Source organism: Paraburkholderia sp. BL25I1N1, from assembly GCF_003002025.1.
Classification (GTDB): domain Bacteria; phylum Pseudomonadota; class Gammaproteobacteria; order Burkholderiales; family Burkholderiaceae; genus Paraburkholderia.
Map to the genome: position 1 here is coordinate 1 of NZ_PVZB01000038.1, position 57,671 is coordinate 57,671.

At 61.0% G+C, this 57,671-nt stretch carries 39 protein-coding genes and 4 pseudogenes (1 of these 43 running past the window's edge); 16 read left to right on the forward strand and 27 right to left on the reverse strand.

All coding sequences use genetic code 11. The annotated features are described in order from the left end of the window. Positions 1-416: 416 nt before the first annotated feature. Positions 417-1,364 (forward strand): lyase, encoded by a 948-nt coding sequence (locus B0G73_RS36445; protein WP_258194142.1) that lies wholly within the window; start codon positions 417-419, stop codon positions 1,362-1,364. Between the two features lie 310 nt (positions 1,365-1,674). On the opposite strand, the gene B0G73_RS36450 is transcribed toward B0G73_RS36445, so the two are convergent. Both B0G73_RS36450 and B0G73_RS36455 read right to left on the reverse strand, forming a co-directional pair. Further along, a complete protein-coding gene (locus B0G73_RS36450; protein ID WP_106285908.1) occupies positions 1,675-3,354 on the reverse strand; it encodes an ABC-F family ATP-binding cassette domain-containing protein in 1,680 nt (559 codons plus the stop codon). Between the two features lie 252 nt (positions 3,355-3,606). Next, positions 3,607-4,218, reverse strand: a pseudogene (locus tag B0G73_RS36455) (tyrosine-type recombinase/integrase); the annotation flags it as partial. A 1,056-nt stretch (positions 4,219-5,274) separates the two neighbouring features. On the opposite strand from B0G73_RS36455, the gene B0G73_RS36460 reads away from it, so the two are divergent. Then, positions 5,275-6,285 carry a dienelactone hydrolase family protein gene (locus B0G73_RS36460; protein ID WP_106285909.1) on the forward strand — a complete coding sequence of 337 codons (1,011 nt, stop codon included), beginning with the start codon at positions 5,275-5,277 and terminating at the stop codon, positions 6,283-6,285. A gap of 381 nt (positions 6,286-6,666) precedes the next feature. Here the strand turns inward: B0G73_RS36460 and B0G73_RS36465 are convergent, their stop codons facing one another. Then, entirely contained in the window at positions 6,667-7,557 is an 891-nt protein-coding gene (locus B0G73_RS36465) for a LysR family transcriptional regulator (protein ID WP_106285910.1), read from the reverse strand. 92 nt (positions 7,558-7,649) lie between these two features. Between B0G73_RS36465 and B0G73_RS36470 the strand changes: the two genes are divergently transcribed. Beyond that, positions 7,650-8,624 (forward strand): zinc-binding dehydrogenase, encoded by a 975-nt coding sequence (locus tag B0G73_RS36470; RefSeq protein ID WP_106285911.1) that lies wholly within the window; start codon positions 7,650-7,652, stop codon positions 8,622-8,624. A 117-nt stretch (positions 8,625-8,741) separates the two neighbouring features. Here B0G73_RS36470 and B0G73_RS36475 read toward each other — a convergent pair whose 3' ends face one another. From B0G73_RS36475 to B0G73_RS36515, 8 genes and pseudogenes are all read right to left on the reverse strand, one after another. Next, positions 8,742-9,335: a bifunctional 2-polyprenyl-6-hydroxyphenol methylase/3-demethylubiquinol 3-O-methyltransferase UbiG gene (locus B0G73_RS36475; protein ID WP_106285912.1), complete on the reverse strand. Its 594-nt coding sequence runs from the start codon at positions 9,333-9,335 to the stop codon at positions 8,742-8,744. Positions 9,336-9,937: 602 nt separating this feature from the next. Beyond that, positions 9,938-10,369 (reverse strand): annotated as a pseudogene (locus B0G73_RS36485) (methyl-accepting chemotaxis protein); the annotation flags it as partial. 169 nt (positions 10,370-10,538) lie between these two features. Further along, positions 10,539-10,865 carry a hypothetical protein gene (locus B0G73_RS36490; protein ID WP_181196742.1) on the reverse strand — a complete coding sequence of 109 codons (327 nt, stop codon included), beginning with the start codon at positions 10,863-10,865 and terminating at the stop codon, positions 10,539-10,541. A gap of 1,111 nt (positions 10,866-11,976) precedes the next feature. After that, positions 11,977-12,488 (reverse strand): annotated as a pseudogene (locus B0G73_RS36495) (winged helix-turn-helix domain-containing protein); the annotation flags it as partial. A 138-nt stretch (positions 12,489-12,626) separates the two neighbouring features. Continuing rightward, complete coding sequence (locus tag B0G73_RS36500) at positions 12,627-15,740, reverse strand: efflux RND transporter permease subunit (protein WP_106285913.1); 3,114 nt, start codon at positions 15,738-15,740, stop codon at positions 12,627-12,629. Continuing rightward, positions 15,737-16,948, reverse strand: a complete 1,212-nt coding sequence (locus B0G73_RS36505) for an efflux RND transporter periplasmic adaptor subunit (protein ID WP_106285914.1) — start codon at positions 16,946-16,948, stop codon at positions 15,737-15,739. Before B0G73_RS36505 ends, B0G73_RS36500 begins: the two co-directional genes overlap by 4 nt. After that, the gene (locus B0G73_RS36510) at positions 16,945-18,423 is read right to left on the reverse strand and encodes an efflux transporter outer membrane subunit (RefSeq protein WP_106285915.1); all 1,479 of its coding nucleotides are present in this window, start codon (positions 18,421-18,423) and stop codon (positions 16,945-16,947) included. Before B0G73_RS36510 ends, B0G73_RS36505 begins: the two co-directional genes overlap by 4 nt. Positions 18,424-18,568: 145 nt before the next feature. After that, positions 18,569-19,246, reverse strand: coding sequence for a response regulator transcription factor (locus B0G73_RS36515; protein WP_106285916.1), 678 nt, complete (start codon positions 19,244-19,246; stop codon positions 18,569-18,571). 165 nt (positions 19,247-19,411) lie between these two features. On the opposite strand from B0G73_RS36515, the gene B0G73_RS36520 reads away from it, so the two are divergent. From B0G73_RS36520 to B0G73_RS36535, 4 genes are all read left to right on the forward strand, one after another. Then, positions 19,412-20,095 carry a response regulator transcription factor gene (locus B0G73_RS36520; RefSeq protein ID WP_106285942.1) on the forward strand — a complete coding sequence of 228 codons (684 nt, stop codon included), beginning with the start codon at positions 19,412-19,414 and terminating at the stop codon, positions 20,093-20,095. Then, positions 20,082-21,458, forward strand: a complete 1,377-nt coding sequence (locus B0G73_RS36525) for a HAMP domain-containing sensor histidine kinase (protein WP_106285917.1) — start codon at positions 20,082-20,084, stop codon at positions 21,456-21,458. Before B0G73_RS36520 ends, B0G73_RS36525 begins: the two co-directional genes overlap by 14 nt. Positions 21,459-21,580: 122 nt before the next feature. Next, a complete protein-coding gene (locus B0G73_RS36530; protein ID WP_106285918.1) occupies positions 21,581-22,204 on the forward strand; it encodes a heme-binding beta-barrel domain-containing protein in 624 nt (207 codons plus the stop codon). Between the two features lie 452 nt (positions 22,205-22,656). Next, positions 22,657-23,994, forward strand: a complete 1,338-nt coding sequence (locus B0G73_RS36535; protein WP_106285919.1) for a ferric reductase-like transmembrane domain-containing protein — start codon at positions 22,657-22,659, stop codon at positions 23,992-23,994. 38 nt (positions 23,995-24,032) lie between these two features. Here B0G73_RS36535 and B0G73_RS36540 read toward each other — a convergent pair whose 3' ends face one another. After that, a complete protein-coding gene (locus B0G73_RS36540) occupies positions 24,033-25,361 on the reverse strand; it encodes an MFS transporter (RefSeq protein WP_106285920.1) in 1,329 nt (442 codons plus the stop codon). Positions 25,362-26,094: 733 nt separating this feature from the next. Between B0G73_RS36540 and B0G73_RS36545 the strand changes: the two genes are divergently transcribed. From B0G73_RS36545 to B0G73_RS36560, 4 genes are read left to right on the forward strand one after another with little or no spacing between them, the layout of a single operon-like run. Continuing rightward, positions 26,095-26,469, forward strand: a complete 375-nt coding sequence (locus B0G73_RS36545) for a hypothetical protein (protein ID WP_106285943.1) — start codon at positions 26,095-26,097, stop codon at positions 26,467-26,469. Positions 26,470-26,512: 43 nt separating this feature from the next. Then, positions 26,513-27,190 carry a response regulator transcription factor gene (locus B0G73_RS36550; protein WP_106285921.1) on the forward strand — a complete coding sequence of 226 codons (678 nt, stop codon included), beginning with the start codon at positions 26,513-26,515 and terminating at the stop codon, positions 27,188-27,190. 7 nt (positions 27,191-27,197) lie between these two features. Beyond that, positions 27,198-28,601: a HAMP domain-containing sensor histidine kinase gene (locus B0G73_RS36555; RefSeq protein WP_106285922.1), complete on the forward strand. Its 1,404-nt coding sequence runs from the start codon at positions 27,198-27,200 to the stop codon at positions 28,599-28,601. A gap of 37 nt (positions 28,602-28,638) precedes the next feature. Continuing rightward, positions 28,639-29,325: a response regulator transcription factor gene (locus B0G73_RS36560; RefSeq protein WP_106285923.1), complete on the forward strand. Its 687-nt coding sequence runs from the start codon at positions 28,639-28,641 to the stop codon at positions 29,323-29,325. A 353-nt stretch (positions 29,326-29,678) separates the two neighbouring features. On the opposite strand, the gene B0G73_RS36565 is transcribed toward B0G73_RS36560, so the two are convergent. Next, a complete protein-coding gene (locus B0G73_RS36565) occupies positions 29,679-29,966 on the reverse strand; it encodes a DUF4148 domain-containing protein (RefSeq protein WP_106285924.1) in 288 nt (95 codons plus the stop codon). A 321-nt stretch (positions 29,967-30,287) separates the two neighbouring features. Between B0G73_RS36565 and B0G73_RS36570 the strand changes: the two genes are divergently transcribed. Next, complete coding sequence (locus B0G73_RS36570; protein ID WP_106285925.1) at positions 30,288-31,469, forward strand: porin; 1,182 nt, start codon at positions 30,288-30,290, stop codon at positions 31,467-31,469. A 100-nt stretch (positions 31,470-31,569) separates the two neighbouring features. Here the strand turns inward: B0G73_RS36570 and B0G73_RS36575 are convergent, their stop codons facing one another. The 4 genes from B0G73_RS36575 to B0G73_RS36590 form a co-directional block, all read right to left on the reverse strand. Next, positions 31,570-33,012 carry an efflux transporter outer membrane subunit gene (locus tag B0G73_RS36575; protein ID WP_106285926.1) on the reverse strand — a complete coding sequence of 481 codons (1,443 nt, stop codon included), beginning with the start codon at positions 33,010-33,012 and terminating at the stop codon, positions 31,570-31,572. Further along, positions 33,005-34,210, reverse strand: coding sequence for an efflux RND transporter periplasmic adaptor subunit (locus B0G73_RS36580; RefSeq protein WP_106285927.1), 1,206 nt, complete (start codon positions 34,208-34,210; stop codon positions 33,005-33,007). The genes B0G73_RS36575 and B0G73_RS36580 overlap by 8 nt, the downstream gene beginning before the upstream one ends. Next, on the reverse strand, positions 34,200-37,463 hold the full coding sequence (locus B0G73_RS36585; RefSeq protein ID WP_106285928.1) for an efflux RND transporter permease subunit: 3,264 nt from the start codon (positions 37,461-37,463) through the stop codon (positions 34,200-34,202). The genes B0G73_RS36580 and B0G73_RS36585 overlap by 11 nt, the downstream gene beginning before the upstream one ends. Before the next feature lie 432 nt (positions 37,464-37,895). After that, on the reverse strand, positions 37,896-38,819 hold the full coding sequence (locus tag B0G73_RS36590; protein ID WP_106285944.1) for a LysR family transcriptional regulator: 924 nt from the start codon (positions 38,817-38,819) through the stop codon (positions 37,896-37,898). Between the two features lie 387 nt (positions 38,820-39,206). Between B0G73_RS36590 and B0G73_RS36595 the strand changes: the two genes are divergently transcribed. Next, positions 39,207-40,367 (forward strand): porin, encoded by a 1,161-nt coding sequence (locus B0G73_RS36595; RefSeq protein ID WP_106285929.1) that lies wholly within the window; start codon positions 39,207-39,209, stop codon positions 40,365-40,367. Positions 40,368-40,527: 160 nt separating this feature from the next. Here B0G73_RS36595 and B0G73_RS36600 read toward each other — a convergent pair whose 3' ends face one another. From B0G73_RS36600 to B0G73_RS36640, 9 genes are all read right to left on the reverse strand, one after another. Further along, positions 40,528-41,883, reverse strand: coding sequence for an amidase (locus B0G73_RS36600; protein ID WP_106285930.1), 1,356 nt, complete (start codon positions 41,881-41,883; stop codon positions 40,528-40,530). Positions 41,884-41,920: 37 nt separating this feature from the next. Next, positions 41,921-42,901 carry an ABC transporter substrate-binding protein gene (locus tag B0G73_RS36605; RefSeq protein ID WP_106285931.1) on the reverse strand — a complete coding sequence of 327 codons (981 nt, stop codon included), beginning with the start codon at positions 42,899-42,901 and terminating at the stop codon, positions 41,921-41,923. Between the two features lie 40 nt (positions 42,902-42,941). Beyond that, positions 42,942-43,796 (reverse strand): ABC transporter permease, encoded by an 855-nt coding sequence (locus B0G73_RS36610; RefSeq protein WP_106285932.1) that lies wholly within the window; start codon positions 43,794-43,796, stop codon positions 42,942-42,944. Then, on the reverse strand, positions 43,793-44,569 hold the full coding sequence (locus tag B0G73_RS36615; RefSeq protein ID WP_020067518.1) for an ABC transporter ATP-binding protein: 777 nt from the start codon (positions 44,567-44,569) through the stop codon (positions 43,793-43,795). The genes B0G73_RS36610 and B0G73_RS36615 overlap by 4 nt, the downstream gene beginning before the upstream one ends. Before the next feature lie 50 nt (positions 44,570-44,619). Continuing rightward, on the reverse strand, positions 44,620-45,924 hold the full coding sequence (gene oxlT, locus B0G73_RS36620; protein ID WP_106285933.1) for an oxalate/formate MFS antiporter: 1,305 nt from the start codon (positions 45,922-45,924) through the stop codon (positions 44,620-44,622). Between the two features lie 111 nt (positions 45,925-46,035). Then, complete coding sequence (locus tag B0G73_RS36625; RefSeq protein WP_106285945.1) at positions 46,036-47,646, reverse strand: gamma-glutamyltransferase family protein; 1,611 nt, start codon at positions 47,644-47,646, stop codon at positions 46,036-46,038. A 127-nt stretch (positions 47,647-47,773) separates the two neighbouring features. Continuing rightward, positions 47,774-48,520, reverse strand: a complete 747-nt coding sequence (locus B0G73_RS36630) for a GntR family transcriptional regulator (protein ID WP_181196743.1) — start codon at positions 48,518-48,520, stop codon at positions 47,774-47,776. A gap of 194 nt (positions 48,521-48,714) precedes the next feature. Beyond that, on the reverse strand, positions 48,715-49,686 hold the full coding sequence (locus tag B0G73_RS36635; protein WP_258194141.1) for an SDR family oxidoreductase: 972 nt from the start codon (positions 49,684-49,686) through the stop codon (positions 48,715-48,717). A 321-nt stretch (positions 49,687-50,007) separates the two neighbouring features. Beyond that, positions 50,008-50,328 (reverse strand): DUF4148 domain-containing protein, encoded by a 321-nt coding sequence (locus tag B0G73_RS36640; protein ID WP_106285936.1) that lies wholly within the window; start codon positions 50,326-50,328, stop codon positions 50,008-50,010. Positions 50,329-53,043: 2,715 nt separating this feature from the next. Here B0G73_RS36640 and B0G73_RS36650 point away from each other — a divergent pair. The 3 genes and pseudogenes from B0G73_RS36650 to B0G73_RS36660 all read left to right on the forward strand — a co-directional run bounded on the left by B0G73_RS36650 (position 53,044) and on the right by B0G73_RS36660 (position 57,111). Next, positions 53,044-54,366: a DUF3300 domain-containing protein gene (locus B0G73_RS36650; protein ID WP_106285937.1), complete on the forward strand. Its 1,323-nt coding sequence runs from the start codon at positions 53,044-53,046 to the stop codon at positions 54,364-54,366. 23 nt (positions 54,367-54,389) lie between these two features. Beyond that, positions 54,390-55,337: a DUF2950 domain-containing protein gene (locus tag B0G73_RS36655; RefSeq protein WP_106285938.1), complete on the forward strand. Its 948-nt coding sequence runs from the start codon at positions 54,390-54,392 to the stop codon at positions 55,335-55,337. 156 nt (positions 55,338-55,493) lie between these two features. After that, positions 55,494-57,111: pseudogene (locus B0G73_RS36660) on the forward strand (intermembrane transport protein PqiB). 60 nt (positions 57,112-57,171) lie between these two features. On the opposite strand, the gene ilvB reads toward B0G73_RS36660, so the two are convergent. Further along, positions 57,172-57,671: the end of a biosynthetic-type acetolactate synthase large subunit gene (gene ilvB, locus B0G73_RS36665; RefSeq protein WP_181196745.1), read on the reverse strand. The gene runs 1,366 nt beyond the window's last position; 500 of the gene's 1,866 nt are visible here — the last part of the coding sequence; the start codon falls outside the window, past its right edge; it ends in the stop codon at positions 57,172-57,174.

Here is a 57,671-nt window from a genome sequence, read left to right on the forward strand (position 1 = left end):
AACCGAACGCTGCGCTTACCTGGACCGCGGTCCGGGGTAAAGCCGCCGTTCGAACGTCTGTGCGGATGGTTGGGCCAAAGGCCGAAACTGGCCGAATTCACATATTCGCCTCCATAGGACTGACACCGCGCGCGGCCTGGCCTTGGCTCGCACGAACTAGAACAGTATTGTTGTTGCGTCAGCGGCCACCGAGCCCCCCGGTAATCGCAGCCGAATGCCTGCCACACGCCTTGGCCACGCCCAACGCGAGAATTCTTCCGGTTAGTGCCTACAATAAGCTGGGCACCAGTGTGCAACCAATTCTGGTTACGGAGGCGGACGTGATTCACATCGCAAATGCAGCGGCTTCGGCGACGGTGAAGGAAATCCGCGAGTCCTGGTTCTTCCGAAATTTTGCGTCGGTTCTTGTTGGCGCGATGTTAGCAATTGGTTCAGTGCAGGCTCAGTCCACTTCGTTCGACTCGTTCGCCGTCCCCTCCGGCAGCGCACCGCACGATGTCGCGCCAGAGCCTGGCGGCGCCGTCTGGTACACCGCGCAGGCGCAAGGCGCAGTCGGAAGGCTGGACCCGCACAGCGGCAAGACGGAGCGGGTCCCGCTCGGCAACGGATCGGCGCCGCACGGCGTGATCGTCGGTCCGGATGGAGCAGCGTGGATTACCGACGGCGGGCTGAACGCGATCGTCCGCGTCGATTCGAAGACGCTCGCTGTCGCGCGCTTCCCGTTGCCCAAGGACCGACAGAACGCCAACCTGAACACGGCCGTTTTCGACAAACGCGGGCACCTGTGGTTTACCGGACAAGGCGGAATCTATGGTGAGCTTGACCCGGGAAGCGGCAGCATGCGCGTGTTCAATGCGCCGCGCGGGCCGGGTGCCTATGGAATCTGCGTCACCCCTGACGGCAGCTTGTACTTCGCTTCACTAGCTGGCAGCTACCTCGGCCGCATCGATCCGCAGAGCGGCGCGGCGCAAGTCATCGCGCCACCAACACCGGAACAAGGAGCGCGCCGGGTATGGTCCGATTCAAAAGGACGCGTCTGGATCAGCGAGTGGAACGCAGGAAAGGTGGGCATGTTCGACCCGGCGGCGCATCGGTGGCGCGAATGGAAACTGCCGGGCTCCGATCCGCATGTGTATGCGGTATTCGTCGACGACAAGGACATCGTCTGGCTCAGCGAATGGAGCGCTAACGCGCTGGTGCGCTTCGACCCACAAACGGAACGGTTCGAGATGTTTGCGCTGCCGCGCCCACACGCGAACGTACGCCAGATGATGGGCCGGCCGGGAGAAGTCTGGCTGTCCGAGTCTGGAACGGATCACTTGCTGCGCTACCGGTCCGGCGCAGCGGTTGTCGGCAGCAAGTGACGCCCCAGCGACTGTTACGGTCTCCAGGTAACTCCATGACAGAGGATTCCGATCCCGATGCCGATCCTGACAAACTGAATGGCGCCTAGTGGCATGACGCTGCGGCAAATTCCCGAACAGGGGCAAAAATCCGTCCAGCGGGACCGTGAGGCACGAGCCACGCTCGGGTTAAGGCGACAGGGGACAGAGTTGCCGCCGGGGATCGTGGAGGCTGGTTGGTTTAAGTTGATAACAGCACGCTGGCGTAGAGTTTGAGCCCGGTCGTCCGCGCTTCGCCTCTCATGCAACGCGCCACCCGCCAAGAGGTAACTCAGGCGATGGCCTTCTGCTCTGCGGCAGCCTGCTCGCGCATGCGACGGGCTTCGTCGCGCAGGAACTGCTGGTAATCGTCCAGATCCCCGTCGAAGGGCTCGACGCCGCCCTTGGTGACCAGCCAGAACTCGTCACATACGGCGCGCAGCAGGGCCCGGTCGTGACTGACCAGCATCACCGTGCCCTCGAATTCGTTGAGCGCCATGGCTAGCGCTTCGCGTGTGGCCAGGTCGAGGTGGTTGGTGGGCTCATCGAGTAGCAGAAGGTTGGGACGCTGCCACACGATCATGCACAACACGAGCCGCGCCTTTTCGCCGCCGCTCATCGTGCCAACCGCCTGATGGACCATGTCGCCACTGAAGTTGAAGGTGCCGAGGAAGGTGCGAAGCGATTGTTCGGTTCCACTCTGGCCGGGGGCGCGCATTTGAACCGGCGTGTCCCTGGCAAGGCGGATCATGTGTTCCATCGGCGTGTCGAGCGGGCGCAGCACGTCGAGTTCCTGCTGGGCGAAGTAGCCGATGTTCAGGCCTTTGCCTTCGCTGATTTCGCCGGCAATCGGCGTAAGCGCGTGCGCCACCGTCTTCACCAGCGTGGACTTGCCCTGGCCGTTGGCACCGAGAATGCCGATGCGCTGCCCGGCCAGAACGGAACGGTTGATGCCCCGCACGATGACCGTGGGCGGCGTGCCCGGCAGTGCGCCGGTCGGCGCGGGGTAGCCGAAGCTCGCGTCCAGCATCGACAACAGTGGGTTCGGCACGTTGAGGGGCTCCTTGAACTCGAAGTTGAACTCCGCATCGGCAAGCACCGGTGCGATCTTCTCCATGCGCTCGAGCGCCTTGACCCGGCTCTGCGCCTGTTTCGCCTTCGAGGCCTTGGCCTTGAAGCGGTCGATGAATTTCTGCAGGTGCGCGATCTTGTCCGCCTGCCTCGCCACCGCGGCCTGCTGCAACACGAGTTGCTCGGCACGCATGTCTTCGAACCTGCTGTAATTGCCGCCATAACGCACAAGCGTGGCGTTGTCGACGTGCACTGTCACCTGCGTCACCGCGTCGAGGAATTCGCGGTCGTGGCTGATCACTACGAGCGTTCCCTGATAGCGCCTGAGCCAGGCTTCCAGCCAGACCAGCGCGTCGAGATCGAGGTGATTGGTCGGCTCGTCGAGTAGCAGCAGGTCGGACGGACACATGAGCGCGCGCGCCAGTTGCAGTCGCATGCGCCAGCCGCCGGAGAAGCTGTTGACCGGGTGGCTAAGCTGCGCAGCACTGAAACCAAGGCCCAGGATCAGCGCTTGAGCACGTGCGGGGGCATCGTGTGCACCGGCGTCGTGTAGGGCCATGTAGGCGTGTGCCATGCGCATGCCATCGTCGCTGGCCTCAGCGGCGGCTACTTCGGCCTGCGCGGCCAGCAGCCCGGTGTCACCCTCGACTACGAAGTCGGTCGCACTCTGCCCGGTCTCCGGCATCTCCTGCGCGACCTGGCCCATCTTCCACGCAGCGGGAATCGAGAACTCGCCGCTGTCTTCGTGCAGCGTGCCGTTGAGAAGGCCGAAGAAGGACGATTTACCGGCGCCATTGCGCCCGACAAGACCAATTTTTTCGCCAGGGGTGAAGGTGATAGATGCGCGGTCGAGTACGACATTAACGCCGCGGCGCAGCGTGAGATTACGGACGGAGATCATAAGAAGCTACTTCGGAGAGGATTGGCATGATAGCCGACCGGGTGTGCAGGACTGTGTCTTTTCTGATCCGCTTGCGCTTTGCGACGCCCACCGGCAACAAAGTGAGGCAGGCCATGGTGCACCGGACGTTCCAGCTGCGGCGCCAGCGAACTTAGCGGTGGGTGACGGATCTCGGTCGAAACGCGGGGTTCAGCCGTTGCGCAAGCGCGGCTGGCGGCCAGCAAACTGTCGCGCAGCCGCGCCCCGATCTTGGATTTCGGTCTGCTCAGATATCTCGAGGGCATCGTCGACCTCAATCCCGAGATATCGAACGGTGCTTTCCAATTTGCTGTGACCAAGGAGGAGTTGAACGGCTCTAAGGTTCTTCGTACGCTTGTAAATCAAGGTGGCCTTCGTCCGGCGCATCGTGTGCGTGCCGTAAGCGGTCGGATAAAGATCGATTGCAGCGACCCACTGGTGAACCATCCTGGCGTATTACCGCGTCGAAATGTGCAGCGAGCGAGAAAGCCGACTCGGGAATAGGTACTGATCCGACCTCAGCCTGCCTTTCTCAATCCATGCAGCAACGGCAGTGCGAGCCGGCGCCGTGACCTCAAACTGCACGGGCCGTTTGGTCTTGCTCTGCATTATCATCGCACGCGGCAGTACCTGATTTCCGTGAGTCACGTCGCGGACATGCAGGTTGACGGGATCGCAACCGCGCAGCTTGCTGTCGATCGCAAGATTGAATAACGCAAGATCGCGAACCGCATGCGCGTTCTGCAGGTGAATCCGGATTGCCCAGACGTCTTTTGGCTTCAACGGCGGCTTCTGACCGATCAGCTTGTCCTTGTTCCAAGGCTCCCGGTTTTGAATGCTTCCCATGACAGACTCCCCTTGAGTTGATGGGAGATATATTGTCTGCCGTTATTTTTCCGCCATACCGGGTCCCGTCCCGTCTTCTTACCCGAATCGGCCGTTGCCGACGCTCAGTTACCGACCCTGAGCAGGCGGCTGCGCGCTGCCAACCGGCCGTTCGCCGGAGCCGGATCCGCAGCGGCGACTCTCACATCCGCGAACGCGTGCTGTCGACCCGTTGCCGCTGGTCAGGTCGTCGACAATCCACCGGCAGATATGCAGAGTTTCGCTCTCACCGTCGCTCGGACACTCAGACGTCGGATCCCACCCAACTATCGGCCATTAATTCGGAAGGTACGGGGGCGCTGACGTGCAGGCGATCGCCACTGTACTCCGCGCAAGCGCATGTTGCGCTTTTGCGACAAGCAACAAAAAATTCAAGTGCGCCACGATTGAGTACGTTCGCGAGTATACGGGCCCGCAGTCATGCCAATATTTTCCTTGTAAATCAACCAATTACGCATTTCATTTTGGTCCTCTCCTGGGTACCATAAAAATAGATTCAGATTAGTTGCTGGACGATGTCCGTAAAAATGCCCGCTTCGCGGGCTTTTTGTTTTTGGAGGTCCCTGGAAGATGCTCGTATCCCATCATAAGGTGACATCGAATGAGTACGTTTTCGAGTACATGAAAGTTCGACCTCCTGGAAACGTACTCACCGCTCGCATGCCACCTTTCCCTTCCCGATAGACTGGCACCACACACGGGGCCAGGTTTGTCCGCTTGTCCTCCACCACTACGCCGCATGGCCCACACCGTGCGTTGCAAGACATCGCTGACGAACTGCTGCGCCGGCCTGGGAATCCCGGCGATGCGTGCCTTTATCCCGTCGCGACTGTAGTCTTCGAGCACTCCTGACTGTTGCTACGTCGCGGCGAACGGCCAATGGCTTGCGCCGTTTTTTTTGGCCCAGATCGGATTCCTTGTGGTTTCATTGATGTCACTTGACGCCAAGGATAAGCGAACCTGTCACAACGTTCTGTTATTCTCCGCCTGCCGTTCCGGCCGCTCGGGAGAATCGCCATGCGCTGGTTAGCATCGCTTATAGTGACCGTCCTGTGTACGTGTTCCGCGCTGGCTGAACCGGCCGCTTTTAACGCAGGGGTAATCCGGCTCACGGGAGTGGGCGAGGCTGCCTCTTTCGACACGGTGATCTTTTACCCTACGCATGAACGTGAGGTTCCGTGGCAAGCGGGCCTGTTTACTGTTGAGGCGACGCGCAATGCCTCGCCTGTACCGAATGGCCGCTTCCCCGTTGTATTGATTTCACACGGACGAGGCGGCGGCCCCTTCAGCCATCGTGAATTGGCCGCAACTCTGGCTCGTGCCGGATTTATCGTCGTCTTGCCGACGCATGCTGGTGACGCTTCAGGCTATCCCCGAGCACTATCCCAAGCCCAGATTCTGATCGATCGCCCCCGACAGGCGGAGGCCGCGCTCAATGCAGTCCTCACAGATCCACGGTTTTCGGCGAGCGCCGATGTCGACCGAATTGGAGTGATCGGATACTCGGCAGGTGGCTACACTGCGCTGATTCTGGCGGGAGCGAAACCCGACTTTGCGTACGCCAGTGCGTACTGCGCGAACCACGATGATCCGGGATCATGTCCGCGTTCAGCATCCGGCAATGGTACGAACGGCGCCCAAGGTAAAACGGCCGTACCCGCTGAACTGGTAGCCTGGCAACCGCCCGTTGATCGCCGCCTGAAGGCCTTGGTGCTGATGGATCCGCTGGCCATGATGTTTGAGGGATCTGGCTTGTCCGCTGTACGCATACCGACGATGCTCTATCGACCGCAGGACGACAGCTATCTTGGTTCTGCGAGAAACGCTCTTGCCGTTGTGTCAGGCTTGCCCGCACCGCCTGCAGTCCACATCGTGCCAGGCAACCACTTCGTTTTCATTGATCCTTGTCCGGCCTCGGTCGCAGCCAGTGTGGCACTGATCTGCCGGGATGCGCCCGGGATCGATCGTGTGGAGATTCATCGCCAGATCGACGATGAGGTAGTGGAGTTCCTGCGGACAAATTTATAACTCGCCCGGTCGGTCAGGTCCGCCCCAGGGGCACCTCAACATAGTCGCCCAGTCGCGCTGGTTTGCGCGCCAGCGACCGTGTCTGCGAACAGCCAGCGCTCACAACCGCGGACGAACGGCCAGTCCACAGCCCGAGCACAGCAATTCTGCCGCTTCCCTCGCCATGCCGGCCTCGACAAAAAAGGCGTCTTGTGCCCCTCGTTAAGCCAAGGTTTGGGCGCGCATTTCGACGAGATCCCCCTTTCTCACCTTGGGCGGAATCACTGGCGGTGACATGCGATCGAATTGAGCACCTGGGCGATTACACTATGCAAAGGACGCTCGCGAAATTCGATGGCAGCCGGTGTGCATCACAACGGCTAGTCGAGCGAATCACGACATTCAACCAATCTTTAGCTCCTGCAACTGCGTCCACAGCGTCTGCGCGACGGGCCCGTGGACGGCGTGCCGCCGGCGCGCCGCGTAGTGCTTGAGCGCTGCGCCGCGCAGATTCCGTCCCTCCAGCGACACCAGCCGATGCTCCATCAGATCGTCTGCAACCAGATGAGACGGCATGTGGCCCCACGCGAGCCCTTGCACAATCAGTTCGCGCTTCATCAACTGATCAGGTACGGTACAGGCCGGCGCGCCTTCGATCAGATAGTAACTGGCGGCCGAGGGCTGCCTGCTTGTGTCACGAATGACGCACTGAACGTAGGGCCTCAGGTCATCAATCGTGATGGATCCGTCAAGACGCGGCTTGATGAACCCCGGCGCGGCGACCGGCACGAGGTGAACCTCGAAAAGTTCGATGGCTTCGATCTCAGGCGACGGTTTGTCGAGGTGATGAAAGAACAGGTCACACTCGCCATCTCGTAGCCGTTCCCACGGACCGCTGATGGCCTCGAATAATAAGGTCAGGCGCGTGCCGGCACTGGTCTCAAAGAACCGCCTCAGCGAACCCAACGTTTCGGGCAATGGACACAGGTCCCCGACGACCACACGCAACTCGGCTTCCTGTCCTGCGGCGAGCTGGGCCGCTTCGCGCCGCAGACTCTCGTATTGACCAAGAAAGACTGTCGCGCGAGAGCAAAACGCCGCGCCTTGCGCTGTCAGCGAGACTCGATATCCTGTTCTGTCCAGCAATACCATACCTACCTGCGCTTCCAGCGCTGCCACAGCCGCGTGGACCGTTGGGTGCGTCCGGTTCAGGTGCGCCGCGGCCGCCGCAAAGCTCCCCTCGCTCACTAACGCCTCGAAGCATTGCAACTGGAATAGCGTAGGTTCATTCATTGTCGTGTGATGCTTCAGTGTCTGTCGAAACTAAGTAATTTTTATAGATCAAGATCGATCCTACCATTGGCACTCCAACTGGGGAGATCGGCATGAAAGCTGTCATGCGTAATGGATTCGGTGGTCCCGAAGTGCTGAAAGTTGTCGAGGTGCCAGAGCCGTCAGTGAAACCAGGGTGCATCCTGGTTCGCGTCCGCGCCTTTGGGCTGAACCGGGCTGAACTTTATATGCGGCAAGGGCTGTGGGGGGCCGTTGCTGAAATCAGCGGGATCGAATGCGTTGGGACCGTTGTATCGGACACGACCGGGGCTCACCGTGAGGGGCAGACGGTGATGGCATTGATGGGGGGGATGGGACGAACAATCAACGGCAGCTATGCCGAGTATGTCGCGGTACCTGCCTCCAACGTTGTCGCAATCGAAACGACGCTCGATTGGGACATTCTCGCTGCGCTCCCGGAAACCTATGCGGTCGGCTGGACCTGCCTCCACCGGAATCTGGAATTGAAAGCCGGACAGCGACTGGTCGTGCGCGGAGGCACCTCGGCCCTCGGGCAGGCAGCCATCGACATAGCGCGTGAACTTGGTGCCGATGTGATCGCGACCACCCGTCGATCAGGCAATGAAACACTGCTGCGTTCGCTGGGCGCCGCGCACGTCGTGACGACAACTGGCGATCTGCTTGCCGCGTCTGATTGGCCAGGCGGCAAGGCCGACGCCGTTCTCGATCTTGTCGGGAACAGTACGGTTCTCGATTCGTTGCGCGCCACGCGCCGGGGCGGTCGCGTGTGCCTAGCAGGGTTTCTCGGAGGACTTGCTCCCCTTACAGGGTTCAACCCGCTTGGCCAGATGCCGAGCGGCGTGCACATGAGTTTTTTTGGTAGTTTTGATTTCGGGATCCCGGAATTCCCGTTGTCGGACGTGCCTATGCAGCAAATCGTGGACTTTGCGGCAATGAATCAGTATCGAGGCCGCCCGACACGTGTATTCAGTCTGAGCGATGTACCGATGGCTCACCAACTGATGGAGCGCAATGAGGCGAAAGGCAAGTTCGTCGTAGTAATCTAGCCGGTTGACGAAAACGAACCGACCGGGGGACTTGATCCACAAGCGAGCTTCGGCGCAAGGATGGGCGACAACTTGTCTTGGGGCGACTTCGGACATTCAGCATGTAGCCCGGCAACATCAACCACGCCGTCGGGCAATAAGTCGATGCACCCGCCTGCCGGAAGAGAGGTTCACCGCTTCGTCGTCGAACAGGAATTCTGCATCGCCAAGACCTGCCATGACCCACGCGGCGTCGAACTCAGCGTAGAGTCGGCCAGCGGCATTGCGAGTGGACGCCGTTTCTGCGACTCGCCAGCTCAAATACAGCGTTCCCGCCGGCCTGAGAATTTCGAACAGACGCGCACAGGCTGGGGTAATCTCATCCGCTGGCAAATGCATGATGACGGTTTCGCACAGGACGTTGTCATACGTCTCCCTGCCGATCGCGTCTAGCGCCGGAAGCGCCGCGCGCTTGAAAACCAGCGACGGAAAATCGGTCGCGGCTTGTTCAAGTAGTCCTTCGGTCGCGTCGTAGCCAACGCTGGGAATGCCGTGATCGTTTAGCCATGCAACGTCGCGGCCCGCGCCGCAACCGATGTCTGCAGTTTTACCGCCTGGGGTGAAGTAGCGATGCAACAGCGCGCACATGTCGGTCGGCTGGGGCTGGTTGCGCCACTTAGCCGCAAATTGACGCGCGCCTGTCGTGTAGGCTTCGATGGTCTGTTTGTCCATGACTAATGCCGCTGATCAACTGGTGACGATTTCGGCCGGACGAATGGCTACCGCCTTGCCGAGCGTCCGCGCAAAGGGAGATGTTTTCACTGCCTAACGAACCAGCGCGTGATGCGCCGGGGACGGTGCTGTCGCGAACTGGCGGGACACGTCAAACCCAGTTTGGCGATTTTGCCGGTCAATGGCCATTATGCATTGTGACGGTCGCGAGTGTGGTACCCGCACGTTCGGCAGCGATGTCACTGGACATGCGTATGCATGCCGCAAGCGCGCTTTCCAGCAGTTCGTGCGGTCGCATGCCCGCGCTCCCATTTTTGCGATCCGGGAACACAAGACTGTACACGTTACTCAGTCGGACGCAATGTGGCTCGCCCAGTCGCGTTGCCGTGATCGTGATGGTCTCCAGTTGAGAAATACAGGTAGTTTCGGCGCACGCAGTGTGCCGGGGAAGGCACGTCAATATCCCCCGGTATGGCTCTTGGGAGGCTTCGCCGCACTCAACAATCAGGGTTAGCACTGACGGCGCGTTCCTGGAACGAAGCGGTAGGTCGGGAGCCGTCGCTGACGAAGGATAATATGGACTGCAGTAGTCTGCGGCATCTTCAAACCTCGGCATTTTCACGAATGCGGAAAACCGCTACCAGTTCCCGCAGCGTGCTCGATTGCGAAGCCATCGATTGCGCGGCAGCCGACGCTTCCTCGACCAAGGCCGCGTTCTGCTGTGTGACTTCATCCATCCGTCCGATTGCCCGGTTCACCTGGTCGATGCCCGTATGTTGTTCACCGGAAGCCGCACTTATCTCACCCATGAGATCAGTTACGCGTCTGACGGACTGCACTACGTCGTCCATCGTGCGGCCCGCTTCTTCGACCAGTCTGGAACCGCTCGACACGTGCTCTACCGAAGCGCCAATGAGATCCTTGATCTCTTTCGCCGCCGCCGCGCTGCGTTGTGCGAGCGTGCGCACTTCGCCTGCCACGACCGCAAATCCGCGGCCCTGTTCTCCCGCCCGCGCCGCTTCGATATCTTCGTTGCCAACACGGCATGCGACGCAGATCGATCATCGCGTCCAGACGGCTACGAAAGAAATCAGGCGTGCTCATTGGCGACCACTTCGAAACTCCCAAAATTTCTATCAGTTCGATATCCGTTCCGGGAGTTCTATTACCCGCCAACTAACTGCATCGCCAAGCAGGCTGAGTCTATCGAGGCGGCGCGGCCCTGCCGGTCACATTTGGCGCGCGTGGATCGGGGTTCATATACAGGCTCGTGCCGTTTGCCCTCATGTTGTTGAGCGCCGGCCCCGAGCCGATGCCGCTTGTGGCGCCGGCCGACGTTCCCACTCCCGGCATTGGACTGGTGGGGCCGGCCCCGGCACCCACGCTCGTTCCCGCCGCGGCGCCAGCGCCGCTCATGCCGCCGCCGGCGTTGCCTGGCTGCTGAGCATAAGCAACGCCCGCCGCACTGATCATCAGCGCCGCCACGAGCGCCGACATCGACACCCCGATACTGCTCGTTCCGATCTTCATAGCCCCAACTCCATCACATCGTTGAATTACCCGAGCGCGGCCCTGCGCAGCGGACCGCTCAAAACGTATGACGTCGTGCGCGCTGCTTTGTTCAATCGAAATGCTTGCCCTTGGTACATTGAGGCTAACCCGTCAGCTCAGCAACATACATCAGGCGTAGAAACGTTTGTTCACCATGCGTAACGCTTCTGCCCAGCGTGCGCGTAGTGATGCTGCATGGAGGCGCCGCGCGTAATGCATGGATCAAATACCTGCCTACGTCCGCGCGGCAAATGATGAAAGAACGACGTGAAGCAGTCGAGATGTACCAGGCGAGCAGAAAAGCGTTCTTGAGAACATCCGAGGTTGTCCTGGGCCAGAAGGATGCATCTTTCTGACGCCTTCCGTGACGCGGTGGCCGTCCTGAAAGCTTGAAGCGGAATTCGTTTCGCAGTTGATTGCTGCCCCCGTTGTCACGCGGGCGATACGTAAGCGACACGCAGTGCCGGAACGCGCGGCACTCGCTTCAACTGGAACCGCATCGATAACGGACATCGGATTACGGGGAAGTTACGTTGTCTGGTCTACGCGATTGTCGGTAAACGTCAGCCTTGAGGTCGCGCGCGGCGCAGTGCGCTGCTATGCTTCGGCGATCCGCCCCGTTCCGTTGCGCGACCGGATAAGGGAGGCGTCTGAACTCCCGCTTCACCGCCTCGCACGCATTGCATTGTTACGCCGCGTTGCGTTTCCCGCATGCGAAGCTCGCCAATCATGTCCATCGATCATCTCTTTTGCTTGGCGACCTCGTATCGTGACGAGAGGCGTCTTGACCTCGCCGAAAGCCATTGCCGACAGGCTATCTGTCTTGATCAGGGTCACTGGGGCGCATGCTTCGGCCTTGCACAGTTGATAATTCGCAAAGTTCAATTCGTCGAAACAATCGGCTAGCTTACGGGGCTGCTTAAAGGAACCGCTTATTGAATCGTGGTGATCCCAATTCGATCTCTTCAACGAACGCCTCGATGATCCTGACCGGATACGCTCGGCGCAAGTGGCAACGCCCGAGGGCGCAGGATGTGGAAATGCGAGCGTCACCCGCTTCAAGAGCGAATAGGCGCGCCGGCACCTGTGACGATCTGTCCTCCAGCACATAGCCCATGCCACGGACTGTGTGCAGAAGCTTTCTCTCGAACGGGTCGTCGATTTTCGCACGCATGCGTCCGATCGCAACCTCCACTATATTCGTGCCGCTGTCAAAGCTCATGTCCCACACTTGGGAGATTACGAACGCCCGAGTCAGCACCTCCCTCTGATGTTCGGCAAGAAGGTTCAACAGAGCAACTCCTCAGCCGTCAATTCTATCCGCACGTTGCCGCGCCGCACATGTCGCCTGATCACGTCGACTTCCATATCGGCGACTAGCAGACTAGTCGCCGATGACTGCACCCGTCTTCGCAGCAGCGCGCGAGTCCGGGCCAATAGCTCGGAGTAGGCAAACGGCTTGGACAGGTAATCTTCAGCTCCGCACTTGAGCTCGACGACTCTATCCTCGGCCGTTTCCCGCGCTGTCAACAGCGTTAACGGCGTGTGCTGTTGTGCACGTATGCGCCTGAGCACCTCGAGCCCATTTAATTCAGGCAGCATGCTCATTTCACTTGCCCGGACGTGCCACCCATGCTCTGCGGTATCCGACAGGCGCCGAAAGCCACAACGGCCCGCGTTCTCCGCATCGGCGGTGGCCGTGGTGACAGAAAAGAAAATCCCCCGGCAGGCGCAAGGCGGTCAACTGACGGTCTGCCGCTCGACCACACTGCCCGTCGCGCGCCGATCAGCGAGCCAATGCGACAGACGGTCGAACCACAGATGCACGACTGGCGTGGTGAAAAGCGTCAGCATCTGCGAAACGATCAGTCCGCCGACAATCGCTATGCCAAGCGGCACGCGCAGTTCGGCGCCCGCGCCATGCCCGAGCGCAAGCGGCAACGCGCCGAACAGCGCGGCGAGCGTCGTCATCATGATCGGGCGGAAGCGCAGCACACAGGCCTGCCGGATCGCTTCTCGCGGCGACAGACCCTGCTCGCGCTCGGCCACGAGTGCGAAGTCGATCATCATGATCGCGTTCTTCTTCACGATACCGATCAGCAGGATGATGCCGATCATTCCCATGATCGACAGATCCTGACCGCGCAGCATTAACGCAAGCAAGGCGCCCACGCCCGCCGAGGGCAGCGTCGAAATGATCGTGAGCGGGTGAATCGCACTTTCGTACAGGATGCCGAGAATCAGATACACCACCACGAGCGCCGCGGCGATCAGATACGGTTCGCTGGCAAGCGACGCCTGGAACGCCTGCGCGGTACCCTGAAATGAACCCGTCAGGCTATCTGGCTTGCCCGCCGCGACTTCGGCCTGGCGAATCGCCGCCACCGCGTTGCCAAGCGACTGCCCCGGCGCCAGATTGAACGAAATCGTCACGGCGGGGAAAAGCCCCTGGTGATTGATCGAAATCGGCGACACATTGTTTTCGATCCTGGCGAGCGTGTCGAGCGGCACCAGTTCGCCCGTGAGCGGCGAACGCACGTAGAGATGCGCGAGTGCGTCGGTCGTCAACTGGAAGTGGGGATCGACTTCCTCGACCACGTGGTACTGATTCAGCTGCGTGAAGAGCGTCGCAATCTGCCGCTGGCCGAATGCATCGTATAGCGTGTCGTCGATGGCTTGCGCCGTGATGCCGAAACGCGAAGCGGTGCTGCGATCGATCACGAGTGTCGCGCTGGTAGCGGCGCCCTGCTGGTCGGACGTGACGTCGGCCAGTTGCGGCAGCTTCGACAGGCGATCGGTCAGTACGCCCGCCCAGTGATCCAACTCGTTGATGTCAGGATCCTGCAACGTGTACTGATACTGCGCGGCGCTGATACGGCCACCCACCTGAATATCCTGCCGGACCTGCATCGACAACGAGATGCCCATGACCTTGGCCAACTGCGGCTTTAAACGATTGAGCACCTGCACAGCACTATCCTTGCGCTGAGCAAACGGTTTCAGGTTGATCATGACGCGCCCCTGGCTCACGGTCGGGTTAGCACCCATCCAGTAGTAAACGTTGTCGACGGCGGGGTCGGCCTCGATGATATGGCCCACCTGCTGCATCTTCTGCGACATCGAGCGGGGCGAAATGTCCGGCGCGGCCTGGGCGACGCCCATGATGAGACCGGAGTCCTCCTGCGGGAAAAATCCCTTGGGGATCGCGACGAACAACGCGCCGGTGGCGAGGATCGTCGCCACCGTGACAGCCAGCATCAGCTTCTGGCGGTCCAGCACCCAATCGAGGCCGCGCTCGTAGCGCCGCTCTACTGCGCTAAAGACGGCCTCAAGCCCGGCTTCGAGCCTGCGCATCCGGCCGTCGCCACCCGGCTCGGGCAAACGGATCAGCCAGCCGCACAGCATCGGCGTAACGGTCAGCGATACCAGCGCCGACATCACTATCGCGGCGCTCACCGTCACTGCGAATTCGCGGAACAGCCGCCCGACGATGCCGCCCATCAACAGGATCGGGATGAACACGGCGATCAGCGAGATGGTCATCGAAATGATCGTGAAGCGCACTTCCATCGCGCCAAGCAAGGCGGCCTTCATTCTCGGCACGCCCTCCTCGATATGCCGCATGACGTTTTCGATCACGACGATCGCATCGTCCACCACGAAGCCTACCGCGATGGTCAAGCCCATCAGCGACAGATTGTCGAGGCTATAGCCGAGCAGATACATGACGCCGAACGTGGCGACCAGCGACAGCGGAATCGTCAGGCTCGGAATGATGGTCGCCCACAGGTTGCGCAGAAACGAGAAGATGACCATCACGACAAGTGCGATCGTCAGCATTAGCGTGAACTGCACGTCGTGCACTGACGCGTTGATGGTTTGCGTGCGATCGCCCACCACATGCAGATGCGCGGCCGCGGGCAGCATCGCTTCGAGCGCGGGCAGCTTCGCCGTGATGTTGGCGATCGTCTGCACGACGTTATAGCCCGGCTGCTTGTGAACATCGAGGATGATCGCGCGTTCGTGCTGAAGCCATGCTGCCTGCTGGTTGTCCTCGGCGGCGTTCAGCACGGTGCCGAGATCGGACACGCGAATCGGCGCGCCGTTCTTGTACGCGACCACCAGATCGCGATACTGCGAGGCGGTCGTGATCTGGTCGGTCGCGTTGAAGATCACCGAGCGATCCGGGCCGTTCAGGCTGCCCTTCGGTGCATTGACCGTCTGCACGCCGACGATCGAGCGCACATCTTCCAATGTCAGGCCGCGCGCGGTGAGCTTGTCGGGGTCGAGCTGAATACGCACTGCGGGCCGCTGCTGGCCGTGGAAATCAACGAGACCGACGCCAGGCATCTGCGAGATCTGTTGCGCGAGATAGTCTTCGGCGTAGCTGTCGAGCTGCGTGAGCGTGAGCGATGGCGAAGTCAGCGCCAGCGACAGCAACGTGAAGTCGGCGGGGTTGACCTTCTGATAGGTCGGCGGGTTCGGCAGATTCTTCGGCAGCATGCCGCCGGCTGCGTTGATCGCCGTCTGCACATCCTGCGCCGCGCCATCGATGTCGCGCGAGAGATCGAATTGCACGGCAATGCTGGTGTTGCCGAGCGAGCTCGACGACGTCATCTGCGTCACGCCCGCAATCAGCGAAAGTTGCCGCTCCAGTGGCGTCGCCACCGAAGTCGCCATAGTTTCCGCGCTGGCACCAGGCAGTTGCGCAACGATCTGGATGGTCGGAAAGTCGACCTGCGGTAGCGGCGCGACCGGAAGCAGAAAATACGCCACCGCGCCGATCAGCAGCACCGCGATCGCCAGAAAACTTGTCGCGATGCGCCGCTTGATGAACAATTCCATGAGGCTCATGACGGATTGTCCTGATTAGCCTGGCTGTCTGCCGGGTTGGCATTGGGCGGCGCTTCGGCACTGGCGGGAACCGCGGTCGCCGCCACATGCACACCCGGGTTCAACCGGCTTTGTCCATCGAACACCACCAGATCCGTGCGCGCGATGCCGCTGCGAATCTCCGTCATACCGTTGACGGTGACGCCGGTTTGCACGGGGCGCATCTGCGCCGTACCGTTTGCGGTGATCACATAAAGTTGCGTGCCGTTCTGCGTGTTCACCACCGCCCGGCTCGGCACAGCGAGCCGCTGCGTATCGGTGCGCACCAGCACGCGCGCATTTACCAGTTCGCCGGGCCACAGCTTGCGGTCCTGGTTGGTGAATGAAGCCTTGAGCCTGATCTGGCCGGTCGTGGGGTCGACCGTGCTGTCGATAAACACCAGCGTGCCGTCGGCGAGCGGCGTGCTGCCGGAACGCGTGGTCACGTTCACCGCCAGCGGCGCTTTCGCCTGATTCGCGAGCAGTTCGGGCAGCACGTCCTGCGGCACGGAGAACAGCACGGTGATCGGCTCCATCTGCGTAACGGTCACGATACCGGTCGTGTCGGCCGGATGCACTATCGCGCCGATGTCGGCCTCGCGTGCGCCGACGCGTCCGGTGAACGGCGCCGCGAGCGTGGTGAAGCTCAGTTGCAACCGGTCGCTCTGAACCAGCGCGGCGTCCGCTGCGACCGTCGCGGCGAGGGCCTCGACTTGCGCCTTCGCGGTGTCTACCGCCTGAGTCGTCGCCCCGCCGATGCCGACCAGTTGGGAGTAGCGCGCGAGATCGAGCCGCGCGTTATCGAGCGATGCCTGGTCCTTGCGCTGCGCCGCTTCCGCCTGGTGCAACTGGGCAGTGAGCGGTCCCTGATCGAGTTGTGCGAGCAACTGGCCGGCTTTCACGTCCTGTCCTTCGGTGAAGGCGACGCGCTGCAATTGCCCATCGACACGCACCTTGACGTCCACGGAATTGAGCGCGAGCACCGTGCCCACCGTGGCGACGCGAATCGGAAAGTCGCGGCTCACGGGATGACCGGCGTTGACAGGCACGGCCGGTGCCGCCTTGACGGCTGGGTGCCGCGGCCACAACCACACTGCCAGCAGCGCGACGAGGACGGCGAACGCCAGGATGAGCGGCGCGCGGCCGCGTCCGCGGGGCGCCTCGTGGTTCGGAAGGTCTGCAGATTTCATGAGCGGGACGACGTAGAGGTGGAGGCGGCGCTGCTATCGCTATCGTCGGTCACGCCGAAGCCGCCGCCGAACGCGCGAAACAGGCTCACGGACGCTTGCAGGCGCGCGAGCCGCGCCTGCACCAGCGTGTCTTCGGACAGATACAGCGTGCGTTGCGCGTCGAGCACGGTCAGAAAGTCGACAGTGCCAAGCTTGTACTGGGCTTGCGCGAGCGTGGCGGCTTTGCGGGCGGCGTCGGCGGCGTCCTGGTCGGCGACTTCGGCGAGCTGCTGCTGTTGCGCTGCCGTGAGCGAGTCCTCCACGTCCTGCAGCGCGGTTATTACTGCTTGCCTGTAATCCGCGACGCCCTTCGCTTCGGCCGCCTGACTCGCGTGCAATTGACCACGCAGCGCGCCGCCATCGAGAATTGGCGCCGCCAGCGAGGCGGCGAGACTGGCGAACGGGCTCGACAGGAAATGCGACAGTGACCTGCTGCTCAGACCACCGTCTGCGGTCAGCACGATGTTCGGCAGAAACGCCGCGCGCGCCGCGCCGACACTCTGATTCGCCGACTGCAACTGCGCTTCCTTCGAACGGATGTCGGGGCGCGTTTCCAGCAGGGTCGCGGGCAGATTGGGGCGCGGTTCGGGAATCGGGATGTCGGCGAGCGCGGCGCCGCTGACGGTGAATTGTTCAGGGGCAGTGCCCACCAGCACCGCAAGCGCATGGATGTTGGTATCGAGCTGCTGCTGCAGCGCCGGCACGGCCGCCTGGAAGGTGGCGAGCGCGTTGCGCTGCTGCTGCACCTGCAATTCGGTCGCGACGCCCGCCTGCTGTTGCGCGAGCAGCAGTTGCAGAATGTGCGCGGCATCGTCGGAAATGGAACGCGCAATCGCGAGCCGGCGGCGCAGACTCTGCACCTGAAAATAGGTGTCGGTGACCGATGCGGTCAGCGTCAGCGCCACCGTGTCGCAATCGAACCCGGAGGCGCGCGCGAGCAGGTCGGCGGCGCTGGCGTTGGCGGCGTTGAAGCCCCAGAAGTCCACCTCGTAACTGGCTTCGGCGAAGAGGCTCTGGGTTTTCGTGGTCGAGCCACGTCCCTGGTGGCTGCGATAGAAGGTGGCGCCGAGCGATAGCGACGGATACTGCGGCGCACCGGCTCTCTCGGCGTTGCCGCGCGCCTGTTCGACGCTCGCAATCGCGGACGCCAGCGTGAAGTTGTTGCGCAGGCTGCGATCGACCAGCGCGTCGAGCGCGGGATCGTGATACTCGCGCCACCAGCCGCTTCTGACGGGCACGGTAGCGGCGAGCGACCCACCGGCCGCCCCATCGAAGGATTGCGCCAGCGGCGCGCCCGGCCGTTGCCAGGCAGACACAAGCGAACACCCGGCCAGCAACGCGAGGCCGAGCGCACATAAGGCGGCGCGCAGGCACGATACGCGCGCAGGTGGACTGACGGCGCGCGAAAGCGGCTCCCAACGGGACAGTCCTGACATTGGAGAACGCTCCGGCAACTAGAAGTGTCGCCAGATTAGCCAGCGGGTCCTGTCGGCGCTTTCGCCCATTGATTAAAAAAATTTAATGCGGTGCAACATGCCGCGTCGGCGCGCCTGAGCCGGGGCTTACAAGGCTTTCCGCGTGTCAGGGCGCCGGGTTCAACATGTATCCCGCGCCGACCACCGTATGAATCAGCGCCCGCGGGAAATCGCGGTCCACCTTCGCCCGCAGCCGATGCATGTGCATATCGATGACGTTGCCGCGCGGCTCGAAATCGTAATTCCACGCGGCCTCGAGCAGCATGCTGCGCGTCACGACCTGCCCCTCGCGGCGCAACAAACATTCGAGCAGCAAAAATTCGCGGTGCTGCAGGCGCAGATCACGACCGCCGCGGTTTGCGGTCCGCGCCCGCGTGTCGAGTACCAGATCCGCGCATTCGAGCCGCTCGCTCATCCTGCTGCGATCGGCGCGCCGCGCGAGCGCCTCGATTCTTGCCAGCGCTTCGACGAAGGCATATGGCTTGACGAGATAGTCGTCGCAACCTGCGCGAATCGCCTCCACGCGTTCGTTCAGGCCGCCGACCGCCGACAGCATCAGCACCGGCGTCGTGTCCCCGCCGGCGCGCAACTGCTGGACGAGGACCGTGCCGGCAAGCGCCGGCAAGCGCCGATCAGTCACAATCACGTCATAGATGCCCTCGCGCGCATAGGCGAGCCCGGTCGCGCCGTCGGCCACCGTGTCGACAATCAGACCGCTCTCGCTCAGGCCGCGCGCCAGGAATTGGCTAGCGCGCCTATCGTCTTCGATCAGCAGGATTCGCATGCGCTGCGGCTTACGTTTGATGGGCTTACATTAAAATATTTTCATGTTGGCGCGAAACGCCTGCACGGCTTCACACGGCATACTACCCATGTCGTAGGTACGAGAGCCTAGTGTAAATCAGCCGGCCGGCGCCGGTTCGACGCTCGCTCATTTCTGGAAAAAGGCATGTTGAACGTATTGGTCGTCGAGGACGACGAGCAGACTCTCGCAGAGATCGTTGAAGCGCTCACCGATCACGGCTGCAGGGTCGAAACCGCGAGTACTGGCCGCGACGGTTTGATGTTCGCGGTCGCCAACAGTTACGACGCCATCGTGCTCGATCGCATGTTGCCGGGCGGCCTCGAAGGGCTCGGCATGCTGTCGGCGTTGCGCAGCGCCGGCGTGCTCACGCCGGTGCTGATCCTGAGCGCGCTGTCGGCGGTCGACGAGCGTGTGCGCGGGTTGCGCGCCGGCGGCGACGATTATCTGACCAAGCCGTTCGAGTTCATCGAACTGACCGCGCGCCTCGATGCGTTGATGCGCCGTCGCGAGGCGGCGCCCGGTGTCCAGGAGTACCTGGTCGGCCCGTTGCGTCTGGACCCGCTCAAACGCGAAGTGACCTGCGCCGGCCGCCCGGTACCGCTGCTGCCGCGCGAGTACCGGCTGCTCGAATATCTGATGCAGCACCAGGGCCAGGTGGTGAGCCGCACCATGCTGTTCGAAGCGGTATGGGACTACCGGCTCGACGAGCGGACCAACGTGATCGACGTGCACATCAGCCGTCTCAGAAAGAAGCTCGACCCGGACGGCACGGCTCCGATGATCGATACCGTGCGCGGTTCGGGGTACATGCTCCATGCGCCTGACTGAACTTCACCGCACCACCGGCTATCGCCTCGCCACGCTGTTTCTGGTGTTGTTCGGCGTGATCGCGTTGCTGCTGTCCGGTTACCTGTACCGCGAGATCACTGGCTTCGAACAGGAACGCATCGACGACTGGCTGCTTCGCGAGCATGCACAGTTGAAACGCGAAGCGCCGGATGAACTGGTCGCGCGATTCGAACATCAAAACCAGTTCGATCCGCGCCACCAGCGCCCGTTCGGCCTGTTCGAAGCCAGCGGCAGACACCTTGCCGGCGGCTATGCGGGCGGTCAGCCGGCGATCCCGGTCTTTGACCAGCCATTTTCGATGCGACTCGTCAATCTGCCGGGCCAACCGCCTGGCCGATGCATCGCTGCGCACGTGCCCGATAGCCGCATCGCTTTGCAATGCCAGAACACCCTCGAGCTCGACCACTTCGACGACGAACTGCTGCATGCGCTGCTCTCCACCGCGATGATCACGCTCGTGATCGGCCTGATCGGGGCGACCCTGATTGGCATCTCGGCGATGCGGCGGTTCGATGCGGTGACCGCTTCGATCGAGGAGATCATCGCCGGCAATCTCAGCAGGCGCTTGCCGGTGCATGCGAAACGCGACGACATAGACCGGCTGGTGGTCGTCGTGAACGGCATGCTCGACGAAATCGAACGCCTGATGAACGAGGTCAAAGGCGTGTGCGATGCGATTGCGCACGATCTGCGCACGCCGCTCACGCGGGTGCTCGGCGGACTCGAACGTGCGCAACGGCGCGCCAGAACCGAGGCAGAGTATCGCGCGGCCATTGACGAAACCATCGTGGAAACCAGCGGCTTGCTACGCACGTTCAACGCCCTGCTGCGCATTTCGGAGATCGAAAGCGGCGTGCGGCGCGCCGGCTTCACCAGCGTCGACCTGGCCGCGGTGGCCGACGACGTGTTCGAATTCTACGAGCCGACCGCCGAAGACAGGCAGATCGGCTTCCGACTGCAGCGCACCGTGTCCGGGCCGCTGGAGATCCGGGGCGATCCGAACCTGCTGTTCGAGGCGCTTGCAAATCTGGTCGAAAACGCCATCAAGTTCGCACCGGATGGCGGAGTCGTGCATATCACGCTGTGGCACGACGCAAGAGGTACCGGCGTCACTGTCAAGGACGATGGACCAGGCATCGCACGGGCCGAGCGCGATGCCGTGCTGCGCCGCTTCTATCGTGGCGAGGCCAGCCGTCGTACACCCGGCAGCGGCCTGGGGCTCAGTCTTGTGGCCGCCGTGGCCGGCATGCACGGCATGACGCTGGCGTTCCACGATGCGGACGTCGGTTGCGAGATCAGTCTGTTCAAACCCGCGCAAAGTCAACTGGCGGATAGCCGATGATCGAACGGCGCGCAGACTTTTTTGAAACCCGGAATTACCGGACATAAAACAATTGACGCTAGCTTCTGTTGTCAAATAGCCGTCAGACAAGAAAACTTTTTTTGATCAATGGAACGCAAATCGTGAATAAATACGTCGCTTGTTTTGCAATCGCCCTGTCAACGATGTCCACCGCATACGCACAGGGAACCGTCATTAAAGGAATGGACTTCGGTCCACTAGCCAAACTGGCCGGAACCTGGAGAACCGTTGCTGACGGCGGCCTCGATGTGGCGCCCGGTCAAGTGGGTTCCAAAGTAGGTACAGGCAATCCCGCAGTGGAACCTTATTACGAACAGTTGACCTTTGAACCCGCAGCGGATGCAACGAACGCCAGCGATCAATATCTGGTGGCAATGGCTTACACGCTGCAGGTGTTCCGAAAAAGGGACAACAAACAGTTCCATGACCAACGCGGCTATCTGATTTACGACAAGAAGAACCAGACTGTCTATGACTCATTTTGTATTCCCCGGGCGGTCTGCGTTGTGGCGGAAGGAAAAGCCGGCGATAAGATGACTCTAACGTCAAAATCTCACGGGGTAGCTGAATCTCAGTACATGCTGAAGAACGACGCGACAAGTGTTTTCTCGATCACGTTCGACATGACCGGAGATGCATTGAAGTACGCGCAAGAAACGCAATTACATGTGTACGGCAAGTCGTTCACTCACGTTGACTCTAGCACTCTCAGCAAGGCAAGCTAGTTCATCTCGCAAGTCCGCGTCTCGCCGCGACGCTGTCCGGCAACGCGCGGTGAGCGATTGCACTGACAACTGCGTAAAAATAACTTCATGTTCCGGCAGCTCACCTTTTAGGCTGTACGGGCTACATTGGCTCGTCCGCAAACTTTCTTTAACTCATGAGAATAGTGACCGGGCGCAGGCACGAAACGGCGACGGGTCGGAAGCTTCTTTCCCGAATCCGCCGACGCTCAACATCGCATACATCCAATCGCCCCCCCCGGCTATTGATCGATTGCGTCAGTCTGATCCGGTCACCGTTCGGCATTAAGCTCGGCACCCCGAAAAACCGTCGACATAGCCGGACGAAGGCTCTCGGCTGCTGTCAACCAACGACAGGCCGTTTCAACCGTGTTCTCAGCTCCAGCGCGGCTCGACGACTGCGCACCGGAGTCACACTGCGGCGCATCCACATCATGAAAAACATCAGATTAACCTATCTGCTTTTGCTGACAGGGCTGGCCCTGCTCTGGCTAATTGCTGAAACTTCATTGCCCGGGTCGCATGGATTCCGCGCCTTGCAACTGTCAGTGATCAACTTGACTGGCATTCTCGCGATCGGCTGCATGAGCTCGGGCATCGTTATAGCAGTCCGGCCGACCAGCATGGAGCGCTTTCTCGGCGGGCTGGACAAGATGTACCGACTGCACAAATGGCTCGGTATCAGCGCACTGGTGCTTTCCACACTTCACTGGCTGTGTGCAAAGTCTCCGAGCTGGCTAATCGGCCTGGGGTGGATGCAAGGGCCGTTGCGCGAGCGCGGCTTGTCACCATCGGTCGCGCCGTCAGCCTTTGTCCAGATTCTAGATGCGCAGCATGGGCTCGCGAAAGGGATTGGCGAATGGACGTTCTATGCAACGGTTGCAATCATCGTCGTTGCATTGCTGAAAGCCTTTCCTTACCGGCATTTCTTCAAGACACATCGGTTGCTGGCAGTTGCGTACCCGTTGTTAGCGTTCCATGCGGTGGTACTCATGAAGCACGGCTACTGGACCACGGCGATTGGACCAGTAATAACACTGCTGATTATTTTGGCCATGATGGCCACGTCCGTCTCGCTGCTGCGCCGTATCGGACGAACGCGACAAGCAGCCGGGCATATCGAGGAGCTTGTGCATTACCGGGAGATGCGGGTACTCAGCATCGTCATCAAACTCAAGGACCGCTGGTTGGGTCATGCCGCCGGACAATTTGCCTTCGTCACCTTCGACGCGCACGAGGGTGCGCATCCGTTCACAATCTCCTCGGCGTGGCACGACGACGGCAAAGTGCGCTTTCATATCAAGAGCATTGGCGATTACACCGTGCAATTGCCCGCCGTTCTGAAGACTGGCGCCCGAGTCAGCGTTGAAGGGCCCTATGGCCGCTTCGACTTTCGCAGCGACAAACCAAGACAGATCTGGATCGCCGGCGGAATTGGAATAACCCCATTTCTCGCGCGAATGCGAGCGCGAGAGCGTCATTCCGATAAACGCGCAGTGGACCTGTTCTATAGCACTAACGCGATGGACGACGAGTTCGTCCGCGAGGTGAGTCAACTGGCAATGGCCGCCAACGTGCGCCTTCACGTACTGATTAGCGGCAAGGACGACCGCCTGACCGGGCAGCGCGTGCGTGAGATCGTGCCCGACTGGATGTCCTCCGACGTCTGGTTCTGCGGGCCAGCGAGTTTCGGCCAGAACTTGCGGCACGATCTGGTTGCGCGTGGATTAGCGCACGAAGACTTCCATCAGGAGCTATTCGACATGCGCTGATTTGGATTGGCGGTCAGAAGGATAAGCGGCCGTGCTGACTAAGGTCGCGGAACAGGCCGAGATTCGCGTGCTGAAGACGGATTCACAGACGCCGGCTTATGCCGACACAAAGCCAAGGTACCGAAGAATGCGCATGCGGCAGCAAAGCTCAACCACCAGGCAGGTGCCGCATTGTCGTGCGTTGCGTGGATCAATGCTGTGGAGATTGCCGGCGTGAAGCCGCCGAATAGCGCAGTCGCGGCACTATAAGCAAGCGAAAAACCCGCAACGCGCACCTCCGATGGCATCACTTCCTCAAGGGACGCGACCATTGCACCGTTGTACATACTGTAGAGGAACGAAAGCCAAAGCAGCACTGCTAGCATTCTGCCGAATGTCGGCGCGTCGGCCAGAAACGAAAGTGCGGGGTACGCGGTGGCGAGTGCAAGCACAGTTGTCGACAGCAGCAGCGGTCGGCGCCCTACCCGGTCCGACAAGGCACCGCTAACCGGCAGCCAGATAAAGTTGGACAGGCCGACATAGACGGTCACGAGCAGGCTGTCCGCCGTGCCCAAGCGCAAGGCCGTCTTGCCGAATGTCGGTGCATAGACAGTAATGAGGTAAAAGCTGGTGGTGGTCATGGCTACCTGCATCGATCCAGCTACCACGACCTTCCAGTTAGCGGCCAAGGTGCGGATCACATCGCGCATCGCTGGTCGAGTCTCGCGCCTCTTGAATTCCTCGGTTTCCTCGAGCTTGTATCGCAGCATGAACACGAACGGCACAACCAGGCAACCGACGAAGAATGGAATACGCCATCCCCATGCTTCGACCGCCGCCGCATCCATCAGTCGGTTTAGCGCAAACCCGAGACTCGCTGCGACGACGATCGACAATTGCTGGCTGGCTGACTGCCAACTGGTATAGAAACCCTTCTTTCCTGGCGACGCCAATTCCGCAAGGTAAACAGAAACCCCGCCCAGCTCGGCGCCCGCCGCGAAGCCTTGGAGCAAGCGGCCAATCAACACGAGAGCCGGCGCCAGGAGCCCAATCGTCGAGTACCGAGGCACGAACGTTATCAGTACGGTACCGCTGGCCATGAGGCCAAGCGTCATGATAAGGCCCTTGCGCCGACCGACGTCGTCGATGTAGGCGCCAAGAAATACCGCTCCAAGCGGGCGCATCAGAAACCCGGCCCCGAATACGGCAAATGTGGAGATTAACGAAGCAAACTCGCTATGCAGTGGAAAGAAGGTGGCGGCGATCTGCGTGGCGTAAAAGCCGAAGAGAAAAAAATCGAATTGCTCGAGAAAATTACCTGCTGTCACGCGAAAGATGGCGATAATCGGCGACTGTCGGCGGTGGGGGTCAGTTGAGTTGGACTGCATGGATTGTCTCCAAGGAATTGCGATCTCCCGTTTTGTTGGCGTTTTTCAGGTTTGGCCATCGTCGTTCGGGCACGACCAAAGACGTAGTGAATCGGCGCGTATGCGATATCACGACGTTCATACTGAGTTGCCGGGCAAGCCGGATAGCCGACCGCTTGGGTACCAAACGTGTAAACAGGCTGCTGACCAGCGTAGTCTGCTGCCGGTATCGGCTTGCTACCCAAACGATGAAAACTAGTTAATCTCTTTGCGCGCCAAAGCTGCCGTGGGCCGTACGTCGGTGATCGGGTACGGTGCTCAACTTCGCAAAGAGCGCTCGCTTCAGAGCAGTGCCTTGCGCGCCGCCAGCAATGGTGCCCGGCATAGCACTTGAACAGTGCAACGAGCGGCAGCGTTGAGGATCTCGAGGGACAGCGATCGGCCGTCAGGCGAGAACGCGATGCGCGGCGGGCGCAAGTTGCGCTTGCAGCGCCGCGGATTCATATCGCTCGAATGGAAATACGGGCAGGTCTTGCCGCCGGCTTGAGTCGTCGCCACATTAAAATTTTTTAATGTGCGGGCGAAAGTCCTGAAATGGGACCCGCACTAAGCTGCAACATGCCTCTGCCACGCGGGAATTCTTAGGATAGTCTCGTGCCTAAAGAAAGTTTCATCGAAGCATCGCGCTCTTTCAGACAGCCGGGGTTTTACGCGCGCAATAATGGGCGAGGACAATCTATCCTGGGAACACGCAATGCCACAAGCCATGAGCCTGGAAGTCGTCAACGAACACGGAAAACCCGCGGTACGCATGGGTATTGGACATGCAGCGGTGCTTCTGGACGCAGAAGACATCGACGGAGTGATTCACCGCCTGAGCTACCTGCGTGCGGGAATGCACCCCGATATTCCCCTGCAGCCGTCCCGACAGCAGCAGTTTGTACTGGAGATGGACCCATGCTGGCATACCGAAAAGCACCCGCTGTATGACGGCGCAGTACTGATCCTTCGGCATAGCGGGTTGGGATGGACCGGATTCGCATTACCGACGCACAGCCTCGCACAACTGCGCGAAGCGATAACCCAGCATCTGGCGGCCCTCGACCAGGAACATTGCATGCCGAATTAGCGCATCTCGCGCTGCTCTGTTGGACGCGAACCGAGGAAAGACAATGTCAAAAGTGTTGACCATAGAAGATGACGAGATGACTGCGCGCGAAATCGTGCGAGAGCTAAATGATCGTGGCTTCACGGTGGATTGGGTTGCGGACGGCCGCGAGGGAATGGCGCGCGCGTTCAGCGACGAGTACGACGTCATCACCCTCGACCGCATGCTACCGGGCGCCGACGGGTTGACGATACTGAAAACAATGCGCGGCATCGGCATTCAGACGCCTGTGCTCATGCTGAGCGCGCTGGGCGACGTCGACGAACGCATTCGCGGCTTGCGCGCCGGCGGCGACGACTATCTCACCAAACCCTTCGATGCCGACGAGATGGCAGCACGTATAGAAGTGCTGCTACGCCGCCGGCAAGTGCAACCGGCACAATCCGAGGCAACCTTGCGAGTCGGTCCTCTCGAACTCGATCTGATCGCACGCACGGTTAAACGCGACGACAAAGAGATCGTGCTGCTCCCTACCGAATATCGTGTACTCCAATACATGATGCGCCATGCAGGTCAGACAATCACCCGCACGATGTTGTTCGAAGCAGTATGGGGCTATCACTTCGACCCGGGCACCAATCTGATCGATGTCCATATGGGCCGCCTGCGCAAGAAAATCGATCCGCCTGGCGCACAACCATTGATCCAGACCGTACGCGGTTCAGGATATTTACTAGGCTAGCGGCATCTTGAACGACCCCGCATTCTCCTCGCAGCCGGCGCTGAGCGGCCGCTGGCATTCAACGACCTTGCGCATTGTGACGGTCTACGCGGCGATCTTCTCTGTCTCCCTCATGCTGCTGTTAGTGCTGGTGGAACGTTCGGTCACGTTCGTCATGGACCGCGAGACCGATGCAGTCCTCCACTGGCAATTGATCTATTTCGATACCACGCCCGTCAGCAGTCTCGCCGACGCCGTTCGTCAGCGTTCCGAACACGAGCGCATGCACCCCAACTTTTACGGCCTGTTTGCTTCCGACGGACGGCATCTGGCTGGCGATATACTCGTGCGCCCGCCTGGTGTTCCCGTTAATCGCGTGGGTATGACGCTCGGAGACAAACTCGCCCTCGGAGGCAACGAAACCGCCCCTATGGTTCGCGTCATGGCCGCCCAGCGTACGAACGGCGACACACTGGTGATCGCGAGAGATCTTACCCATGTCTTGCGCATACGGGAGACTATGGTCGTTGCGCTGATCGGCGGTGGTCTTTTTTGTCTCAGCGCGGGCGTCATTGCCGGACTAGCACTGAGCGTCAGACAGGTTCGACGCCTGAAAGCGATCCGCCGCGTGACCCAACGTATTGCGCAACGCGGCGATCTCGGACAACGTCTGCCGACCGGGGGACGCGATGAAATCGATATGCTTGCTCAACTGGTCAACCACATGCTTGCCGAAGTCGAAAGGCTGATGAACGAGGTGAAAGGAACCTGTGACGGAATCGCTCACGATCTCAGAACGCCTCTTAGTCATATACGCACGTCCCTGCTGCACATTGACGAGCGCATAGCCGGACTACCGGACGCGGAACTGAACAAGCTAGTCAATGACGCGCGGCGCGACACGGATGCGCTGCTGGAGCGTTTTCGTGCGATGCTGCGTATCTCCGAAATCGGAAGCTTGCAACGCCGCGGCGGTTTCGAGGAACTGCAACTGGCCTCGCTTTTGACGGAAGTCGGCGAACTATTTGAACCGCTGGCCGAGAGCCGGTCGATCGGCGTCGTCACACACATTGCGAACGTCGGTACGACGCATGCGGACCGCGCGTTGATTTTTGAAGCTCTCAGTAATCTGCTTGACAACGCGATCAAGTTCACGCCGGATGGGGGCACCGTCAAGCTCGAACTCATCCGGACGTCGCGTGGCCCGCAGATCGATGTCATCGACAGTGGTCCTGGCATTCCGGCGGATGAACGCAACGCGGTCCTGCAGCGCTTTTATCGCAGCGACAGGACGCGACATCTGCCGGGTTCCGGTCTCGGGCTGAGCATCGTCTCGGCAGTCGTAAACCTGCATGACTACTGCATGCAGATTAGCGATGCGAACCCGGGCACACGCGTGACGATTCAGTGCTGGACCAAAACATTGACATGACCGATTTTCTCAATCAACTCCTCGCACTCGACAGTTCATGCGTGTCCTACTAGTTATCGGTACACAACCGGAAGCCGCCTGGCTTCACAAAGCCCTGATCGAGAGCGCGCACAGCCTCGAGGAGGTCGACGATTTGAAGGATGCGATCTTCCTCGCAGGGCAAGAGCGCTTTGACGCAGTGATTGTCATGGCGACAGACGTTCCGCCGTATGCCTGCCTGCTAGCTGCCCTACCCAAACTCGCAAGCGAAAGCCGCGGTGCACCGATTATCGTGGCGCTCGGTGCGGCTCACGCAAAGGAAAGGACGCAGGTACTGCGAGCCGGTGCTGACGCCTGCTTCTGCCACCCGCTGTCTTTCATTGAATTGCATGAGCGCATGCATGCATTGCGGCGCGTTAGCCCTGATGCGGTCCAACGGGAGGGACAGGTGCCCGTTTGTCCCACATTCGATACCGCCACGCGGGAGTTGGTGCTGGGCGGACAGCGGCTCTGTCTAACACGCCGCGAATCCATGCTGCTCGAATGCCTGCTGCGCCAGCCGAATCGGCCTGTGTCACGATCCGATCTGATCCGCTATGCGTGGCCTGATCACGATGACGTTGCTACTTCGAGCGTCAATCTTGTGATATCGCGTCTGCGTCGCAAGCTCGCACCGCATCATCCCGATGTACACATCGATACGTTAAAACGCTACGGCTATCAGCTCACGCTGACGAATGGTTGACGAAAGTTGCCGGTCGATCCGACACATAGCGGCTTTCCCCCTTCTTTCCCGCTTCTTTCCGTCTTCGTATGCCGCTGACTGTACGCTTCCCGAGCAAGGGAAGCGCACTCCCTATGATCCACCAAAGTAGACGTTGCAATAGCTTGGTGGACCGACACATTGGTCGGCGGTCTTCGTTGCTTCCAACGCGCACCCGGACAGGAGAGCGCTAGCAACGGTCGCCAGAATCAAGGCCACGCGGAATTTCGTGGATCGGCTTCGATTCATCTCGGCTCCAGATTACAAGCGTTTATAAGGCACGAGTCTCAGCCAACGACGTCATCGTGCCGCCGTTGGCCAAGCGCTTTGCTACGTTACGGGTGCGCATAGATCGTCGAGTTCAGGTAAGCAAGTTGCCCATCCTGCTCGGCGTGCACCAGTTCCTGATAGACCTGAGCGCGGGTCTTCGGCGCAACCGGTTGACCATATGGCGGCACCCATTGGCCACTGGCCGCGCCCGCCGATGTGACATTTGACGCGACCTGAGCCGCCTGACTGCTCATCTGCGTGCCACCCGCGGAACCGGCCGGAGCCGACTGTGCAAAGGCCGTTGCGGCCGACAGTGTTCCAGCGATAACGATCGCCAATGTGATCCGTTTCATTTTCTGATCCTCAACATTTAGGTTAATTAGCCGGTCGCTGCGCGTTATGCCTCGCGAGAACCGGTTGAGGATCAGCATAACCAGCCACCTTTATCGGATGACTAGCTGAACGGTGAAAATTAGTTTATCGGAGACATTGTGTGCGATCACGAATCGCCGAACCCGTGTGGATCGAAAAATTAAACGAATTTCATCTAATCGATCGCTTTTTATCATCCGCGGCCAATCGTGTCCGAATACATTCCCGCCAGTCGCTCGCATCGAGGCGCGAACTCGCGCCCGAAAAACGCGGCAGACCTATCTATCTCCAGGAGAAAACACATGAATAAAGCATTAGCAACAACCTGTGCGGCGCTAGCGGCGGCTTTGGCGACAGCCGCGCACGCTCAGAGCAATGTCACTCTCTACGGCACGCTCGACACGGCTATCGACTATGTGAGTAACCAGAAGACAGCCAACGGTCAGGGACATAACAATTGGATGATGGCGAGCGGCAATCTCAACGGTGACCGCTGGGGGCTGCGTGGCACCGAAGACCTGGGCGGCGGCTTACACGCGGTGTTCGATGTGGAGAACGGATTCAACATCGCCAACGGCAAACTGGCTAATGGCGGAGACGTCTTCGGGCGGCAGGCGTGGGTGGGATTGTCGAGCAACACGTGGGGCACAGTGACCATGGGGCGCCAATACGACTTCCTCGTCGACTTTGTCGCGCCCTTGTCGGCAACCGGCTCCGGCTTCGGCGGAAATCTCGCGGATCACCCATTCGATAACGACAACCTGGCTAACGACTTTCGCATGAACAATGCGGTCAAGTACCGCAGCCCGGATTACCACGGTTTCAAGTTCGGCTGGGCTTACGCATTCAGCAATGCGGCTGGCGGCTTCAGCAACAATAACGCATTTAGCGCCGGCGCCGCATGGTCGCGCGGGCCGGTCGACCTGGCAGCCGGATATTTTCAAGGTAATCATCCAGGCGGCGTCGACGCGCCCACCAACACAGGCGGTGCGATCAGCAGCAGTGACGGCGACGCGATGCTGACGGGCGCGCGTCAACGCATCCTCGGCGCAGCGGGCCGTTACGCATTCGGGGCCGCTACCGTCGGCCTAGTCATCACGCGCACGATCATGGACGACCCAGCTCAAGTCGCGCAAGGCGGTACGTACGTCGCTCTAGAGGGGGACCTCTTGACGTTCACCAACTACGAACTGAACGCACGATATGCGCTGACGCCGGCCCTGAGCCTAGGCGGCTCTTATACCTTCACCGATGGGCATTTCAGCAGCGCGAGTGGCGTCGCATCGCCCAAATGGAATCAGGTGATGCTGCAAGCCGACTATGCGCTGTCGCACCATACAGACGTCTATCTTGAAGGGGTCTATCAGCATGTGTCCGGCGCCAGCGGCATACCGGCGCTCGGCAACGCTTCGATCTTCACGCTGGCACCGTCAGCAGGCAATCAGCAGACCGTGGTCGCAATGGGCCTACGCCACCGCTTCTAGACATCTGTCTTTAACTCGCGTTGTGCATGACGAGCAGGACGCATCGCCGCGAATCGCTGCAAACCGCTGCGAGGCATCCTGTTCTGCGACACGTGACTGTTCACTTGGTCGTTGTGGACGTCGGCGTGTCGGCGGGTTCGTTGCCCCATCCACCTCCCAACGCGTCTATCAGTGCAGCGGAGGCGATCAACTCGCGAGTTTGCAAATCCAGCACCAACGTTTGCGTTTCGAGTTCCATTGCCTGCGCAGTGACGACATCCAGATAACTCACGACGCCATCGCGGTAACGCGACATCGACAACTCGAGCGTACGCTGCGCAGCCGAAAGCGCGCTTCCTTCTTTCGCAGACTCGTTGCCCAGGTAATGCAACTGCGAAAGCTGATCTTCCACCTGCTGTACCGCCAGCAGCACCGTGGCCTTGTACTTTTCACCATTTTCCGCCAGCTTGGCCTGCGCCTGGCGTGTGACGGCCGCTCGCCGGCCGCCGTCGAACAAGGTCATCAGCAGGCTCGGACCGATCGACCACATCTCGTTAGGCGCTGCCAGCCACGGGGATAAAGTTGTGCTTTGATAACCGCCGTCAAGACCTAACGACACATCCGGGAAAAAAGCTGCTTTGGCGACGCCGATCTGCGCGTTCGCCTGGGCGACGTGGCGCTCGGCAGCCGCAATATCGGGCCGACGTTGCAGCAGCGCGAGAGGCACTCCAGCTGGGATCGACGGCAAATACGTCGGGGCGACGGCGGGCGCTAGAGAGAATTTTGAAGCCGCTTCACCCGCAATAGTCGCGATCGCATGCTCGTACAAGGCCCTTCGTGCCGACACATCTTCAACTGACGCCCTTGCCGATTCAAGTTGGGTTTGAGCACGAGACACATCGAGATCGGATGCGATACCCCCGCCGTGCCGGCTTTCAGTCAACTGCAATGCATGCTCATAGGTGCGAACGGTATCCGCCAGGAATTCCTGCTGTCGATCGAGACCACGCAGATGGAAATACGCCTCAGCAAGCTTTGCCTGCAAACTCAATCGCAATGACTCGATGTCGTACTGGCTCGCCTGCTCCGCCGCCTTGCCCGCGGCAACCTTATTGCGCACCTTTCCCCATAGATCGAGGTCATAGTTGAGGCCGACATCGACAGTCGCCGAATTGTAGAGCGCGGGTTGATTAGCGCCCCTCAATGGCCGGTTGTCGGACTGACGCGAGCGGGAGACCTGCGCATAAGTGCCGATGGTGGGAAAGAGGCCAGCACGAGCCTGGTCCAGATACGCTTGCGCCTGGTCATGCCGAGCGATCGCCGCGGCCAGGTCGGGGTTAGCGCTGGCCACCTTGCTTTCCAGTTCATCGAGGACAGGATCGCGGTACACAGTCCACCACTCACCGCGCGGCATATGGTCGGCAGGCTCGGCAAGTTGCCATCCGCCGGCCTCTTTGAACGCGCTCGGCATGGCCGACGGCGGTACCTGATACGGCGGCGCGAACGAACACCCGCTCACGAGCGCTGCGCCAATCAGAACCGTGCATATGCGACGCCTAACCATGACTGCGCTCCGCTTCATTGTGCTGTGTCAGCGCGGTCGTCGCGGATGTCGAAGCAAGTCGCACTGGATCGCCGTTTGCAAGCGAATCAGGCGGGTTGTCGATCACCCGGTCGGTAGCAGTCAAACCCGATGCAATCACAATCGTGGTACCCAGATCGGTCGCGACGCTCACCGGCTTCAGCATTGCGTGATTGCCCGGACCGACCACCGCCACTTGCAAACCGCTTTCCCGGAACATCAGCGCGCTAGCAGGAATTGTCATCGCATGCTTGTCCGTGGGCAGTTCAAAATGAACTTCGGTATATTCGCCCGGGATCAGCACGCCGCTGGAATTGTCGACCGCCAATTGCACCAGCAGCGTCCCCGAAGAGGGTGTGATGGAGTCGTCCGTGTCGACAATCTTTGCGGAGAACTGCATGCCGGGGCGTTCAGGCACGGTCAGACTCGCGACCAGTCCGGGCCGGATCACGGCGGCTTCGTTCTGCGGCACGCTGACGTACACCCGCAGTTGCCGCGCGTCGGAGACGGTGAACAACTCCGGTCCGTTGCCGCCGCCCGCGTTGATCAACGCGCCGACATCGGTCTTTCGCGCGGTCACGACTCCATCGAAAGGTGCGGTGATCCGTTTGAACGATTCAAGCGCTTCCAGCCGTGCAACATTCGCCTGGTTCGCTGCGACCATTGCCTGCTTTGCCGCAAGGTCGCTGGTCTTTTCGTCTGCTTCCTGCTGCGATACGGAGTCCTGCTGCAGCATCTCGGTCCACCGGCGCGCCGTGGATGCCGCGAGCGTTTCGTTCGCCTGCGAGGTATGCAGATCCGCGCGTGCCTGCGCGAGTTGCTGATCGAGATCGGGTGTATCGATTTCGCCCAGCAACTGTCCGGCCTTCACGTGCGCGCCAATGTCCGCATACCAAGCATGCAGATACCCGGACACGCGCGCATAGATCGGCGCCTTCACATAGGCCGACAATTGACCTGGCAAGACCAGCGCCTGCGCAGAACTATCATGCAACGGCGGGTTGGCGACGACCGTTGGAATCGCCTGCGCAGCCGACCATTTGGCCATCTGCTCCTTTGCATGAATGCGCGTTGCGATGCCGGTCGCTGCAACCGCTGCGGCAACCAGCAGTGCGACAACTCCTGTGAGTTTGAGAGGTCGCAGCCGCCGCGGCGCTGCTATGTCGATGTCAGTTGACATGGATGACTCCAGGTTCGGAAGGTGAATGATCGTGTGAGTCGTGTTCTCCCGGTCCAGCGTCAGGCGGGGCGGCATCGCGCCGATGCACGAGACTGAAGACGACCGGAACGAACAGCAAGGTGGCGCAGGTCGCGCAGATCAGGCCGCCGATAACGGCTCGTCCGAGCGGCGCGTTCTGCTCACCACCGTCGCCGAGACCCAGCGCCATCGGAGCCATGCCGATGATCATCGAGAGTGCTGTCATTAACACAGGACGAAACCGCGAGAAGCCCGCTTCGAAGGCCGCCCGCAGGGCGTCGTGAGTCACCGCGAGCCGTTCGCGTGCAAAGCTGACGACCAGCACGCTATTTGCAGTTGCCACACCCATGCAAAGAATCGCGCCAGTGAGCGCCGGCACCGACAGCGGCGTGTGCGTCGCAAACAGCATCCACACGATGCCAGCCAGCGCCGCAGGCAACGCTGAGATGATGACAAATGCGTCGCCCCACGAATGGAAGTTGACGACGATCAGCAGATAGATGAGCACGATGGCCCCGACGAGGCCAAACAGCAGCCCGGTGAATGCGCTATTCATAGTCTGCACCTGACCGCGCAGTGTGACCGTCGAGCCTTTGGGCACATCTTTCGCTGTGGCACGCACGATGCCGTCGATGTCGCTCGCGACCGCACCCAGATCGCGACCCTGCGGAGTGGCGTAAATATCAAACAGCGGCTCGATGTTGTAGTGCGATACCACCGCGCTGCCGACGCCGCGCGCGATACTCGCGACACCGCCGAGCAATTGCGAGCGGCCACTTGCGTCTGTTACCGGGAGATTCTCGAGACTGGACAGCGATGCCATCCAGTATTCGGGGGTTTGCGCGACAATCGGGTATGAAACCCCGTTCGTTGGATTGAGCCAGTACGTGGGCGCTACCTGGCTCGTACCGGCGAGTGTTGCAACGACGGAGTCCGTCACATCCTCTTCGCTGATACCGAGTCGTCCCGCGTGAGAGCGGTTCACCGCGATGGTGAACTGCGGATAAGTGACCGCCTGCTGGATACGGCTATCGGCAATACCGGAGACCATCCGCACCCGTCGCAACAGTTCGTTCGCGTACCGATGATTCCCGGCCTGGTCCGGCCCGGCGACTTGCAGATCGATCGGTGCCGGTGCGCCGAAATTCAGGATCTGGCTAACGATGTCCGCCGGTAAGAAAGAGAAAGTCGTACCCGGAAACATGTGCGGCAGCACTTCGCGCAGCTTTGTCACATATTGAGCTGTTGGCGCGTGATTCTCGCCTAGCGAGATCATGATGTCGCCGTCCTGCGAACCGATGGTGCCGCTGTTGTTGTATGTCAGGTTGATACCGCTGACTGGCAGGCCAATATTGTCCACCACGCTGCCGAGTTGACCCGGCGGAATAACCTGGCGAATGGTGTTTTCAACGTGATCGAAAATACTTGCCGTATTTTCGATGCGTGTCCCAACCGGCGCGCGCACATGCAAGGCAATCTCGCCCGCGTCGATGTCTGGAAAGAAGTTCCGTCCGAGCCACGGTGAAAGTAGGAAAGACACGCATACGACGGCCAGTACGCCGACCACAAAGCGCTTCGGGTGCGTCAGCACAAGGCCGAGAAGCACACGGTACACACCTCGCACGCGTTCAAAGCATTGCTCGAAGCCGCGCTGGAAGCGCACGAACGGATTGCGCGACGTTGGACGTATGGACATGCTGCCGTGAGAGTCGATTATCGCTGCGAGTTCACCGCTTGCATGCCCGCCCGACGCATGCGGCGCGAGCAGGTACTGCGCCATCATCGGCACAAACGTGCGCGACAGAATGAACGAAGCGATCATCGCAAACATCACGGCTTCGGCCATCGGCACGAAAAGGAACCGCGCAATGCCGTCGAGCAACAGCATCGGAACGAACACGATGCAGATGCACAGCAATGAAACCAGTGCTGGCGTGACGATCTGCTGCGCGCCGTCCATGATCGCCCGCTGCACGTCTTTCCCCTGTTCCAGGTGCCAGTTGATGTTCTCAATGGTGACCGTGGCGTCGTCGACAAGTATTCCTACTGCGAGCGCGAGCCCGCCTAGCGTCATCACGTTCAGCGTCTCGCCCATCGCGGAAAGCGCCGCCACTGCCGCAAGCAAGGCTAGCGGAATCGACGCCGCGATGATAAGCGTCGAGCGCCAACTGCCGAGGAAGAGCAGGATCATGGCGGACGTGAGGGCCGCTGCAATGACGCCTTCACGCACCACGCCGCTCACGGCACCCTTGACGAACTGTGATTGGTCGCCCATCGTGACCAGCTTCAATTGCGGGGGAAGCGAAGCTTCGACGAGCGGCAGTTTCGCCTTGACGCCAGAAATGATGTCGAGTGTCGAAGCGGACCCGTTCTTCAGGATACTCATTAGCACCGCGCGGCGGCCGTCCACCCGGACAATATTGGTTTGCGGCGGATATCCGTCCCGTACATGCGCGACATCGCGAATGTAGATTGTCGCGTCGCCGTCCACTTTCACAGGTAGCGCATTCAACTCGTCGAGGTCTACTGGACTATTATTCAGCTTGACGTTGTACTGGAATGCGCCAACCTTCTGCGTGCCGGCAGGGATGATCTGGTTCTGCCGGGCAAGCGCCGCAGCGACGTCTTCTGCCGACAGCTTTCTCGCCTGCAACGCTTTGGGATCAAGGTCAATCTGCACCTCTCGCGTCTTCCCGCCGTATGGAGTCGGAATAGCGACGCCGGGCACACTCAGCAATTGCGGGCGAATCGCGTTTGTCGCATAGTCAGCCAGTTGCTGCTCGTCGAGTGTGTCGCTTGTCAACGCTAACTGCAAAACTGGAACAGTCGATGCGTTGTAGTTGAGAATCTGCGGCGGAGTCGTGCCGGGTGGCATCTGCTTGAGCACAGTCTGCGAGATCGATGTGACCTGGGCCGTCGCGGTCCGGATGTCGACCGTTGGCTGGAAGAATATCTTGACGATGCCGTATCCCGTGAACGACTGCGATTCAATATGCGCAACATCGTTCACTGTCGTACCGAGCGTGCGCTCGTAATAAGTAACGATTCGACCCGCCATGTCGTCAGGCTGTAGCCCCGTATAGCTCCATACGACGCTGATCACCGGAATGCGTATGTCGGGAAAAATGTCCGTCGGTGTGCGCAATGCCGATAAAGGGCCCAAAAGTAAAATCAGCATCGCGAGCACGATGAATGTATAGGGCCGCGTCAACGCCAGCCTGACCAGTTTCAACATCGGAACAGCTCCATTCAGGAAAGCGCATGGTCATCGCGCGTATGCATCGGTATACGATCGAGGCATGAAACGCCTGTTTATGAGGGGATTCTGAACGCGGAGCGCTAACAGAGTCCTACCTCGAACATTAAGGAAGTTTTAGTTCACGAGACTCGTATGAACCGGATCTGGAGATAAAGCTGAGAGGTCTGGGACGCTTCTATGCATTGCCGCCGCTGGAGAGCGTGCGACTGCCGCTCTCCAGCCGCCCCATGTACAGTGTTCGGGGTGGTGGCACTACGAACAGACAGCCGCGTAGCGCTTAAAGCGCGGCTCGGCGACATCCGAATTGCCGCGAAGAACTGATGCCCGTTACGCACCAGGCTACGTCAGCAGCTATCAGGTGCCGCACGGAGGGTGCGACGAAGCCCCATCAAAACGACGGCCTCCAGTTCACGCGACGGCCTTAAGGAACGACGCACCATCCATAATGCGATAGTGGTCCACCGCAAAGTCTACGAAACTCCGCACCCTTCTTGACAATAGCCCGGGCGACGAATACAACGCGCACAGATTTCTCGCGCCGCTGCCGACATTGAATTCTTTAAACAGCTTGACCAGTGCCCCGCTTTGCAATTCCGGTTCAACTATCGAACTTGGTAACAAAGCGATCCCAAGGTCGTGCATGCACGCGGACTTTAGCATCGCATAGCTGGAAGACGCGATCCCGGCAGATGCGGTGACGCGTGAGACCCGGTTGCGATCCAGGAATTCCCAGCAACGAGCCCCGGTCCCTGACCGGTATAACAGCGTGTGCCGGGTGAGATCCGATGGGAGATTCGGCGTGTCGTGGCTGGACAGGTACTGGGGCGACGCGACGACAACTTGCGGAATGCGCAGCAGTGGACGGCAGACGAGCGCTGAACTGAATCGCCCAGGATCGTCCGAGAAGCAGACGTCAAAACCACCTTCGACCATATCGATATGGACATCGAAAGTAGTCACCTCGAAAGAGACGCCGGGATGCAAGTCCCGGTAGGACGCAACCAGTCGTACGAGCCCGCCGTCAGCGAACGTTGCGACGCTCGCAATCCGCAGTGCCCCGCGCAACTCCCGGGTCGACTGAACCAGGGACGTCTCCATTTCGTCCAACTGTTCGATGATTGCGCGACAACCCTCAAGGTAATCGCGACCGGCCTCCGTTAGCGACAGCGTGCGGGTGGTCCGGTTGATCAAGCGGGTGTGCAGATGAGCTTCCAGTAAGCCAATGCTGCGTGTGACCGATGCCGCTGATAGGCCCAGTTGTCTCGCGGCCAGATTGAAGCTGCCGAGGCCGACCACCCGGGTGAAGACACGCATCGCCTGAAGCTGATTCATGATGCAATGGTCCATGGTTGAACGATGGATACATCATTGCTTACTGCCCTTAAAGTGCTCGCTCCACGTTTGTGAAGCCTTTTTTAGTTTTGCCTCGCTATCACCAACAAAAATAGTAAGTCAAGCGGGGGGCAGCCAAATACAACGACTCGCGCTGCCGCATCACGCCTGGATCCGGGCACTTCCGCGCCGGGAACAGTTCACGCGTTTTGTTCGACTTTCCTGAATGCTCGGTTTCATTTTCTTGTGAACGATAGTCAATTCTCGCTACCTAGACTCGGTTGCCTTTCAAAGCGAGTGGCCGAAATTGCGTAGGCAATTTTTCGGTCAATCGTCTGCGGCTCCCTGGCAAATATCATACGGACAACTCTTAAATTGCGAGCGAAAATGAAAAAGACGAACTTGACGTGGGCAGCTTTGGCCTCCTTGATGCTGGTCACCGGCGTAGCGCACGCACAATCAAGTGTGACGCTCTATGGGCTTCTTGATGAGGGTCTCAACTTCACGAGCAACGCAAACGGACACGGCACCTATCAAATGAAAAGCGGAGACACGTACGGCAGCCGTTGGGGCTTGCGAGGCAATGAAGATCTCGGTGGTGGCCTGAAGGCGGTGTTCAAGCTGGAAAGCGGCTTCGATACGAACGGTGGGCAGGCAGGCCAAGGTGGCCGTCTGTTCGGCCGCCAGGCATACGTCGGATTGTCGTCCGATCAGTACGGTACCCTCACCTTCGGTCGTCAGTACGATACCAGCGTCGACGACCTCGGCTTCGCCGGCCTTACCGCAGCCGGAAATTATGCCGGCGATGTCAACTCGCATCCGTTCGACAACGACAACGCAGACTGGGATTTCCGCGTCAACAACGTTGTCAAGTACGTGAGCCCGACATACCGCGGCCTGACTGGTGAAGCGATGTACGGTTTCAGCAATCAGGCGGGCGGGTTCGCGAACAACCGCACCTGGGGTGCCACGTTGAACTACCAGAACGGTGGTTTGACGATGGCGGCGTCCTATCTGAAGCTCGACAACCCCGGCGGCAACTCAAGCGGTTCAGTTGCCACCGACGTGCTGTTTGCCGGTTCGTCGCAGCAGGATATCGGCGTGGCTGCGTCTTACCGCTTTGCCCATTCGCTGGCCGCACTCGCCTATTCACATGTCGACGTGTATGACCCGACTTTCAACGCGTATTTCGCGTCACAGGGTGGACCCTCGGGCGGCACATGGAATTCGTGGAAATTCGACAACTTCGAAGCAAATGAGCAGTACTTCTTCCGACCAAACCTGTGGCTCGGCGCAGCTTACACGTTTACGGTCGCCCATCTTCACTCGACGAGCGGTTCCTTTACTCCGAAGTGGCATCAGTTCGGTCTCACGCTCGACTACGACCTGAGCAAGAGCACGTCGGTCTATGTGCAAGGCGCCTACCAACACGTCGTCAGCGCGCATACCGGCACTGACTTCGACTTTTCTCAAATCCCCGCCGCAGCCGGCATGTCTAGCAGCGAGAACCAGATGGTCTATCGCGTCGCCATGATTCATCGCTTCTGACGTGGTACGCCACCGCGTGCGCTGCAAATGATAAAGTTTGGCCCAGCGCTCCACGGAGCGCTGGGCGGAGTATCGTGCCAGCAATTCACTGCCGGTAAGCGGGGATCGACCGGCGCCTCCGCATCATGCGGATATCTATTGTCCCGGCGTGCCACCGCGTTCAGCTGCGCCGCAGCGCCACCGCCGCTTGCCAACCGGTGCGCGCTTCGACCCACTCCGCCAACATCAGCAGATCCAGGTCCCCGTGAGCGGCGCCCACTAGTTGTGCGCCAAGCGGCAAGCCCGCAGGTCCGAACCCCACCGGCACAGTCACGGCCGGCACCCCGAGAAAGGTCCACGGCGCGCAGAACGCCGCGTCGCCCGTATAGTCGAGCCCGCGCGGCGGTTCACCGGTGGCCGGCGCGACCAGCAGTGCATCGAGTGCCAGCGCGCCGGTGAGCCAGTCGTGAAAGCGGTGCGCCATCGGCATCTGCGCCGCCTTGATACTCGCGTAGACGGTCGCGGGCAGCTTGCGGCCCTCTTCGACGAGGCCGCGCATTGCCTCGCTCACCAGCTCGGGTGTGCGATCGACCAGTTCGCCGTGCGTGATCGCGGCTTCAACCGACATCAGTTTCAACGCATGCGCAGGCGTTTCGAAGATCTCGGCTGGCAGATCGACTGTGACGATCTCGGCGCCGTCTCGTGCCAGTTGAGCCGCGAGCCTGTCGAGCGCGGCCTGCTGCGCCGGCTCGATTGCCCCGCCGGCCTGTTTGGACAGCACGCCGATGCGCCGCGTCCCCGTGCCGCGCGCCGCAACATGGGCAGCGGACGGAACATGCGAGACATGCGGATCGGCGGCGTCCACGCCAGTGACAAGCGCCAGTGCATAAGCCACGTCCGCGACGCGTGTTGCAAACATGCCGACGTGGTCCAGCGACCACGCCAGCGGCAACACGTCCGTGCGCGCAATCGCACCGTAAGTCGGCTTGAAGCCGACGATGCCGCAGTACGCCGCCGGCCGTATCACCGATCCCTGCGTCTGGGTGCCGAGCGCGAGCGGCACGATCCCCGCCGCGACGGCCGCCGCCGAGCCGCTCGACGAACCGCCCGGCGTGAACGCGTCATTCCACGGGTTGACGGTCGCGCCCGGCTTACGCCACGCGAACTCGGTCGTCACCGTCTTGCCGACAATCGACGCGCCCGCCGCACGCAAACGCGCGACTACCCACGCATCCCGCTCGGGCCGCCGTCCTTTGTAGGCGAGCGAGTTGAATTCGGTCGGCATGTCGGCGGTATCGATCACGTCCTTTACCGCGACTGGTACGCCCGCCAACGGCGAGGCGACATCCGCGGCATTGACAGGCGCGGCGTCCGGCAAATAACAGAACGCATGCAACGACGCCTGCGATTTGCACGCCGCCTCGTAAGCCTGCGTGGCGTACTGCTCGAGTCTCGCCTCGCCCGAGGCCACTTCGGCGCGAATCTGCGAGATGGACGGAATCGGCGCAGCTTTTGAAGAAGAAGAGAACATGGTCATGTAAGCGTCGCGAACGGTGTCAACGGTGTGAGCGGTGTTATTTCGCGGCAAGCGCCGGCTGGATGTAATTCTGCACGATGAACCTGTCGTAGTTCGGCTGCTGCTTCAGATTGCCGAGGGCGATCTGCGTATCCATCGCGACAGTCAGCGCTTTCGGCGTGATGCTGACGTTCTTCGGGTACACGCCTTCGTCGAGCATACGCTTCACCGCTGCGTCGACCACTGCGGCGTCGAGAGTCGGAAATTCCTTGCGCGCGATGGCCGCCGTTTCCGCAGGATGACTCTGCATGTAGAGCAGCGCGTTTTGCAGCCCCTTCACGAACCGTGCGGCTGCATCCGGATCGACGCTGCGCTTCGCGGAGATTGACGAAAACGCGTATTCGCCATAGAGCTTCGGAAAGCCGAGCACGACTTTCATGCCCTTAGCGACAGCCTGATCGAGACCGGGCTCATACATCACCGCGATCTTCGCCTGGCCGGCAACGAGCGGTCCGATCTCCGAGCCGAGCGGCACCTGAATCAGCTTCACGTCGCTTTGCGACATGCCGTTCTCCTTCAGCAGCTTGAAGAACAGCGACGTGCTGGTGGTCGGCATCTGTCCCGACACGACCACCTGATCTTTCACGTCCTTGATGCCGCTGAACTTCGCATCCGGCGCAACGGCGATCCAGACCGCCGCACCGTTCACGACATTCGCGATCACATCGACATCGGCGCCCTTTTCCGCGGCCACGGCCGTCCACTCCGGACCGTGTAGCGAGAAGTCGGCGCTGCCGGACAGCACAGCCGAAAGCGCCGCGCTCGGACTGCCCGCCGTCTGCTTGGTGACGTCGAGTCCCGCCTTCTCGAAGAATCCGCCGTCTATCGCCACATAGAGCGGCAAATAGAGCATCGACTGGAACGCCTGCGAAATAGTCACTTTCTTTCCGTCGGCCAGTGCCGGTGTTGAAACGCCTGCAATGCTCAATGCCAAAGCGGTCGTAAGCGCGACGAGCGCCTTTCTTGCGGTGAATGCCATCGTCTGTCCTGTCATGAAGTGGTTGGACTGCCGGAATGCGTTAAACCTTGAGCGTGGTGGTATTCGACGCCTGCCGCCAGGGCAGCAGTTTGCGTTCGAGCATGTCGATCAGAAAGTACAGGACGAAGCCGATCGCCATGAGCACGAACAGCCCCTCCCACACAGTGTTGAGGTCATACAAACTGGACGCGGTGAAGATCATGTGTCCGAGGCCCTTCTCCGATGAGATGAATTCACCCACCACTGCGCCCACCAGACCGAAGCCGACGTTGATGCGAAACGTGGAGATCACGTAAGGCAGCGTGAACGGCACCACGACTTTCATGAACACGTCGTTCTTGTTCGCGCCGAGCGTGACGAGCAACGCCTGCAGGTCGGGATCGGCGTCCTTGGCCGCTTCATATGCGGCAATCAGCGCAACGATCGCGGTCAGCGAAATGGCCAGCGCAACTTTCGAGATGAGTCCGGTGCCGAACCACAGAATCACGATGGGTGCAAAAGCAATCTTCGGCACACTGTTGATCGCGACGATAAACGGCTCGATGAGCCGCGCGACGAACGGCGAATACCACAGCGCGAGTCCGCATACCGACCCGACTGCGGTGCCGAACACGAAGCCGAGAATTGCTTCAAAAAGCGTATAACCGGTGTCGATGAAAAGCTGATGCGATTGCACGTCGCGCAAGAGCGCCGCGAGTATTTTTGAAGGCGAGCCCACAAGGAAATTCGATACCCAGCCCACGCGCGCCGCGCCTTCCCATATCGCAAAGAACGCCACTACCGCCGCGAGTTGCAACAGCGAACGCCCCCAGCCGCTGTCGAGCACGAAGCGCGCGCGGGGCTTCGCTATGCGTTGTGCAGGCGCCGGTTTATTGATGGAAGCGGATTGCGTCATGCTGCTTTCACCTCCGTCTGAATGTCGAGCTCGCCGCATAACGCGTGAAAGTACCCGGCGAAGTTCGGGTCGCTGCGTGCACCGATTGGCGAGCGAGCGGCTATGTCGATGTCATAGATCTTCTTCACCTGCGAAGGCCGGCCGCCCAGTACAACGACGCGCTTCGACAAGGCCACCGCCTCGTCGATGTCGTGCGTGACGAGTACGACTGTCTTGTGAAACGTCTCGACGGCCTCCATCAGCACGCCTTCCAGATACAGGCGCGTCTGGTAGTCGAGCGCCGAGAAAGGCTCGTCCAGCAGAATGATGTCGGGATCGTTAATCAGCGTGCGGATCAGCGCCACGCGCTGACGCATGCCGCCTGACAGCATGCGCGGATACGCATTCTCGAAGCCGGCGAGCCCATACGTATTGAGGTATTCCATCGCCATGTCGCGTGCTTGCGCAGCCGGCATCTTCGAGAGCTCCGGCCCGATCAGCACGTTTTGCAGCACGGTGCGCCACGGCAGCAGCAGATCGCGCTGCATCATGTAGCCGACCTTGCCGCGCAAGCCATCGACGCTTTGCCCGCGATAGACAATGTCGCCGCTATCCGCTTCGAGCAGGCCGGCGATCACGTTGAACACCGTGGTTTTGCCGCAGCCCGAGGGCCCGATGATGCTGACGAAATCTCGCTCGTGGATATCGAAGGTCAGACCGCCGAGCACGTCGACGGAACCGAGTTTGTTCGGAAACGATTTACGGATATTGCGTAACGCAAGCTGAACGGACATGTCTGTTCCTCGACGACGTTTCTGAGTGCATTTCGACAAAGCGATTGAAATCACGCGCTCTGCTGTGCCGCCAGAAAGCGCCGGCGCATCGGTTTGAGCACCGCAATGGCAAGCAGTGCGGTCGCGATGTCGAGCGTGATCGCGGTCGAAAACACCGGCACCCAGCTTCCCGCGTGCTGATGCATCAACGCCGCGAGCGGGCCGCCGAAAATAGAACCGATCCCTTGCGAGATATAGAGCCAGCCGTAATTCTCGGTGGCGTGCCGCGTGCCGAACGTGTCGGTGAGCGTCGACGGAAACAGCGAGAAGATCTCGCCCCAGCCGAAGAACACCACGCCCGACAGCAGCACGAACAGCACGGCGTTATCGCGCGTGAGCAGCCATAGCGCCATGGCCACACCTTCGAGCGCGAAGGCAAAAAACATCGTGTTCTCGCGCCCCATTCTGTCCGACACCCAGCCGAACAGCGGTCGCGTGAGTCCGTTCGTGAAGCGGTCGATCGTCAACGCCAGCGGCAACGCCGCCATGCCGAACACGAGAACCTTGGTTACGCCGAAGTCGGCGGCGAAGGTGGCCATTTGCGAGGTGACCATGAGACCCGACGTTGACATCATGGTCATCATCGCGAACATCAGCCAGAAGATCGGCGTTTTCAACGTCTGCGAAGGGCGGAAATTGTTAACGGCAGGCGCGGAAGCGGAGCCCGGGGAAGCAGCGGTATCGTGCGTAGGCGGCACGCGCAAACCCTGTGAAGCAAGCAGGCCCACCACTGCGAACGCAATGCCGAAAATCCAGAGCGTCGCGTCGATGCCGCGCACTTGCAGCGACGTGGCGATCGGGAACGTCGTGACGATTGCGCCCATCCCATAGCCCGCCGCGACGGCGCCCGCCGCAAAGCCGCGATTGGTCGGGAACCAGCGCACCATCAGCCCCACCACGCCGACATACACAATACCGGTGCCGAGACCGCCCACCAGTCCATAAGTGAGGTAGAGCATCGGCGCGCTATGCACCTGTGAGGCCAGCACCCAGCTCAGGCCCGACATGACGGTGCCTATTGAAATCAGCATGCGTGGTCCGAAGCGGTCGATCAGCTTGCCCTGAAACGGCGAGAAGAACGTCTGCAATATGATCAGCAGCGAAAACGTGACCTGTAGTTCAGGCAGTGCAACGCCGAGTTTTGCGGCGAGCGGCTTGGTCATCAGCGTCCATACATACTGCGGACTCGAAATCGCCATCATGCAGACGAGACCGAGCCCGAGTTGCAGCCAACGATTGTGGGTCGCGCCCGACGAAACGGCGCCGGCTTCCGTCGACGCGATGGGTGGCAACGAAGATTGCAAACGTGTGGTCATGGTGACTCCATTACTAGGCGAATGTCTACCGGCGCCCGGCAGACGTGCAGCGTCCTCCGGGCCTCAAAGGCCGGACCTGCAATCCGATTGAAAAATAGCGCGCGCGTGTGTCTACCAGCCCGCGGCTGCCCCGTCACTGCGCGGGTCGTAGCCCGCTTCGATCAATCCATCTGGATACCGAACGATTGCGCCGGCATGTCCCATTGCTTCGTCATACGCTTGCATCGTCTCGACTTCGTGGCCGAGCGCTGCGAGTCGCGCGATCGTGTCCGGAGCGAAACGCGCTTCGAGTTTCAGCGTGTCGGTCGATTGACCCCATGTGCGGCCGAGCAGCCAACGCGGCGCGTCGATCGCGGCCTGGGGGTTCCAGCCGAACATCGCAATGCGCGAGAACACCGCACTTTGCGACTGCGGCTGCCCGTCGCCGCCCATGTTGCCGTATACCATCGTGCGGCCATCTGCAAAACGTGCGAGCGCCGGGTTCAGCGTGTGAAAAGGCCGGCGCAGCGGCATTAGCGGATTGCGGGAGCGCTCGTCGAGCGAGAAGCTGCATCCGCGGTTCTGCCAGTTGATGCCCGTCCCGGCCAGCACCACGCCGCTGCCGAACTCGTGATAAATGCTCTGGATGAAGCTCACCGCAACGCCGTCGCTGTCGGTCACGCCGACCCACACCGTATCGCCGGGCCCGCGACCGGCGCCCCACGGCGCGGCTCGAATCGACGACACTTGCGCGGCCATTGCGTCGAGCGCGGCAGGCTTTAGCAGTTCGCGTGGATCGACGCGCATGTGATCCGGATCGGTGATCTCTGCATCGCGCACCGCAAATGCGAGCTTGGTTGCTTCGACACAGGCGTGTACGAACTCGGGACCTTGCGGGTCCATCTCTTTCGTCAACACGCGATCGAGAATGCCCAGAATTAGCAACGACACGAGCCCTTGTGTCGGCGGCGGCATGTTGTAGATCGTGCCCAACGAGTGCTCGAGCGCGAGCGCCGTTCGCATTCGCGCCTCGTATCGTTGCAGGTCTGCGAGAGTCAGCAGCGAGCCGGCCGACTGAAGATCACTCGCGATGCTGCGTGCAAGGTCGCCGCGATAGAAGTCGTCGAAGCCTGCGTGGGCCAGACGTTCGAGAGTGGCAGCAAGACGAGGTGCGATGAAGCGCTCGCCCGTGGCAGGCACGCGACCGTCGCAGAGGAACGTCTCTGTGAAACCCGGGATCGAGTGCAGTTCGGAGAGACGGCTTTCGACACATTGCGACTGGCTGCGCGTGACCGGCACGCCGTGCTTCGCGTAATGGATTGCGTCTTCGAGCAGGCGTTCGACCGGCAGCCTGCCGCCCAGTGTTTCAGCCGACCAGCGATGCGCGCGCTGCCAGCCGGACACCGTGCCGGCCACCGTGTTGGCCGCGAGCGCGCCGCGCGTCGGTATGGTGGAGAGTCCGCGCGAGCGGTACTCGTCGACACTCGCCGCCAATGCCGCCACACCGCAGGCTTCGATGCCGACCGGCTCGGCGCCGGGACGCGAGATAAGCCAGAACCCGTCGCCGCCAATGCTGTTCATATGCGGATAGACGACGGCGATCGTCGCCGCGGCCGAGATCATCGCTTCGACGGCGTTGCCGCCTTCGCGCAAGATGGCGAGCGCGCTCTGCGCGGCGAGCGCATGAGGCGCGACCGCCATGCCGCGGGTTCCGCGGGCCGGGTTCAGGAATTCGGAAGGCATCGGGTGCACGGGGCTTTTGCTTGTATACATGGCCAGTGCATATGCGAGAACCATGCCAACGGGCAAGTCCCGGCAAAGGTCGCGCGCAGAAGGCGCTTGAGCAATCGAGGCGCTCCAATGCGTGTTGCTAGATGGTGCCGCGCAACCTCGGTGGTGCATACGGAGCGCTGTGAGGCTCCGATGCGGTGCGGGCGCGTTGCAGGCGCTCGGTCGTGAGCGTGCGCACCTCTGCCCGGCTCCCTTCTATGTGCGACCCCAGTAATGCGACCGCACGGTCCGCCGCAAGATCGCGGATGGCCGAGAGGATCGCAAGGTGCTCGTCGTAAGTGTCGTCGATGCAGTCGCCATAAACGAGATCGAGCCGCCGCACCACGCGGATGCGGTCGGTCACGCGCTGCATGGCCGCGCTCAGCTCGGCGTTGCCGGCGGCGAGGACCAGCGCCTCGTGAAAGGCTTCGTCGAGCGACACCATCTGTCGGCCGTCGCGAACCCGCTGCGTGTGAGGAACGTTCCAAATGCGGTCGAGCCGGTCGAGCATCTGCAAGGCGGTCGCGGACAAGGTGCCGTCGACCCCAAAGAGCCGGCTGACCGAAAACGTCTCGATCAGCTTGCGCATTTCGTACAGATCTTCGAAGCGCTTGAAGTCGATCGGCATGACTTCCCAGCCGCCTCGCACATAGCCGCGCATCAAACCGTCGCTTTGAAGGCGTTGCAGCGCCTCGCGCGCCGGCGTCCGCGAAACGCCGAAGCGCTCGGCGATACTGCCTTCGGTCATGCGATCGCCGGGCAGCAGGCGCATGTCGAAGATATCGTCGCGCACGCTGAAGTAAACATGGTCAGCGCGCGATGAGGGGGAGTGGGTTGTGTCTTTCACGCACGGGCTTGGAATTAACGGACTTTTCGGCAGTGACTATCGATCAACTTCAAAACATTAGTCAACACAATTCTAGCTTACCGGAGTCAGTCACAAGCCCGCCTATGCGTGAGCGCACACCCTATCTCTTCTTGTCTTTCCTGTGCCGGATATACGCAAGCGGCACCCGTGCCGGTTGGACCGTTGTGATCCCGCTATAGGCTTTTCGCGCTGTCGCCGCCCGTCACTTCGATTTCGGAGCCGGTGACCATCGCGGCGGCATCCGACGCAAGGTAGACCGCCGCAGGCGAGATGTCTTCCGGCTGCACCCACCCGACTCCAAGCGGCATCGTTGCCGCGCGGCGGTCCCACGCTTCCTGCGGCGTGAGAAAACCGTTCGGTTTGTAGCCGGTCTCACCGACGCTTTCGGTCAGTCGCTTTTCGTACAGCGTCAAAGCGGTGGCGACGAGCCCCGGTACCACGGCGTTGACTGTAATGTTGTAGCGACCGAGTTCGAGGGCCGCCGACTTCATCAGCCCAAAGATGCCCCACTTGGACGCCGCATAACTTGCTGCGTCTTTCGTACCGTGCCGTCCCTGCATCGAAGAAACCACGATGATGCGGCCATAGTTGCGCTTCACCATCATGGGTGCGAATGCCCGGATAGTATTCGCGGTCCCGTTCAGGTTATTGTCGATGACGTCCGTCCACTCGGTGTCCTGGAGGTCCAGAAGTGGCTTCCAGTACTGAATGGCGGCGTTGGCTACCACTATATCGATCTTTCCGTAACGCTGTTCGATGCGATTAGCGGCGGCGCGCAACGCGCCCGGGTCGCGGACGTCCGCGCGAATACCTTCGGCGCGGCGCCCATACGCCTGGATCATGCTGACCGTCTCAGCAAGCTCTTGCGGCGTGGCGGGTGCTGCATCAGAGGCGGTACTGACCGGTCCCGAGATGTCGAGCGCAATGACGTCCGCTCCATTTGCCGCAAACTCGACCGCAATGGCCCGACCGATTCCGCGGGCAGCTCCGGTGACGACCGCAACGCGTCCCTGCAACCTGGAATCCCGACCAGCGACGATCGGCCCGGCCGTCTTATCCGCCGGCGGCACTGGTACGGGCAGCCCGTCCATCGCCGCAGCGCCGCCGGGCGACTTCTGAGCTTGCGCGACGCCTGACAGCAACATGCCGGCTGCGGCCACGCCACCGCCAACCATCCACTTTCGTCGCGAACGATCGGGATCGTCGTGATCGCTGTCAGAGTTTCTTTCTTTCGTTGTCAATGCAATGCTCCTTTCGGATAGGGTTCGGGCAGCGCGCCTCGCCTATGACGGCGCGTGACAGAAGGTCATGCCGTGGGCAACGAGGCTGCGATGGGCAGACCCTGAAATCGGAATCTTCGGAAGCCGGGCGTAGCGCGACTCAAATTCGGAGGACTAAATCTCGCGATCCTTACCCGGAAAGCAGTTCGCCATGCAGTTGGCGCGGGCGTGGGCCGAGCCGACAGGTCAGGAGCTTGCCGGGGCGTCCTGATTCCCCTTTGCGGACGCCTGCGTTGCCGGGGCGCAATCGGCAACGAACTTTGCATGCAGGCGCTGCTCCGCCTGCTCAATTTGGTTCGGATACTCCGGATCATTTCTGGCCGGTTCGTATCCAACCGATTCGAGCTCCGTCAATTCCCGGATGATGTCGCCATGTGTTATCCCCGCTTTGGCCGCTACAAAGGGATACGAGTGACATTCCTCTGCCGAGAATTTTTCCGCTGCACTCGCGGATACGCTAATTACCATCAAGGCGATGATTGAGGTTAGTTTGAATCGGCTGTTCATATCGAGCTCCAGGTTATCGGTACTTTAAGAAATCGCAAACCGCCGTCGTCATCGACTCTGCGAGCCCGATGCCCGACGACACGAATGCGTGTCATCACGATATCTGGCCGGTCAGCGCGTTTTCACATCGCAAACGTGAAGCTTAGTTAATCAAGACTGGCTGCGATCCAGGGGCGTTACCCCGGCTCCAGCGCCGGCTGTCAAAGCACGGCGCGTGACGTACGGCAGCCCGCGGGGAGATAGCGTTTAACGACCTGGAAATAGCCGTGCTCGCGCGGTTCAGGAGCTCAGGTAAGGTCATCAGCTGCGGTGCAAACTGTGTCTGCCCTACGAGTGTGGAGCGGCGTCAAAAGGGAAATGTAATGCCGCCGCTGCGGGCACTGTCAGATCGGTGACGAGAAAAGCGTGGTGTCGTGCTCACCTACGAAACGATCCGATGCTGTGCGAACGGAAAGAACGGCCCCCGTCAACGGTGAGGATATGCGGGGTGTAGAGCCTGACTCACATCCTCGACGTCCCGGTCGGTTGCACGATTGAGCTCGCGCGAGCCGATGGCTAGTGGCGCTTTTGGTTCGTTGAGGTAACGGGTCACTAACGGTATCAGCGCGACTTGCGCAGCGCCTCTTCGACGAACGCATTCGAGTAGGTCTCGCTGACCTTCACCGACTCACTTGCGGGCTTGGGCTCGTGCTGCAGAGCGCTGCCCCTCCGACGTACTTGCGCATGCACCCTCTTTTTTAAGGTTCTCCGGCAAGTACGGTCGGCTCTCTCGCGTCGCTCAAGTGTCCGCAACCTTTCATTGTGTCCAAAAATTGTCCGCGTACACGTTCCGTGTACCGGCGCAATTTTGTACGACTGCAATGCGGCTGACCACTAGTCGAACAACTCGTAAAGGCCACCGCGGTTGCGCGATCCATCGGACCGGGGGCCCGCTGTATCCTTGCATGCTCGCTCCCGTTCGCTCGTTTTGTCACATAGATTCGGATGACCGCGAAGCTTCGTCCATCGCAGATTCCCCCCGTCTGTTTCGCTGATCTGCCGCTCCTTCGCGTGTTGCGTTTGCGCGACCAACGAGCGTCGTTTGTAAGCTAGCCCGAAATGAGTACATCAATGAGTACACCAACACGAGGTCTTCGGCTTGAATTCCACTTAAATCAATCATCTACAAATAAGATACGAGTCCTCTCCTGGGCACCATTAGCAGTTACGGCGTAAGCCGAAGCAGTTCGAGAAACCCCGTAAGATCAACGTCTTACGGGTTTTTTTGTTTTCTACAGCCCCCTTGCGTTCCACGGACATCGTCGATTTTTGCGCAGCCGAAGGCTGCCTTTCATCGCATGGGCCAACGCTGGCTCGACTTCAAACGCGACGAATGGGCAGAGGAAACCTTTCGCTTGCAAGAAGTGGGTAATCCTGAGCCTTTAAGGGACGGTTCATATCGTTCCAGAAGCGATGCAGCGCGCGACAGTGCGCGTGGGAATCGACGGCCGCCTAGTACCGGTTCAGCGGTCCCGGCAAGCTGTCGTTCTTGCGCTTGGTCCGCGTCCGAGCCGCAGTCCGGCGCGGTACCGTGCGGGACGACCGAAGTCGCCTGCTCTACCCATCCACGCATTCAGGGCCGAAATGGTCCGCCGCCACTCTCCTTTGCGCGGGGCCGCTGCGAGGTTTCGCCAAGCGAGCGTGTCGCTTGCCAACCAGCGCTGCCACGCGCGAGTTAGCGCACGCTCGACACGCTGAACGGTCGAGATGCGCGCCATGATGCGCGGCGCGGGATCGGCCAGCGCGGATGCAGCCGCGAATAAAGCAACCAGCATTGCAACGCCGTACAAAAATCGCTTCACGGCGCGCCACTCGACTTCCCTGAGGATTCCTGTTCAAAGCGCTGTTGCAGAAACACGGCGGCCGACGTGTTCAAATTACGCAGCGATGCATCCTCGCCCGGTTATGGCGCCGCTTCGATCACCTCGGTTGTGCCACCGCCCTTCTTCTTGTCGAGCTGTATCTGGTCAGGCGCATGGTTCCATGCAGTCGATCGAACTGGATGGGCCGCAGATCGCGCCACGCATCGAATATGCGGCGTAGGTGCGGCGAAACAGTTTCGCGGATACGTTCACGCATCTGCTAGCGCTGCGCAACGCGGCGCGCTGCAAAGTTTCTATGACGCTGGCCTCGACGCGTATCGCGGCAAACGTGAGGCGTGGTCTAGCGAGATTCGCGATGCGTTGCAAGCGCAGCCGGACAACCCCCACTCCGCTGATTCGTCGGCGACGACCTGTAGCACCGGACACCAACCGTCGAAAAAACCCAGCAAGCATCGCCCCGTTAATCCATGAACAAAAGAAATTCAACTAGAATTTATTTGAGCAAAAGTTTGCACATGTTCGCGGAAAAGGTTTATTAGTAGTCGCCATTGCGTAAGATGCACGGTGTCTCGCATGCACGCATCACGCTCTCTGCGCGCGCGGAGCGCGGTTTAGTGTGTCGTCATGAACGTGCCACGAATGCATGGCCCGGACGATCAGACACACGTTGCCCGCTACACAATTCGGAGTCCATTTGAAGTCCGATTTTCGCGAGTCCTTGCATCACCGGTTGCCGCACGGGTGATCGACCCCGTCTCAAGCGACCGGCCGCTTCGCGGCACGGTCACGGCGTCAACGTCTCACACAGCGCAGCGCTGCGCCTCAAACAACTTCCAACAGGGGAGACCTGATCGTGAAACGCTCCAGGGCATACCAGAGAGGATCGCGAATTCTTCTGGCCGCATTGACCGCACTGGCCGGCTCGCCGCTTTTGCTCGAGGTCGCGGTGCCGGTCGCGCATGCACAAACTGCCGCGCAGACGCCGGCGAAAATCTCGAATCAGCAACTGGACTCACTGACCGCGCCGATCGCGCTCTACCCCGACGCCCTCCTCGCGCAAGTGCTGATGGCCTCCACCTTTCCGCAGGACGTGCCGGCGGCGGCAGCATGGTCGAAAGCCAATCCGAAACTCCAGGGCGACGACGCCGTGAAGGCGGTCGCGTCGGAACCGTGGGACCCGAGCGTGCAATCGCTGGTGGCGTTTCCACAGGTGCTGGCCACCATGGCGTCGAAGCCCGACTGGGTCACGCAACTCGGCAACGCCTTCCTCGCGCAGCCGGACGACGTGATGGACTCCGTGCAACGGCTGCGCAAACAGGCGCAGAAGGCCGGCAACCTGCAGACAAACCCGCAGCAGAAAGTGGTGGTCGAGCAGAGCACGATCCAGATCGTGCCGGTCAACCCGCAGGTCGTCTATGTGCCGACGTACAACCCCACGGTCGTCTACGGCGCGTGGCCCTATCCGGCCTACCCGCCCGTCTACGTGCCGCCCCCACCGGGCTATGCCGTGGCCAGCGGTCTTGCCGCGGGCCTCGCGTTCGGCGTCGGCGTCGCCATCACCAGTTCGCTGTGGAGCAACGTCAACTGGAACAATCACAGCGTCAACATCAACGTGAATCAATACAACAACATCAATGTGAACCGGCGGCTCGACGTGAATAGCAGCACGACCAACTGGAACCGGAATTCGACCTTCAACCGCAATACCTCGGCCAACGTGGGCAGCGCGCAACGCGATGCATATCGCGGGCGCGATACGTCGGCAACGGCAACGTCGCGCGCGCAGGCACAGCAGACCTTGCAGAACCGCACTGGCCAGAATCTGGGCGGCACCGCCAGCCAGCGCGTGGAGGGCATCCACCAGGGCGGCAACTCGACCGCCAGCCTGCGCGACAGCGCGCAGCACGTGAACCGCGACAACGCCTTGCGTGGCGCGGGCAATGGCGGCGACGCGCAGCGGGACATGCAGCGTGGGCAAGCCAGCCGGCAGGCGCAGGCGAACAACCGCGGCGGCGGCCTCGGCGCGAATGGCGGCGCTCAGCAACGCGGTGGCAATCTGGGCGCGGGAGGCGCGGGCGAGCGTGGCGGCGGTTTCGGCGCGGGCGGCGGCGGGCAACGCGCCGGCGGTGGGCTGGGCGCGGGCGGCGGTCAGCGTCACTTCGGCCGGCAACGTTGAAACCGATCTCACAGGAGCCGCTCATGATCCGCATCCGCATGTTCCGTACCGCCGGCGCACCCCATGCCGGCGCCCCCGCGCTCAACCGGCGCCTCGTCGCTGCCGCGCTCGCGCTTGCCGTCCTTGTCTTCGGCGCGTCCGCGGCGCACGCGCAAGCTGTCTATCCCACGCCCGAAGCCGCGGCCAACGCGTTTGTCGACGCGCTCGCCAGCAACGATCACGGCGCGATGCAGCACGTGCTCGGCAACGACTTCACCCGCTTTATCCCAACCAAAGACGTCGGCGAAGAGGACATCTACGACTTTCTCGGCGCGTGGTCGGCAGGACACCAGATCGTCGACGATCCCGCGCCGGCCGGCGGTCACGCGAGCAAGCATCTGACGGTCGGCACCAGTGGCTGGTCGCTGCCGATTCCGCTCGTGCAGACTTCCAAAGGCTGGCGCTTCGATCCCGTAGCCGGCCGCGACGAGATCGCGACGCGCCGCATAGGCCGCAACGAGCGCGCGGCGATGCAGACGTCGCTCGCCTATCTCGACGCGCAACGCGCCTATCAAGGCTTGACGCAGCATTACGCGCAGCGCATTCTCAGCACGCCGGGAAAGCGCGACGGCTTGTACTGGCCGAGCGCGCCGGGTGAAGCGGAGAGTCCGCTCGGCCCGCTCGCCGCGACGATGCCGCACACCGAGTCCGTCTCGAAAGACGGTTATCATGGCTATCACTTCCGCATCCTGACCGCGCAAGGACCGCATGCCAAAGGCGGTAGTCAGGACTACGTCGAGAACGGCACGCTGACGAAAGGCTATGGCCTCGTCGCGTGGCCCGCCGACTATGGCAAGACGGGCGTGATGAGTTTTATCGTCAATCAGGATGGGCAGATCTACCAGAAGAACCTCGGCCCGCAGTCGGCGCGCGCCGCTGCCGCGCTCAAATCGTTTGATCCGGACTCGTCCTGGGAGGCCGTGCAGCCCTGAGCGCGGCGTCGGCACCATCGGCGCCACCCGCAGGCGGCACTAGGTGCGCGGCACCGGGGACCAGACCAGGCATGACGAGGCGGTTCGATCCATGCCCGCCTCGCGTCCGCTCGCCGACCCGCGCGGCAAGCCGCAGCCATGCTTCGGAACCTCGCCATGAGTAGCCAACAAGGACCCGCCCTGCCGCCCGAGCTGCCCGATCCCGACATCACGCCACGGCGCAGCTGGCTGCCCTCGCTCGTCTGGGTCGTGCCGCTGATCGCGGCGTTGATCGGTCTCGCGCTCGTCATCAAGGCGGTCACGGAGCGCGGTCCGGCGATCACGATCGTCTTCGACAACGCCGAAGGCATCGAACCCGGCAAGACCCAGGTCAAGTACAAGGACGTCGAAATCGGTTCGGTGAAGTCGATCACGCTGTCGCAGGATCGGACCCACGTGCAGATCGCCGTGCAACTCACCAAGCAGGCGGAGCGCTTCGCGGTCAAGGACACCCGCTTCTGGGTGGTTCGCCCGCGCGTGGGTGCCGCCGGCGTATCGGGCATCGGCACGCTGCTCTCGGGCGCGTATATCGGCGTGGACGTCGGCCGCTCCACGCAGACGCAAACCGAGTTCGTCGGACTGGAGGCGCCGCCGCCCATCACCGCAAACCAGAAAGGCCATCGCTTCACGCTGCATGGCGATTCGCTCGGCTCGATCGACATCGGCTCGCCGATTTTCTACCGGCGCGTGCAGGTGGGCCAGGTCTACGGTATTTCGCTCGACAAGGACGGCACGGGAGTGACGATGCAGGTGTTCGTCGCCGCGCCGTACGATCAGTACGTCGGCACCAATTCGCGCTGGTGGCATGCGAGCGGCGTCAATGTGCGGCTCGATTCGGACGGCTTCGTCGTCAACACGCAGTCGCTCGCGACGATTCTGGTCGGCGGCCTCGCATTCCAGACGCCACCAGGCCAGCCGATGGGTACACTCGCCGCGGAGAAAACCGGCTTCCGGCTCGCCGCCGACGAAGTGGATGCCATGCGCGCCGGACGGCGCGCCGGTACGCGCCGTGATGATCTTCAATCAGTCGCTGCGTGGGCTGTCAGTGGGCGCGACAGTCGACTTCCGGGGCATCGTGCTCGGCCAGGTGACGGACATCGGCGTTGAATACGATCCGGACGCGCGCAGCTTCGTCATGCCGGTAACACTGGATCTGTACCCCGACCGGCTGCGCCGGCGCTCCCGTGGCGCGACGATGCCCGAGGCGGGTAGCGCGGCCAGCCACGAACTATTGCGGCGCCTCGTCGAGCGCGGCTTGCGTGGGCAATTGCGCACGGGCAACCTGCTGACGGGCCAGTTGTATATCGCGCTCGACATCTTCCCCAACGCCGCGCCCGTCAAGTTCGACACCAACAGTGAGCCGATCCAGTTGCCGACCATTCCGAACACGCTCGACGCGTTGCAGACGCAGGTGGCCGACATTGCGAAGAAGCTCGATCGGATTCCATTCGATCAGATCGGCTCGAATCTGAACACGTCGCTGAAAAACGCCGACGCGCTGTTCAACCGGCTGAACAATGAGGTCCTGCCGCAGGCGCGCGACACGCTCGCCGCCGCGCGGCAAACCTTCGGCTCGGCCGAGGCGACTTTGCAGCAGGACTCGCCCATGCAGTCGGATGTGCATCAGGCGCTGCAGGAGTTGACCCGCACGCTGCAATCGCTGAACGCGCTGGCCGACTATCTGGAGCGCCATCCGGAGTCGCTGGTGCGCGGCAAACCAGGAGAGAAGCCATGACGTCCTCGCGGCCCTCCTCTGCCTGGCTTGCGTGACAGCGACGGCGTGCGTCTCGTATGGCTAGAACATATCCGCGGCCGCCTGACGCTCCGTGCCCTTCCCCTCGACTTCCGGCTCCGCCCGGGACGGAATGAACGGCCCGGTGACCATGTTCGCGTAGCTTTGCCCCGGCCCCACCATCGGAAACACATCGGCGTTCTCGTCGACCATCACTTCGAGGAAGGCCGGTCCGTCGAACTCCACAAAGGCTTTAAGCTGCTCCTCGAGTTCGCTCATGGTTGCAACGCGACGCGCAAACTCAAATCCGTCGGCCCGTGCCGCCATGACAAAATCCTTGCGATGCAGCGACTTGTCGCTCACGCACAGGCGTCCCTCGTAAAAGAGACGCTGCCATTGCCGGATCATCCCGTCACCGAGATTGTTGAGCAACAGGACTTTGACCGGCACGCCATAAGTGGTGGCCGTTTCCAGGTCGCCAATATTCATGCGGATGCTGCCGTCACCGTCGATATCGATGACAAGCGCATCCGGCCGCGCCAATTGAGCGCCGATAGCCGCGG

Excerpts from the sequence above, each read along its gene's own strand:
- B0G73_RS36445 (WP_258194142.1), top strand. The coding sequence starts at position 417 with ATGTTAGCAATTGGTTCAGTGCAGGCTCAGTCCACTTCGTTCGACTCG.
- B0G73_RS36450 (WP_106285908.1), bottom strand. The coding sequence starts at position 3,354 with ATGATCTCCGTCCGTAATCTCACGCTGCGCCGCGGCGTTAATGTCGTA.
- B0G73_RS36460 (WP_106285909.1), top strand. The coding sequence starts at position 5,275 with ATGCGCTGGTTAGCATCGCTTATAGTGACCGTCCTGTGTACGTGTTCC.
- B0G73_RS36465 (WP_106285910.1), bottom strand. The coding sequence starts at position 7,557 with ATGAATGAACCTACGCTATTCCAGTTGCAATGCTTCGAGGCGTTAGTG.
- B0G73_RS36470 (WP_106285911.1), top strand. The coding sequence starts at position 7,650 with ATGAAAGCTGTCATGCGTAATGGATTCGGTGGTCCCGAAGTGCTGAAA.
- B0G73_RS36475 (WP_106285912.1), bottom strand. The coding sequence starts at position 9,335 with ATGGACAAACAGACCATCGAAGCCTACACGACAGGCGCGCGTCAATTT.
- B0G73_RS36490 (WP_181196742.1), bottom strand. The coding sequence starts at position 10,865 with ATGAAGATCGGAACGAGCAGTATCGGGGTGTCGATGTCGGCGCTCGTG.
- B0G73_RS36500 (WP_106285913.1), bottom strand. The coding sequence starts at position 15,740 with ATGAGCCTCATGGAATTGTTCATCAAGCGGCGCATCGCGACAAGTTTT.
- B0G73_RS36505 (WP_106285914.1), bottom strand. The coding sequence starts at position 16,948 with ATGAAATCTGCAGACCTTCCGAACCACGAGGCGCCCCGCGGACGCGGC.
- B0G73_RS36510 (WP_106285915.1), bottom strand. The coding sequence starts at position 18,423 with ATGTCAGGACTGTCCCGTTGGGAGCCGCTTTCGCGCGCCGTCAGTCCA.
- B0G73_RS36515 (WP_106285916.1), bottom strand. The coding sequence starts at position 19,246 with ATGCGAATCCTGCTGATCGAAGACGATAGGCGCGCTAGCCAATTCCTG.
- B0G73_RS36520 (WP_106285942.1), top strand. The coding sequence starts at position 19,412 with ATGTTGAACGTATTGGTCGTCGAGGACGACGAGCAGACTCTCGCAGAG.
- B0G73_RS36525 (WP_106285917.1), top strand. The coding sequence starts at position 20,082 with ATGCGCCTGACTGAACTTCACCGCACCACCGGCTATCGCCTCGCCACG.
- B0G73_RS36535 (WP_106285919.1), top strand. The coding sequence starts at position 22,657 with ATGAAAAACATCAGATTAACCTATCTGCTTTTGCTGACAGGGCTGGCC.
- B0G73_RS36540 (WP_106285920.1), bottom strand. The coding sequence starts at position 25,361 with ATGCAGTCCAACTCAACTGACCCCCACCGCCGACAGTCGCCGATTATC.
- B0G73_RS36545 (WP_106285943.1), top strand. The coding sequence starts at position 26,095 with ATGCCACAAGCCATGAGCCTGGAAGTCGTCAACGAACACGGAAAACCC.
- B0G73_RS36550 (WP_106285921.1), top strand. The coding sequence starts at position 26,513 with ATGTCAAAAGTGTTGACCATAGAAGATGACGAGATGACTGCGCGCGAA.
- B0G73_RS36560 (WP_106285923.1), top strand. The coding sequence starts at position 28,639 with ATGCGTGTCCTACTAGTTATCGGTACACAACCGGAAGCCGCCTGGCTT.
- B0G73_RS36565 (WP_106285924.1), bottom strand. The coding sequence starts at position 29,966 with ATGAAACGGATCACATTGGCGATCGTTATCGCTGGAACACTGTCGGCC.
- B0G73_RS36570 (WP_106285925.1), top strand. The coding sequence starts at position 30,288 with ATGAATAAAGCATTAGCAACAACCTGTGCGGCGCTAGCGGCGGCTTTG.
- B0G73_RS36575 (WP_106285926.1), bottom strand. The coding sequence starts at position 33,012 with ATGGTTAGGCGTCGCATATGCACGGTTCTGATTGGCGCAGCGCTCGTG.
- B0G73_RS36580 (WP_106285927.1), bottom strand. The coding sequence starts at position 34,210 with ATGTCAACTGACATCGACATAGCAGCGCCGCGGCGGCTGCGACCTCTC.
- B0G73_RS36585 (WP_106285928.1), bottom strand. The coding sequence starts at position 37,463 with ATGTTGAAACTGGTCAGGCTGGCGTTGACGCGGCCCTATACATTCATC.
- B0G73_RS36590 (WP_106285944.1), bottom strand. The coding sequence starts at position 38,819 with ATGAATCAGCTTCAGGCGATGCGTGTCTTCACCCGGGTGGTCGGCCTC.
- B0G73_RS36595 (WP_106285929.1), top strand. The coding sequence starts at position 39,207 with ATGAAAAAGACGAACTTGACGTGGGCAGCTTTGGCCTCCTTGATGCTG.
- B0G73_RS36600 (WP_106285930.1), bottom strand. The coding sequence starts at position 41,883 with ATGACCATGTTCTCTTCTTCTTCAAAAGCTGCGCCGATTCCGTCCATC.
- B0G73_RS36605 (WP_106285931.1), bottom strand. The coding sequence starts at position 42,901 with ATGGCATTCACCGCAAGAAAGGCGCTCGTCGCGCTTACGACCGCTTTG.
- B0G73_RS36610 (WP_106285932.1), bottom strand. The coding sequence starts at position 43,796 with ATGACGCAATCCGCTTCCATCAATAAACCGGCGCCTGCACAACGCATA.
- B0G73_RS36615 (WP_020067518.1), bottom strand. The coding sequence starts at position 44,569 with ATGTCCGTTCAGCTTGCGTTACGCAATATCCGTAAATCGTTTCCGAAC.
- oxlT (WP_106285933.1), bottom strand. The coding sequence starts at position 45,924 with ATGACCACACGTTTGCAATCTTCGTTGCCACCCATCGCGTCGACGGAA.
- B0G73_RS36625 (WP_106285945.1), bottom strand. The coding sequence starts at position 47,646 with ATGCCTTCCGAATTCCTGAACCCGGCCCGCGGAACCCGCGGCATGGCG.
- B0G73_RS36635 (WP_258194141.1), bottom strand. The coding sequence starts at position 49,686 with ATGTTGCTGTCAGGCGTCGCGCAAGCTCAGAAGTCGCCCGGCGGCGCT.
- B0G73_RS36640 (WP_106285936.1), bottom strand. The coding sequence starts at position 50,328 with ATGAACAGCCGATTCAAACTAACCTCAATCATCGCCTTGATGGTAATT.
- B0G73_RS36655 (WP_106285938.1), top strand. The coding sequence starts at position 54,390 with ATGATCCGCATCCGCATGTTCCGTACCGCCGGCGCACCCCATGCCGGC.